Here is a 53816-nt window from a genome sequence, read left to right on the forward strand (position 1 = left end):
TAATCGCTCCAATCGCAATGGACGAAGGTCTACGTTTCGCTATCCGTGAAGGTGGCCGTACAGTAGGTGCTGGTGTTGTTGCTAAGATCTTCGACTAATATTTAGTTGATAATCGCAATAAACATAAAAAGAGGAGCTTAGGCTCCTCTTTTTTTTTGTGCGACTAAATGTATTTCTTGTTCAGTAGGTTAGCTGATTGCTGCCAGCTCAACCAAAAATAGCACTAGTAATGCTAACAATTCTCGTTTATATTTATATCCGTGAATTGTTTAAGGTTGTATTATGTTTGTTTGTCTTTGCCACGGCATCTCTGATAAAAAACTGCGTAAGCTTGCTATCGAAGAGGGTATCAGCGATATGCGCACCATCAGAAAATGCACTTCTCTTGGCTCTCAATGTGGTAAGTGTGTGAAACAAGCTAAAGAAATCTTGAGCGAAACACAGACGCTTCAGCTTGCAAAAGTAAGCTAACCTCAAGACCTTCGTCTGGTCACTTTGACACCTCCCCAATAGGTTCTACAGTTATTAATGAGCCAAAGAGGAGGGTTTTGTCATGAAAGGCGATCCAATCATAATTCAACATCTCAACAAAATACTGGGCAATGAACTCGTTGCTATCAATCAATACTTCCTTCACGCAAGAATGTACAAAGACTGGGGGCTAAAGCATCTAGCCGATAAGGAATACCATGAATCTATCGATGAGATGAAACACGCTGATCATCTTATTGAACGTATATTATTTTTGGAAGGTCTACCCAACCTCCAGGACTTGGGGAAGCTCATGATCGGAGAAGACACCAAAGAGATGCTCGAGTGCGACCTTAAACTTGAGATGGATGCGATACCAGACTTAAAAGATGCTATTGCTTATGCAGAAGATACGCGCGATTTCGTCTCAAGAGATCTGTTCCAAGATATTCTCGAAGATGAGGAGGAGCATGTCGATTGGCTAGAGACTCAATTGGGACTAATTGAAAAAGTCGGTATAGAAAACTACTTACAAGCACAGTTCGTCGACGAAGAATAATCAGGCTAAATGGTTTCCAAGGGCTTAAGCAACCAGCTTGAGCCCTTTTTAAATGACATTTCTGATTAATTTTCCCTCACCCCTTGCATACCTTTTTGTGATCTGTATAATGCGTCGCACTGGTTAAGCCAGTTGTGAACCAATGAGCAAAGAGGAGTAAGTGGATTACCTCGGTAAATCACTTAGTAACGTAGACTCAGCTTATGTTCGCAGTTAATACAATTAACCCGCTATCATTGATAGTAGGCTAATCGAAAATTAGCTGACAATGCGCTCAATTAGAGTGCTACGGTTTCACATAAATCAATCGGCATTCTCTCGCCTTCGCGAGTATGAGTGGCGATATTGTTTGTGTAATAATTAATTATTGGAGCTCTGTCTCATGCAGAACCAACGTATTCGTATCCGCCTAAAGGCTTTCGATTATAAACTAATCGACCAGTCTACTGCGGAAATCGTTGAAACAGCTAAGCGTACCGGCGCACAGGTTCGTGGTCCAATTCCACTACCTACTCGTAAAGAGCGTTTCACTGTTCTTATCTCTCCACACGTCAACAAAGATGCACGTGACCAGTACGAAATCCGTACTCACAAGCGTTTGATCGACATCGTTGAGCCAACAGACAAAACTGTTGACGCTCTAATGCGTCTTGATCTTGCTGCTGGCGTTGATGTTCAAATCAGCCTAGGTTAAGGGAGATTAGAAGAATGATTGGTCTAGTCGGACGTAAAGTGGGTATGACCCGCATTTTTACCGAAGAAGGCGTTTCTATCCCTGTAACAGTTGTTGAGGTTGAAGCGAACCGTGTAACTCAAGTACGTACACTTGATACTGACGGTTATGCAGCAATCCAGGTAACTGCAGGCGAAAAGAAAGCTAGCCGCGTTTCTAAGCCAGAAGCTGGCCACTTTGCGAAAGCAGGTGTTGAAGCAGGTCGCGGTCTTTGGGAATTCCGTTTGGAAAACGGTGAAGAGTTTGAAGTTGGCGCTGAGCTAAACGTAGAACTTTTCAACGACGTAAAAAAAGTAGACGTTACTGGCACATCTAAGGGTAAAGGTTTCCAAGGCGCTGTTAAGCGTTGGAACTTCGCTACTCAAGATATGACACACGGTAACTCATTGTCTCACCGTGCTCCGGGTTCAATTGGTCAATGCCAAACTCCAGGTCGCGTATTTAAAGGCAAGAAAATGGCAGGTCACATGGGTGCTGAGCGTGTAACGACTCAAAACCTAGAGATCGTACGTGTTGACGCTGAGCGCAATCTGCTTCTTATTAAAGGTGCAGTCCCAGGCGCAACTGGCGGCAACGTGATCGTAAAACCAGCTATTAAAGCTTAACGTCTAGGAGTAAGTAATGGAATTGATGGTTAAAGGTGCTGATGCACTAACTGTTTCCGAGACTACTTTCGGACGTGACTTCAACGAAGCTCTTGTACACCAAGTAGTTGTTGCTTTTGCAGCAGGTGCTCGTCAAGGTACTCGTGCTCAAAAGACTCGTTCTGAAGTATCTGGCGGTGGCGCTAAGCCATGGCGTCAAAAAGGTACTGGCCGTGCTCGTGCTGGTACAATTCGTAGCCCTATCTGGCGTACAGGTGGTGTTACTTTTGCTGCGAAACCACAAGATCACAGCCAAAAAGTAAACAAAAAAATGTACCGCGGTGCTATGAAGAGCATTCTTTCTGAGCTAGTTCGTCAAGAGCGTTTAATCGTTGTTGATAACTTCTCTGTAGAAGCTCCAAAAACCAAAGAGCTTGTAGCTAAGCTAAAAGAGCTTGAGCTAACAGATGCGCTTATCGTGACTAGCGAAGTAGATGAGAATCTATTCCTAGCTGCTCGTAACCTATACAAAGTTGACGCACGTGACGTTGCTGGTATCGACCCAGTTTCACTAATCGCGTTCGACAAAGTTGTAATTACTGCAGAAGCAGTTAAGCAAGTTGAGGAGATGCTAGCATGATCACTGAAGAGCGTATCCTAAAAGTTCTACGTGCTCCTCATATCTCTGAGAAAGCAACTATGGCAGCAGAGAAAGCGAACACTATCGTTTTCAAAGTAGCTAAAGATGCAACTAAGAAAGAGATCAAAGCAGCTGTAGAAAAGCTATTTGAAGTTGAAGTTAAGTCTGTAAATACTCTTATTCTTAAGGGTAAGACTAAACGTCAAGGTCTACGTCAAGGTCGCCGCAGCGACGTTAAGAAGGCGTATGTGACTCTGGCGGAAGGTCAAGATCTTGACTTCGTTGGCGGTGCGGAATAACAGGAGTAGTTAAACAATGGCTATTGTTAAATGTAAGCCGACTTCCCCTGGTCGTCGTCACGTAGTTAAAGTTGTTAACGCTGACCTACACAAAGGTAAGCCTTACGCTCCACTTCTAGAGAAAAACTCTAAGAACGGTGGTCGTAACAACAACGGTCGTATCACAGTACGTCACATCGGTGGTGGTCACAAGCATCACTATCGTTTGATTGATTTCAAACGTACTAAAGATGGCATCCCAGCGAAAGTTGAGCGCCTAGAATACGATCCAAACCGTAGCGCAAACATCGCTCTAGTTCTGTACGCAGACGGTGAGCGTCGCTACATCATTGCACCAAAAGGCATCCAAGCGGGTGACTCTATCCAGTCTGGTGTTGATGCGCCTATCAAAGCAGGTAACACTCTGCCGATGCGCAACATCCCAGTAGGTTCTACAGTACACTGTGTTGAACTGAAACCTGGTAAAGGTGCACAAATTGCTCGTTCTGCAGGTGCATACGCACAAATCATCGCTCGCGATGGTGCATATGTAACTCTACGCCTACGTTCTGGCGAAATGCGCAAAGTACTATCTGAAGGCCGTGCAACAATCGGTGAAGTAGGTAATGCTGAGCACATGCTACGCGAACTAGGTAAAGCTGGTGCTAGCCGCTGGCGCGGTGTTCGTCCAACCGTTCGCGGTGTGGTAATGAACCCGGTAGACCACCCACACGGTGGTGGTGAAGGTCGTACTTCTGGTGGCCGTCACCCAGTATCTCCTTGGGGTCAGCCAACTAAAGGCTTTAAGACTCGTAAGAACAAGCGCACTGACAAGTACATCGTACGTCGTCGTAACAAGTAATCTATAAAGAGGAATCGCCATGCCACGTTCTCTCAAGAAAGGTCCATTTATTGACCTACACTTGCTGAAGAAGGTAGAGAAAGCGGTGGAAAGCGGAGACAAAAAGCCTGTTAAGACTTGGTCCCGTCGTTCAATGATCATTCCATCAATGATTGGTTTGACCATCGCTGTCCATAATGGTCGTCAGCACGTACCAGTATTCGTAACCGAAGAAATGATCGGTCACAAGCTGGGCGAATTTGCACCAACTCGCACTTATCGCGGCCACGCTGCTGATAAGAAAGCTAAGAAGAAATAAGGAGTAGATGATGGAAGCTATCGCTAAACATAACTTTGCTCGTATTTCTCCACAGAAAGCTCGCTTAGTTGCAGACCAAATCCGCGGTAAAAACGTGGATCAAGCTCTTGAACTACTAACTTTCAGCAACAAAAAAGCTGCTGTACTAGTTAAGAAAGTTCTTGAATCAGCAATCGCGAATGCGGAACACAACGAAGGTGCAGATATCGACGATCTATCAGTCGCTAAAATCTTCGTAGATGAAGGCCCAATCATGAAGCGTATTATGCCTCGTGCAAAAGGCCGTGCGGACCGTATCTTGAAGCGTTCTTGCCACATCACTGTTGTTGTTGCAGACGCTTAAGACTAGGAGATAAGCAATGGGTCAGAAAGTACATCCTAATGGTATTCGTCTTGGCATCGTTAAGCCTTGGAATGCTACATGGTTTGCTAACACCAAAGAATTCGCTGACAACCTAGACGGCGACTTCAAGGTACGTCAGTTCCTTACTAAGGAACTAGCAAAAGCGTCTCTTTCACGCATCGTTATCGAGCGTCCAGCTAAGAGCATCCGTGTGACTATTCACACTGCTCGTCCTGGCGTTGTTATCGGTAAGAAAGGCGAAGACGTTGAGAAGCTACGCACTGCTGTAGCTAAAATCGCAGGTGTACCAGCGCAAATTAACATCGCTGAAGTACGTAAGCCTGAGCTAGACGGCCAACTAGTGGCTGATAGCATCGCGTCTCAACTTGAGCGTCGTGTTATGTTCCGTCGTGCTATGAAGCGTGCGGTACAAAATGCTATGCGTCTTGGCGCTAAAGGTATCAAAGTGGAAGTAAGCGGTCGTCTAGGCGGCGCTGAAATCGCACGTTCTGAGTGGTACCGTGAAGGCCGTGTGCCTCTACACACTCTACGTGCTGACATTGATTACGCAACTTCTTCGGCTCACACTCAATACGGTGTGATCGGCATTAAAGTTTGGATCTTCAAAGGTGAGATTCTAGGCGGTATGCCAGCAGCTAACGCTGTAGAGCCAAAAGGCGATAAGCCTAAGAAGCAGCGCAAAGGCCGTAAGTAAGGAGTCGACAGATGCTACAACCTAAACGTACTAAGTTCCGTAAGGTTCAGACTGGTCGCAACCGTGGTCTAGCTAAAGGTACAGACGTAAGCTTCGGCACATTCGGTCTTAAGGCTGTTGGTCGTGGTCGTCTTACTGCTCGTCAGATCGAAGCGGCTCGTCGTGCAATGACGCGTCACGTTAAGCGTCAAGGTAAAATCTGGATTCGTGTATTCCCAGACAAGCCTATCACAGAAAAACCACTAGAAGTTCGTCAAGGTAAGGGTAAAGGTAACGTTGAGTACTGGGTAGCCCAAATCCAACCTGGTAAGGTTATGTACGAAATGGACGGTGTACCTGAAGAGTTGGCACGTGAAGCGTTCCGCCTAGCGGCTCGCAAACTGCCGTTCAAAACTACATTTGTAACTAAGCAGGTGATGTGATGAAAGCACAAGATCTACGCGAAAAAAACGTTGAAGAGCTTAACGCTGAGCTTTTGAATTTGCTACGCGAACAGTTCAACTTGCGCATGCAAGCTGCAACTGGTCAGCTACAGCAAACTCATACTCTGAAAGCTGTACGCCGTGATATCGCACGTGTGAAAACTGTTTTGACTGAGAAGGCAGGCGCATAATGAGCGAACAAATCCGTACTCAACAAGGTCGTGTAATTAGCAACAAAGGCGACAAGTCTATTGTTGTTGCAATCGAACGCATGGTTAAACACCCAATTTACGGTAAATTCGTAAAGCGTACGACTAAACTACACGCACATGACGAAAACAACGAGTGTGGCATTGGCGACACAGTTGAAGTTCGTGAGTGCCGTCCACTGTCTAAGATGAAGTCTTGGACTTTGGTTAGCATTGTAGAAAAAGCGAAGATTTAATCGTTTTTTTTATGAAAATCAAGCGGCTCCAAATTTTTTTTGGGGCCGCTTATTTTTTGTCTACCCAATCACAAAAAAGGGTGGTACAATTCGCGTCCCTTTAAAGAGGCAGCCCGACCCGAGAGGGTCTAGTTTTTAATATTTAGCGGAGCACTAACAATGATCCAAATGCAAAGTACACTTGACGCTGCAGATAACTCTGGCGCGCGCAAGGTAATGTGTATTAAGGTTCTGGGTGGCTCACACCGTCGTTATGCACACATCGGCGACATCATCAAAGTTACTGTGAAAGAAGCAATTCCTCGCGGTAAAGTTAAAAAAGGTGATGTTCTGAAGGCGGTAGTTGTTCGCACCCGTAAAGGCGTTCGTCGTCCAGACGGTTCTGTCATTCGCTTCGACCGTAATGCTTGTGTATTGTTAAACGACACTACTGAGCAACCAGTCGGCACACGTATCTTTGGTCCTGTGACTCGTGAACTTCGTAACGCGAAATTCATGAAAATTGTGTCACTAGCACCTGAAGTTCTGTAAGGAGCGTCAACATGGCAGCTAAAATCCGTCGTAATGACGAAGTAATCGTTCTTGCTGGTAAAGATAAAGGCAAGAAAGGTAAAGTAACTAAGGTTCTAGCAACCGGTAAAGTTATCGTTGAAGGTATCAACCTTGTTAAGAAGCACCAGAAGCCTGTACCGGCTCTTGGTCAACAAGGTGGCATCGTTGAACAAGAAGCAGCTATTGATGCTTCTAACGTTGCAGTCTTTAACGCGGCTACTGGTAAAGCTGACCGCATCGGTTTCCGTATCGAAGATGGCAAGAAAGTTCGTTTCTTCAAGTCTAACGGCGAAACTGTTTCTAACTAATTAGAAAGTAATTTGGAGTTCTACTATGGCGAAACTGCATGATTACTACAAGTCGTCTGTAGTTGCTGAATTGACCAAACAATTCAACTACTCAAGCGTCATGCAAGTCCCTAGGATTGAGAAAATCACCCTAAACATGGGCGTTGGTGAAGCAATCAACGATAAGAAACTGCTAGAAAACGCAGCATCTGATATGGCAACGATCTCTGGTCAAAAGCCACTTATCACTAAAGCGCGTAAATCTGTTGCAGGTTTCAAAATTCGTGAAGGCTACCCAATTGGTTGTAAAGTAACCTTGCGTGGCGAACGTATGTGGGAATTTTTAGAGCGTTTAATCTCTATCGCACTTCCACGTGTACGTGACTTCCGTGGCGTTAGCGCTAAGTCTTTTGACGGACGCGGTAACTACAGCATGGGCGTTCGCGAGCAAATCATCTTCCCGGAAATCGACTACGATAAAGTAGACCGTGTTCGCGGCCTAGACATCACTATTACGACGTCTGCTGCAAACGATGAGGAAGGCCGAGCTCTGCTGGCTGCCTTTAACTTCCCATTCCGTAAGTAAGGTGAAGGGTTACTGTTATGGCTAAACAATCAATGAAAGCGCGCGAAGTAAAACGCGCGAAGCTAGTAGCTAAATTTGCTGAAAAGCGTTCAGCTCTTAAAGCTATCATTAGCGATGTAAACGCATCTGAAGAAGATCGTTGGAATGCGGTTCTTAAACTGCAGTCTCTTCCACGTGATTCAAGTGCTTCACGTCAGCGCAACCGTTGCAACCAAACTGGTCGTCCACACGGTTACCTACGTAAGTTCGGTCTAAGCCGTATCAAAGTTCGCGAAGCTTGCATGAAAGGCGAGATTCCTGGACTTCGTAAGGCTAGCTGGTAATTGCCACTTAATCATTTGGAGTAAATCTTATGAGCATGCAAGATCCGATTTCGGATATGCTGACCCGCGTTCGTAACGGTCAGGCAGCAAACAAAGTTGCTGTAAAAATGCCTTCTTCAAAGCTTAAAGTTGCAATTGCTGCACTACTGAAAGCTGAAGGCTACATCGTTGACTTCGCTGTTGAAGGCGAAGCAAAACCAGAGCTAGAAGTTACACTTAAGTACTTCCAAGCAAAACCTGTAATTGAGCAAATCAAACGTGTTTCACGTCCTGGTCTGCGCGTCTATAAAAACAAAGACTCGCTACCAACTGTGATGGGCGGTTTGGGTATTGCTGTTGTTTCTACTTCCAAGGGTCTGATGTCAGACCGCGCTGCGCGTAAAGCAGGTCTTGGCGGTGAAATCATCTGTTACGTAGCTTAATAGGAGTAGATTATGTCTCGTGTTGCTAAGGCACCTGTCGCTATTCCAGCTGGCGTAGAGGTGAAACTTGACGGTCAAGAAATTACCGTTAAAGGCGCTAAAGGCGAACTAACTCGCGTTCTAAACAACGCTGTAGTTATTGCGCAAGAAGAGAACAACCTTACTTTCGGTCCACGCGACGGTGTTGCTAACGCATGGGCACAAGCAGGTACTGCTCGTGCACTAGTAAACAACATGGTTGTTGGTGTTACTGAAGGCTTTACTAAGAAGCTAACTCTTAAAGGTGTAGGTTACCGTGCTGCTATCAAAGGCAACGCTGTAGGTCTAACACTAGGCTTCTCTCACCCAGTTGAGCACGAGTTGCCAGCGGGTATTAAAGCTGAATGTCCAAGCCAAACTGAAATCGTGATCACTGGTTGTGACAAGCAACTTGTTGGTCAAGTAGCGGCTGACATTCGTTCTTACCGTGAGCCTGAGCCTTATAAAGGTAAAGGTGTTCGTTACGCAGATGAAAATGTGCGTACTAAAGAAGCTAAGAAGAAGTAAGGTAACACTATGGATAAGAAAGCATCTCGCATCCGTCGTGCTACACGTGCACGTCGTAAGATTGCAGAACTGGGTGCAACTCGCCTAGTAGTACACCGTACTCCTCGTCACGTTTACGCTCAAGTAATCGCAGCGAACGGCTCTGAAGTAATCGCAGCCGCTTCTACGGTAGAAAAAGCAATTCGTGAAGAAGTTAAGAGTACTGGTAACATCGATGCAGCTAAAGCAGTAGGTAAAGCTGTTGCTGAGCGCGCGCTTGAGAAAGGCGTATCTGCTGTTGCATTCGATCGTTCTGGTTTCCAATACCACGGTCGAGTAGCGGCGCTAGCAGAATCTGCTCGCGAAGCTGGTCTGAAATTCTAAGGTAGGGTTGGAAGATGGCTAAAGAACAACAACAAGCTAGTGATTTGCAAGAAAAGCTAATCGCAGTTAACCGTGTTTCTAAGACGGTTAAAGGTGGTCGAATCATGAGCTTCACTGCACTAACAGTAGTTGGTGACGGTAACGGTCGTGTAGGTTTCGGTTACGGTAAAGCCCGTGAAGTACCTGCTGCGATTCAAAAAGCAATGGAAAAAGCGCGTCGTAACATGGTTACTGTAGCGCTTAACGAAGGCACTCTTCACCACCCGGTGAAAGGTCGCCACTCTGGCTCTAAAGTTTACATGCAGCCAGCAGCAGAAGGTACGGGTGTTATCGCAGGTGGTGCGATGCGTGCAGTACTAGAAGTTGCAGGTGTACACAACGTACTATCTAAAGCATACGGTTCTACGAACCCTATCAACATCGTTCGTGCAACGATCGACGCTCTAGACAGCATGAAGTCACCAGAAATGGTTGCTGCTAAACGTGGTCTAACTGTTGAAGCTATTTCGGAGTAAGAACACCATGGCAACTATCAAAGTAACTCAAACTAAGAGCTCAATTGGTCGCCTACCTAAGCACAAAGCGTGTCTAAAGGGTCTTGGCCTTCGTAAAATCAACCACACAGTAGAACTTGAAGATACTCCGTGCGTACGCGGTATGATCAACAAGGTTTACTACATGGTTAAAGTTGAGGAGTAATCAGAATGCGTTTGAATACTCTATCACCGGCTGCGGGTTCTAAGCCTTCTAAGAAGCGCGTAGGTCGTGGTATCGGTTCTGGCCTAGGTAAAACTGGTGGCCGTGGTCACAAAGGCCAAAAATCACGCTCTGGCGGCAGTGTTCGTCCAGGCTTCGAAGGCGGTCAAATGCCTTTGAAACAGCGTCTACCTAAATTCGGTTTCACTTCTCGTAAGAGCCTAGTGTCTGCTGAAGTTCGTCTAGCTGAGCTAGCGAAAGTAACTGGTGATGTTGTTGACCTAAACAGCCTTAAAGCAGCTAACGTTATCACTAAGAACATCGAATTTGTAAAAGTTGTTCTTTCAGGTGAAATCAACAAAGCTGTGACTGTTAAAGGTCTACGCGTGACTAAAGGCGCTAAAGCTGCAATCGAAGCTGCAGGCGGTAAAATCGAGGATTAATCTCGAGGGACGAGGTACAGATGGCTAAGAAACCAGGACAAGATTTTAGTAGTGCTAAGAGCGGCTTAAACGAACTCAAGTCGCGCCTTTTATTTGTAATTGGTGCACTTTTAGTGTTCCGCGCTGGCTCTTTTGTGCCGATTCCTGGTATTGACGCGGCTGTACTTGCCGATTTGTTCGAACAGCAAAAAGGTACCATCGTAGAAATGTTTAACATGTTCTCCGGTGGTGCATTAGAGCGTGCATCTATTTTAGCACTGGGCATCATGCCGTATATTTCGGCTTCGATTGTTGTCCAGTTGCTAACTGTAGTTCATCCAGCGTTAGCCGAACTCAAGAAAGAGGGTGAGGCAGGGCGTCGTAAGATTAGCCAATATACGCGTTATGGTACGCTTGTACTTGCAACATTCCAGGCAATAGGTATCGCAACTGGCCTTCCAAACATGGTCAATAATCTGGTTGTTATCAACCAAACCATGTTTACGCTAATTGCTACCGTAAGTTTAGTAACTGGTACCATGTTCTTAATGTGGTTAGGTGAACAAATTACAGAGCGTGGAATCGGTAATGGTATTTCCATTCTGATCTTTGCAGGTATTGTTGCTGGATTGCCTTCGGCAATCGGTCAAACAATCGAGCAAGCGCGTCAAGGTGAACTGCACGTACTTCTTCTGCTGTTGATTGCTGTACTTGCTTTTGCAGTTATTTACTTTGTGGTCTTTATGGAGCGTGGTCAACGTCGTATCGTCGTTAACTATGCAAAACGCCAACAAGGTCGTAAAGTGTTTGCTGCACAAAGCACGCACCTACCGTTGAAAATCAACATGGCAGGTGTTATTCCAGCAATCTTTGCATCAAGTATTATCCTGTTCCCAGGAACATTGGCTCAGTGGTTTGGCCAAAATGGTGAGAGCAGCGCGTTCGGTTGGTTAACTGACGTGTCATTGGCTCTTAGCCCAGGTCAACCGTTGTATGTAATGCTTTATGCTGCAGCGATTATATTCTTCTGTTTCTTCTACACGGCGTTGGTATTCAACCCGCGTGAAACAGCAGATAACTTGAAGAAGTCTGGTGCGTTCGTACCCGGCATCCGCCCAGGTGAGCAGACAGCTAAGTATATTGATAAAGTAATGACTAGACTTACCCTTGCAGGTGCTCTATATATTACCTTTATCTGTCTGATTCCCGAGTTCATGATGGTCGCGTGGAACGTTCGTTTCTACTTCGGCGGTACTTCACTACTAATCGTAGTGGTAGTAATTATGGACTTTATGGCACAGGTACAGACTCATCTGATGTCACAACAGTATGATTCTGTGTTGAAAAAAGCAAATCTGAAAGGTTACGGCCGTTAATCCGGCGGTAGTCTCAGATTTCATTTACGGAGTTTAGCAATGAAAGTTCGTGCTTCCGTTAAAAAAATCTGCCGTAACTGCAAAGTTATCAAGCGCAACGGTGTTGTGCGTGTTATCTGCAGTGAGCCAAAGCACAAACAGCGCCAAGGCTAATTAAGCAGAAATTTTTACTTGAAATTAAAGGTATGGTCGAGTATATTCCTCGGCCTACCTTTTGCGTGCAAAAGAAGTAGCACTCCGCAGCGTATCCATAACGGGCTTTGCTGCGGCTATTCTTTTTAAGAAACACTAGGAGTGAATAATGGCCCGTATAGCAGGCATTAACATTCCTGATCAAAAACACGCTGTAATCGCACTAACTGCGATCTACGGCATCGGTAAAACTCGCTCTCAAGCTATCCTAGCTGAAGTGGGTATTGCTGAAGATGTTAAGATCAGTGAACTAACTGAAGAGCAGATCGATCAACTGCGTGATGGTGTAGCTAAGTACACTGTAGAAGGTGATCTACGTCGTGAAGTATCAATGAACATCAAGCGTCTTATGGACCTTGGCTGTTACCGTGGTCTTCGTCATCGTCGCAGTCTACCACTACGTGGACAGCGTACTAAAACCAACGCTCGCACCCGTAAGGGTCCGCGTAAGCCGATCAAGAAATAATCGGGAAGGTAGAGTACAATGGCTAAACAACCAACTCGCGCTCGTAAGCGCGTACGCAAGCAAGTTGCAGATGGCGTTGCGCACATCCATGCTTCTTTCAATAACACAATCGTAACTATCACTGACCGTCAAGGTAACGCTCTAGCATGGGCTACTGCAGGTGGTTCAGGTTTCCGCGGTTCTCGTAAGTCTACTCCGTTCGCTGCACAGGTTGCTGCTGAGCGTTGTGCTGAAATGGCTAAAGAATACGGTCTTAAGAACTTGGAAGTTATGGTTAAGGGTCCAGGTCCAGGTCGTGAATCTACTGTTCGCGCACTGAACGCTGCTGGTTTCCGCATCACGAACATCGTTGACGCGACACCAATCCCTCATAACGGTTGTCGTCCACCTAAGAAACGTCGCGTATAACGTTTCTAGGATAATTGGAGAAGAATCATGGCAAGATATTTGGGTCCTAAGCTGAAGCTTAGCCGTCGCGAAGGTACTGACTTATTCCTTAAGTCTGGTGTACGCGCGATCGATACCAAGTGTAAAATTGATAACGCACCAGGTGTACACGGCGCTCGTCGCGGTCGTCTATCTGAGTATGGCGTTCAGCTTCGTGAGAAGCAAAAAGTTCGTCGTATCTACGGCGTTCTAGAAAAACAATTCCGTAACTACTACAAAGAAGCAGCTCGCCTTAAAGGCAACACTGGTGAAAACCTACTTCAGCTTCTTGAAGGTCGTCTAGATAACGTAGTTTACCGCATGGGCTTTGGCGCAACTCGCGCAGAAGCACGTCAGCTAGTTAGCCACAAAGCTATCCTAGTTAACGGTAAAGTTGTAAACGTTCCTTCTTTCAAAGTTGCGGCTAACGACGTTGTTTCTATCCGCGAGAAAGCTAAACAGCAAGCTCGTATTAAAGCGGCTCTAGAAGTTGCTGAACAACGTGAAAAACCAACTTGGATTGAAGTAGATGCTGGCAAGATGGAAGGTACATTCAAGCGTATGCCTGAGCGTTCAGATCTATCTGCTGACATTAACGAACACTTGATCGTCGAGCTTTACTCTAAGTAAGGTTTAAACTAAAGAGAGGACACAATGCAGGGTTCTGTAACAGAATTTCTTAAGCCACGTCTTGTTGACATCGAACAGATCAGCACGACACACGCAAAAGTAACTCTTGAGCCATTAGAGCGTGGCTTTGGTCACACTCTAGGTAATGCACTTCGCCGTATTTTACTTTCGTCTATGCCAGGTTGTGCAGTGACAGAAGTTGAAATCGAAGGCGTTCTGCACGAGTACAGCACTAAAGAAGGCGTTCAAGAGGATATCCTTGAGATACTTCTAAACTTGAAAGGCCTAGCTGTTCGCGTTGCTGAAGGCAAAGATGAAGTGTTTATTACACTGAACAAATCAGGCTCAGGCCCTGTTGTTGCAGGTGACATCACCCATGATGGTGATGTAGAGATCGCTAACCCAGAGCACGTTATTTGTCACCTAACGGATGACAACGCTGAGATTTCTATGCGAATCAAAGTTGAACGTGGTCGTGGTTACGTTCCAGCTTCAGCTCGTATCCATACTGAAGAAGATGAGCGTCCAATCGGTCGTTTGCTTGTTGACGCAACTTACAGCCCAGTAGACAAAATTGCCTACGCTGTAGAAGCGGCACGTGTTGAGCAGCGTACTGACTTAGACAAGCTTGTTATCGATATGGAAACGAACGGTACTCTAGAACCTGAGGAAGCTATCCGTCGCGCAGCTACTATCCTAGCTGAGCAATTGGATGCATTCGTAGATCTTCGTGATGTACGTGTTCCTGAGGAGAAGGAAGAGAAGCCGGAGTTCGATCCTATTCTACTGCGTCCTGTAGACGATCTTGAACTAACAGTTCGCTCTGCTAACTGTCTAAAAGCAGAAGCGATTCACTACATCGGTGATCTTGTACAGCGTACTGAGGTTGAGCTACTTAAAACGCCAAACCTTGGTAAAAAATCTCTTACTGAGATTAAAGACGTACTTGCATCACGTGGTCTTTCTCTGGGCATGCGCCTAGAAAATTGGCCACCAGCGTCTATCGCTGAAGATTAATCGATACTAGTTAGAAGGATTAGGTCATGCGCCATCGTAAGAGTGGTCGTCAACTCAACCGCAACAGCAGCCATCGCAAAGCGATGTTCAGCAATATGGCTAGCTCTCTTGTACGTCATGAAGTAATCAAGACTACATTGCCTAAAGCAAAAGAGCTACGTCGCGTAGTTGAGCCTTTGATTACACTAGCTAAGACTGACAGTGTTGCTAACCGTCGTCTAGCATTTGCACGTACTCGTGATAACGAAGTAGTTGCGAAACTATTCAACGAACTAGGTCCACGTTTTGCTGCTCGTCAGGGCGGTTACACTCGTATCCTAAAAGCTGGCTTCCGTGCTGGTGATAAAGCTCCAATGGCTTACATTGAGCTTGTAGATCGCCCAGAAGCATCTGAAGAAGCTGCTGCTGAGTAATCAGTAGGTTCGTAAGAACTGAAAAGCCGAGCATTTATGCTCGGCTTTTTTGTATCTATAGAATTTGCTATCGATAGAACATAGCGTAGTAATGTTGACTATTGCTGCCATAAGCTACCCAACGAGTTCATTAAGCCACTGCTCGCGCCCTGTGTACCCAGATAATCCAAAATCACAGGTGTGAACTGGGAGATCAAAGCTGGGTCCAATCCTACTGATGCAAAGGCATTTTTAACACTTGCCATATTCTCTACGGAACTGAACAAACTACTATTTGTGAGTGAACTTAGCCCTGGAATTAGTGAATTCAATTCACTCCCTTGTCCTGAGCCCAACTGATTTTTAGCTAGAGAAAGCAGCGCACCAGTGCCTGTTGCTGCCTGTTGTGGTGAAATCGACAGCTCTTTAACTAAGTTGTCGACAACTGGTGAGTTAGTTTGAGCCAATTGAGAGGCGCTATTTAATAGACTACTCGCAGAGTCAGAACTAACGCCAGATATATCGAATTCGGCGTAGCTACTGAATGAGAAGGTGGTAGTTATCGCTAAGGTTAAAATCACACTTTTAGTCATGCTTTGTCCTATTAATTATTGATAGTTAAAGCATAGCGTAAAAAAAAGCAGCGCTTAATAGCACTGCTTTAGATTCAATTTAAATGTGACATTACGCTAGGATGTCTAGAAGCTCTACTTCAAATACAAGAGCAGCGAATGGAGGGATAGCAGCACCAGCACCACGCTCACCATATGCTAGGTCTTGAGGGATGTATAGTTTCCACTTAGAACCTACTGGCATTAGTTGAAGTGCTTCAACCCAACCTTTAATTACGCCAGTCACAGGGAACTCTGCAGGCTGACCGCGAGATACTGAGCTGTCGAAGACAGTACCGTCTGTTAGTTCACCGTGATAGTGAACACGTACTGTGTTCTCTGCCGTTGGTACTGTACCGGTACCTTCAGTAATTACTTCGTATTGAAGACCAGACTCAAGAACAGTTACTTCTGAACGTAGAGCGTTGTCTTTTAGGAAAGCTTCGCCGTCTGCTGCCGCTGCTTTCGCCGCTTCTTGACGAGCTGATTCTGCACGAGTGTGAAGCTCTTGAAGAGCTGCATTGATTGCGTCGATTTCGATTTCTGGCATGTCACCAGTTAGCGCAGTTGCAATGCCTTTAGCGATTGCGTCTACGTTTAGGCCTTCAAGGCCGCTACCTGCAAGTTGTTGGCCCATTTGTAGACCAATACCATAGCTTGCTTTCTGTTCTACAGTTTCTAATTTCACGTCAGACATGACGGTCTCTCTTGCTATTCGAATGAAGGTGAAAGGATACCAGTTCTAGTGTGAAACCGAAACGCTCTAACCAACTTTTACTAATTAATTCGTTTTCGTTGTTAAAGTTGTGACATTTGAATGCTATAAAAGGTAATTCCTGCGATTTTCCTATACTCTAAACGCAGGTTTTTTTAAACTGAAGCGGTTGTTTATTAGGAGACGGAATGTAATGAATCGTCGTCAAAGAAAGAAGCAAAAAGTTGACCACGTTCAAGTGCTAAAGGACAAATGGCAGGCTCTCGACTTTTCGAGCTTAAAGAAAATAAATAAGCCTGATGTTTCACAATGGACGTCAAAAATTAAGGCGTTCTGGATGAGACTTCCACGTCTTCATCGACGTCTATTAAGCGTTCTAATTCCTCTATTGGTGGTATTACTACTCATCCCAACCAAAAAGAACGAACCCGCTCAAGCGACTCAGGCCAATCAGCGAATCGCTGTAAGTGTTAATACCGAGTCTCTTAGCGAACAACCCTCCAGCGTACAGTCTGAGCAGTTAGTAGAAACCAATTGGCGTGAGTATACCGTCAAAAAAGGTGACACACTGGCGCAGGTGTTTCGTAAAAACCAGTTATCTATGGCCGACCTGAATTCGTTAGCAAGAATAGAAGGAAGCGACAAACCGTTAAGTCGTATTAAGCAAGGTCAGTTGATTCGGTTCAAATTCAGCCCAGAAGGTAATCTCGATATTCTACAAATTGAACGTGGCGATCAGTCCATCATGTTCTTTAGACTATCAGATGGAGGCTTCGGTCGGAGTAAGTGACAACGAAGTAATTAAGAGCAATTCAATAAACAAAGGGGCCTATATTGGCCCCTTTGTTTATTTTAGAAGTTTCATATCTATATGGGGGATATCGTCTTCCAGATACTCTTCAGAGCAAGCTTCAAAACCGTGTCGCGAATAATATTTTTGTAGATGAGATTGTGCGCCAATCTTTATGGTTTCATTAGGCCAAAGACGCTGGCACTCCAGCTTGGCTTGAACAATGAGATCATGACCAAGTCCGCCACCTCTATGTGATGCTTTAGTTGCGACTCTACCGATACTCACATAGTCGTAAGTAGTGCCTTTGGGTAATAGTCTTGCACATGCGACAAGAGTGTCGCCATCATAGCCCATTAAATGATGAACTCCGTTAACTTGGTCATGATTATCCAACTCAGGGTAAGGGCAGGTTTGCTCTACGACAAACACGTCGACTCGAAGCTTCAACAGTTCATACAACTCAAGTGTGGTTAGCTGGGTAAAGGTTTTAGTGTTCCAATTAATCATAGTTCTCACTTGTCACTGTTTTTTCTTAGACTAAACGGACAGCAAAAAAAAAGCCACGCATTATGCGTGGCTTAATATCGATTAACTTAATTATTTTTGTAGATCGATTTGGTAAACCGCGAAACCGACATCATCAGTAGCGACTTTCTTCATTGGATATTGACCTTTGTCCTTGATGAACTGTGCCGCTTTATCCGATGGTGATGTTTCAAAACGAACATCTAATGCAACATCCGCTTGGATAGGAGCAAAACGCCAGTTGTTATCTGCGCTTGGTGTGACTTCACCTTTTTCTTGGCTAACTTTAGAGATGTAGTTGGCCACGATAGTACGGTTTTCATCCGGTGAATCAAACGCAATAAAGTCACTGCCTGTACCTGGGAACTTGTTGCTGTATGCACGGTAGTTATTAGTCGCAATGATAAAGGTTTGTTTCATGTCGATTGGTTTACCTTTGTAGGTAAGATCTACGATTCGCTCACTGTTACCATCAAGTAGTTTGCAGTTACCATCATAACGAGCAGGCTTACTGACATCGACCTGGTAGTTTACCCCGTCCATAACATCAAAGTTATAAGTGCGGAAACCATCCCAATCGATAAGCGATTGAGGCTGGCTTGATGTCACATCAATTTGCTTGAATTGGCCAGCAGAGCACTCAAGCCACTCTTTGACTTCTTTACCGGTTACTTTCAGAGCAACTAGTGTATTTGGATAGAGATAAAGGTCGGCTGCGTTACGGAATGTAAGCTGACCTGACTCTACTTCAGTGAAGTTTGCTGGGTCATTTTTACGACCACCGGCTTTAAATGGAGCTGCAGCAGAAAGTACCGGTAAACCATCTAGGTCCGGATCACCTTGAATCATGGTCTCTACATAGTCTTTTTGCGCTAAGTTGACGATTTGAACCGTAGGATCATCCTGAACTAAAGCAAGGAAGCTGTACATCACGTCATTCGCTTTACCAATAGGTTGATTAACGAAGTCGCGTGTTGCATTGTGATCTTCTTTGACTGCGCTAACGATGCCTTTATCAGCGTCAACAAGTGGTTTCTTATTGGTAGCGTCGAAAATAGGGCGTGCTTCTGTTTGCGCTTCCGCGACTTTCCAGCTATCGCCATCTTGTTCTAACACAAGATCCATCACACCGACGTGGCTACCCCAACGGCCAGGCATAACTGCTGCAACACCGTTAATTGTACCTTTTTGGTTATCAACGCCTTGAATATTGTCAAAACCTTTACCAGGGAATACGGCATGAGAGTGACCAAATGCAATGGCATCAATACCGTCTACTTCAGATAAGTAATAGGTCGAGTTTTCTGCGCCAGCTTTGTAAGGGTCACTTGAAACGCCAGAGTGAGGAATCGCAACAATAATGTCTGCGCCTTCCTTTTTCATTTGAGGGACGAGCTTTTCAGCGGTTTCTTTAATGTCTTTGGCGAAAACTTTACCTTCTAAGTTCTTCTTATCCCATACCATGATTTGTGGTGGAACAAAGCCGATATAACCAACTTTAACTTCGTGAGCATTACCATCAGTGTCTTTGAAGGTGTGTGTTTTGATTAAATAAGGCTTGAAGTAGTGTTCGCCCGTTTTCTTATCAAATACGTTAGCGCTGACGTACGGGAAGTTAGCACCTTCCAATGTTGTCGCTAAAAACTCTAGACCGTAGTTAAACTCGTGGTTACCGATGTTACCCACATCGTAGTCTAATTGATTCATCGCTTTATAGACTGGATGTGTTTCACCAGGCTTGATGCCCTTAGACGCCATATAATCGCCCATCGGACTACCTTGAATAAGGTCACCGTTATCAACGAGAACACTGTTCGTTACTTCATTACGCGCTTCTTTTACTAGTGTGGCAGCTCGAGCTAAACCAATCTTCTGAGTTGGCTTATCTTTGTAATAGTCATAGTCCATGACATTGGTGTGGATGTCAGTTGTTTCGATAATTCGGAGCTTAATTTCATCTGCCATTGCTGGGCCCGCCATCGCTAGCATGCCACCAAGAACTGCAATTGAAATAGGTTTCACTGCCACTTTCATCTTCATATCCTTTGTAGGGGTAATTGATTTTAAACTTGCTAAGTGTAGCAATTTGTTGTGTAAGAAAGTTTACGTATACATAAAAAGTGTGATCTTAAGTGCACACTCAAGTGCAATCTGATACACATCTCGCAACTTTTGTTTCAAGCCTAGTTCCATTCGGCAAAATCGGGCGGAAGATGGATCAAAAATTCACATTGTTCTGCGCTAATAAAATCTCCTTAGTGACTTTTGGAATAAAAAATGAAATTTTAGAATTTCAGGTAATATAGAGGAGTGGTCATAATGCCATCATTCGACTAGCGAAGGATTGTTATTATGGATTCGTCTCAACCACTCCCAACGGGCAAGGTAGCCACACCAACTTTGGTGAGCAGTTATCGTAAGCCCAAGTTGCCAAGTTCAATATTACGAGCGGGTGAAGTTGCGCTAATTGGTGCAGGCCCCGGCGATCCTGAGTTACTTACCCTGAAGGCTCTTAATCTACTTCAACAAGCGGATGTCGTGCTTTACGACTACCTGGTTTCTGATGACATCATGGAGTTGGTGCCGGAAAGTACCATTTTGGTTTGTGTAGGTAAGCGTGCTGGTCACCACAGTGTTCCGCAAGAGAAGACCAATCAATTATTGGTAGAGTTTGCGCAAAGTGGACATAAGGTCGCACGTATTAAAGGTGGTGACCCCTTCGTATTTGGTCGTGGCGGCGAAGAGCTGCAGGTACTCGCGGCAGCAGGCATCCAATTTCAAGTTATTCCTGGTATCACGGCAGCGGCAGGTGCTACAGCGTATGCAGGCATCCCGCTTACTCATCGCGACTACGCGCAATCTGCATTGTTTGTTACAGGACATCTAAAGCCTGACGCTGATGATATGGATTGGTCAACCTTAGCTAGGGGGAACCAAACGCTTGTCATCTATATGGGACTGATGAAGTCCGACTACATACAGCAACAACTGCTTGCGCACGGTCGTAGTAACGCCGTTCCAGTCGCAATTATTGAACGTGGGACTCAGCGTTCACAAAAAGTGTTGCGTGGCCAGTTATCGAATTTACCTGAGTTAGCGCAACAGGCTGAATCACCGTCACTTATTGTTGTAGGAGAAGTCGTCTCTCTTGCTGACGAGCTATCGTGGTTTAATCGAGAGCATGATGAGGTTCAGCCAAACCAACGAGTCGCAAGTCAGCGCGCCTAATCACAGTCATTATTGAATCAGTCTTGTGTTGGTCACAGTGTGGCCGACATAGAAAAAGGAAGCACAACACATGGACCAAGAAAGACTCACACACCTAAAACAATTGGAAGCCGAAAGCATCCATATCATCCGAGAAGTGGCTGCCGAATTTGATAATCCAGTCATGATGTACTCCATCGGCAAAGACTCTTCTGTCATGCTGCATTTAGCGCGCAAAGCATTTTATCCCGGAAAAATCCCATTTCCGTTGCTGCATGTTGATACCGATTGGAAATTCAAAGAAATGATCGAATTTCGCGATCGCACTGCAGAGAAATATGGATTTGAGCTTTTGGTTCACAAGAATCCAGAAGGGCTTGCGATGGGGTGCAGTCCATTTGTACACGGATCTTCAAAGCACACCGATATCATGAAAACGCAGGGACTTAAGCAAGCGTTAAATAAATATGGTTTTGATGCAGCGTTTGGTGGTGCAAGACGTGATGAGGAGAAGTCGCGAGCGAAGGAGCGTGTCTACTCTTTCCGTGACAAAAACCATACTTGGGACCCTAAAAACCAACGACCAGAGCTGTGGAAAACCTATAACGGTCAAATCAATAAAGGGGAAAGCATTCGTGTATTCCCGCTGTCTAACTGGACTGAGCTTGATATTTGGCAATACATCTACTTAGAGAATATCGAAATCGTTCCACTTTATCTTGCAGCCCCGCGTCCCGTTGTCGAGCGTGATGGCATGCTGATCATGGTTGATGATGATCGCATGGAGATTGGTTCTGATGAGACTGTGGAACATAAGAGCGTACGCTTTAGAACATTAGGTTGCTATCCATTAACGGGGGCCGTTGAATCGGAAGCAAACACACTGACAGGCATCATAGAAGAAATGTTAGTGGCCACATCCAGTGAGCGACAAGGACGAGCGATCGACCACGATCAGTCAGGATCGATGGAGCTTAAGAAACGTCAAGGCTACTTTTAAGGATCGAAGGAACAGATTATGAATAGCGCAGTAGAAGCACAACTTGCTGAACTAGGTATTGAAGGCTACCTGAATCAGCATCAACACAAATCTTTACTCCGATTCCTGACATGCGGTTCGGTTGATGATGGCAAGAGTACCTTAATTGGCCGTTTACTCCACGACTCTAAGCAAATCTATGAAGATCAATTGGCGGCCGTTCACTCTGATAGTCAACGAGTGGGAACAACGGGTGAGAAACCTGATTTAGCCTTATTGGTTGATGGTCTGCAAGCAGAGCGCGAACAAGGTATTACCATCGATGTGGCTTACCGTTATTTCTCAACCCAGAAACGAAAATTCATTATTGCCGATACGCCAGGGCACGAACAATACACTCGTAACATGGCGACCGGTGCGTCGACCTGTGATCTTGCAGTTATCTTGATCGATGCTCGAAAAGGAGTATTGGATCAGACGCGTCGTCATTCGTTTATTTCGAGCTTGTTGGGTCTTAAGCACTTTATCGTCGCGGTTAATAAAATGGACCTAGTGGACTTCTCTCAACAGCGTTACGAAGCAATTCGTGATGAATACCTAACGTTTTCGGAAAACTTAGGTAAAGACATCAATATCCAGATGATTCCTATCTCTGCTCTAGAAGGCGATAACGTGGTCGACTTGAGCAACAACATGGATTGGTATCAAGGAGAGCCACTGCTTGATCTGCTAGAAAAAGTCGATATCGACCAAGAGAAGCAGAATGGAGATTTCCGATTCCCAGTGCAATATGTGAATAGACCTAACCTCGATTTTCGCGGTTTTGCTGGCACCATTGGTTCAGGCGAAATACAGGTTGGCGATGAAATCAAAGCACTACCTTCTGGGAAAACATCACGTGTAGAACGTATTGTGACGTTCGATGGTGATTTGCCTCGCGCATTTGCTGGTCAAGCAGTAACGCTGACTTTAAGTGATGAGATCGATATTAGTCGCGGTGACTTGATTGTAAAACAAGACGCGAAAGTGGTGTCGTCAAATCGTCTGCTTGCTGATGTGGTTTGGATGACTGATGAGCCTTTGGCTGCAGGTAAAAGCTATGACATCAAGATTGCAGGTAAGAAAACTCAGGGCCAGCTAGAAGGTGTTCGTCATCAATATGACATTAATACACTGAAGTCTTTTGATACTGACGCTTTGCCTCTCAACGGTATTGGTTTATGTGAGTGGTCACTTACAGAGTCGGTTGCGGTAGATAGTTATGATGCGGTGCAAGATACCGGTGGTTTTATTGTTATCGACCGACTCACTAATGTCACAGTAGGTGCAGGCTTGGTTCGTGAAGCATTAGCTGAAGAACAACGTTCACCTCAAGAGCGCATGGGGGCATTTGAGAAAGAACTGAAAGCACTCATTATGAAGCACTTCCCTGAGTGGGATGCCAATATCTAACGTCTTAGTTAGTTGGAACCATTGTGACGTGAAATCAATGTAACGTAGCATTAAGCAGTAGGGAGAAGGATATGTGGGAACAAGGAGTAGTGCTAGCACTGTTGATGTCTATCATTGCTTGCTTGATCGCGACCCAGATAAAACCGAGCCTTATCTTTGCTGGTGCTGCGTTTATCGCGTTTATTTCCGGTATGTTAGAGCTTAATGCAATAGCGACCAATTTTACTAATTCGTCGCTATTAACTTTGGTGCTACTGATTCTCTCGTCTGCGGCGTTAGAAAAAACTCGATTGATCAGTTGGGTTAGTCGTTCCATTGCTACAGGCCGTTTAGGCTCTGTAGTGGCAAAGCTTGGGGTTTCTACTGCTTTGCTCTCTTCTTTTACCAACAATACCGCTGTTGTTGTGTCATTAATTGGCGCTATTAAGCGCAACCAGCGTCATGCCCCTTCAAAGCTGCTTATTCCTTTATCTTATGCGGCTATCCTTGGAGGTACACTGACGCTAATTGGTACTTCTACCAACCTTATAATCAATAGCTTCGTTGAAGATGTGGGCTTACCAAGTTTGGACTTTTTTGCACCCACTTGGATAGGACTTAGTGTCTTAGTAGGTGGAGTACTGGTACTGATTCCATTAAGTTATCTTCTGCCCAATTATGATGACGCGAATCAAGATGATTTGCCCTACTTTTTGGAAGCTAGAGTGGAGCCTGGCTCACCACTAGTGGGACGAAGTATCGCAGAGAACAATCTCAGGGCATTACGAAAGTTGTTTTTGGCCGAAGTGGTACGAGATGGTAAAACTCTGGCTTCAGTGGACCCTAACTTTGTCCTTCAAGCTAAGGATCGTCTGCTGTTTTGTGGTGATGTGGAAAGTGTTGCTACTCTTCAAGAAATTCAGGGTTTGACGTTTTTCGGACAGCACCATCTCAACGGACAGAACCTATTGGAAGTGGTGGTCAGCTCATCGGCGACCTTCTGTAATAACACGCTTAAATCGAGCCATTTTCGTGACCGTTTTGATGCTGTTGTGGTGGCGATTAGGCGTGGTCATGAACGACTAGAAGGTGGTCTTGGCAATATTATCTTACAGGCCGGAGATACATTGGTGTTGGCACCCGGTAAAGGGTTCGAACAAGCACGTCGCCAGCATCGAAAAGAGTTTGTGCTGGTTAATGACTTAGATTCCAGTGCCAAACTTGATTTTGCTAAGTCGAGTTATGTGCTGCTTGGTTTTGTTGCTGTGATTGCGTTAGCACTCACTCACACTCTCCCCATAATTAAGGGGTTAGCACTGTATCTAATCGCCGTTCTGGCCTTTGGCATCGTTAATATCGGCGAGCTAAGACGTCGCTTTCCGGTCGACATTGTGGTGATTGTTGGTTCTGCGTTGTCTATCGCGCAGTTGATGATATCTACTGGCCTCTCTGAGCGCATGGGGGCGATGTTTATCGAGCTATTCAATGGTTGGGGCGTATTTGGAGCATTAGTGGCCACTTACTTAGTGACACTTATTCTAACCGAATTGGTGACCAATAATGCTGCCGCGGCATTGGCGTTTCCCATTGGCTACAGTATGGCAGTCGGCTACGGCGTTGATCCCATGCCTTTCATAATGGCTGTGCTGTTTGGTGCGAGCGCGAGTTTTATCTCTCCTTATGGTTATCAGACTAATCTACTGGTTTTTAGCGTTGGTAATTACCAACTGAAAGATTACATGAGAATTGGGATACCTATCTCTATTGTCTATTCCGTTTTGGTATTGGCACTTATTCCCTATTTCTTTCCGTTTTAAGTATTTTTACAAGGACTTACTATGTCAAATAGTGCACTGGCAAGCGCCGAAATAAACAAAGATGAAAACGTTATTTGGCATCAGCATCAGGTAACCAAGTCAGAGCGTGCAACCTTAAAAAAACAGCAGCCAGTAGTATTGTGGTTTACGGGGCTTTCCGGTGCTGGAAAATCAACGGTGGCAGGTGCTCTGGAAACTGAACTTACGCAACGTGGTTATCACACTTATTTGCTAGATGGCGATAATGTGCGACACGGGCTCTGTCGAGACCTAGGCTTTTCTCAGCAAGATAGACGAGAGAACATTCGAAGAGTTGGTGAGCTAACAAAATTGATGGCGGACGCGGGTCTTATCGTGCTCTCGGCCTTTATCTCTCCTCACCGAGAAGAGCGAGCTTTGGTGCGTGCGCTATTACCTCAAGGCGAATTCTTGGAAGTCTTTGTTGATGCGAGCTTGGCGGTTTGTGAAGCGCGGGATCCTAAAGGGTTATACAAGAAAGCACGAGCGGGAGAAATCAAGAATTTCACCGGGATAGATTCTGAATATGAACAACCCATCGAACCAGAAATTCATTTAAATGCCGACGCATATAAAGTTGAGGAACTGGTTGAACAGTGTATTCAGGCACTGACTGAGCGAAGTATCATTAGCTAAACCGTATGATGAAACGAGTTGGCCGTGTCACCCTTCACAATGAACTTTCTATTCAGTAACTCTAGTAGTTTATCGCGGTACTGGTTATTGCTACGGTTTCCAAGCAATTGGCACAACTCGTTACCCGTTGGGGTAAATCGGTAGTAGGTTAACGTGATGCCTTTATGCTTTGGCTGCAACGTCATTTCTTTACCTTGATAACTGAGCTTAAGTGCGGGCTCTTTGGTGATTTCCCCGGACTCTAATTCGGTGGCGAGCAGGATGCCAAGCTCAACAAGTAATAACAGGCTGGAATAGGGAAATTGAAATTCACCTAGGCTTAGTTCATCAAGGCTTTCGCGTTTAGAAAAGCTAAATAACCCTGCCTGATGGCGAATACCAAGCAGTAGTTTTCGGCTAGTATCGGTACCAAAACTGCAAGCCAAAGAAGCAGCGCGTTGTAGAGTTTGTGCTTCTTTTGGCGTCATGTCTCTAAGGGTTTTTAGAGCTTTCATCGAAGTTGAACCAGGATTGGTCACTTCCCGTTTTAGCACCTGTGCCCATAGCTTTTGCATTGAGCTGTTGTGAATTTCCTTAGCCATGTCGAAATAACGCACCAGCCAGTCAAAGTCTGGCTCTCCTGCCACTTCATTCTTGCACGATGTCAGTGCGGCTTTCACAATTTGTTCTAAGTTCTTTTGTCGCTGCTCTTTACTCTGCTTTTCGCGCAACATGGCGCGTTCAAATAGGCTTTTACTTGGGGTTTCCTCTGCAATCAATGCGTCCAAACTATGTGCTTGAGCAATAGCACGTATTCTGCTGCCACTGTCCTTCATATGGTGGCTTTTTTTGTGAGCCTGTTCGTTCTGCGTGTTTGGCTCGGTAGTTTGTGATTGCTGATCGACAGGTAATTTGCTCATAAAAACGAATTCAAGATAGGCAGTAAAATTGTACGATTGATCATCAATTTAGCGATATTTTATGGTGCTGACTAGTTCTATTTATGTGAGCTATTTTCCGAATTAACAATAACGGCCATCATATTGTAAAAAATGCTGGGATAAATGATAAATTTTTGTTAAATTTGAGGTGTAACTAAGGAGGGCTTTATGAGTCACTCAGGAGAGAATAGAGTTAAAAAACACGTTTCGGTAGCATTATTGCTATGTGTTTATCTCGGAGTGCTAGCTTATCTATCTACTTTCATCAGCTAAGTAGAAGATTGATTGGCAATATGACAAGCTAGCACTGTTAACGAAATGTTTACTTTTAACGCCTCTACGCTATTCAGCGTGCATTCTAACCATCGTCATAATCTTCAATACGGATTCCATCAATCAGATAGGCAGTTTCAGCGAGCTCAGAATTGATGGTTTCCGTCTTCAATGTTCCTACCACGTAAATAACATCCCACAAACGATGTACAGGTGCACCTTCTTTAAACTTTACATAAATGATTTGGTTTGGTGGCGGTGGTGGTACGTGAATACAGGCGCCAAAGTAAGGAACCAATAGAAATTCAGTCACCATGTCTTCATCGCCTTCAAGTGGAATAACAAAGCCAGGGATCTTGACCATACTGCCATTAAGCTCTTGTCGGACAGAGCCCAATTTTGATTGCTCCATTACACCGCCAGAGTGATCAATGGCAGGCATGCCCATCGCATCAAACTGGTTGCGTTCTTTCTCGGGGATCAAATCGATCCAGTCGAGTTTTAATAGATCTGATTCATCCTGTGCTAACGCCATATGTGGCGTTAGCATGCTTATCGTTAATAATAGAATGCCAACGAGTTTAGGCAGTATTTTCATGTCAATCTCGCTAAATTCGGATGGTCATGCCATCGCTTAATGATTGTCGGTACGCGCGCAGTGCAGGGAAGAATCCAATGATCATTCCTGCGATTTGAACAAACCCTAGCAACATCCACTCATGAGCAGTAATTGCGGTTAGCGCAATATTGATACCGTAGTTTGCAGTGATGATTGGCGCAGCGACCGCTAGCATGGCATACATGCCACCAATACCGCAAATGATACCGACAGAAGTTAGAACGGTGGCCTCACTGACCAACAAGGTGAACACGTGTCGTGGTCTAGCTCCCATGGCACGTAGTATCGCCATCTCTCTTCGTCTCTCTTGTAAACTAGTCAGTAAGCTTGAGAGCATTCCCATCAAACCTGCGACGACAACAAAAATAGAGACGATAAGCAACGCTTGTTCAGCCACGCTCATCATGCCCCATAATTCATGCAAGGCGACACCTGGAAGAATGGCGCTTAGTGGCTCTTGCTTATAGGTATTAATCTGTCTTTGTAGAGCGAAGGTCTGAATCTTGCTCTTAAGACCTATCAACATGGCCGTGATTTGCTTAGGTTGGAAGTCAATCTGTTCCAGCTGTTCTTTGCTTGGTGTGTTACCCAGATTTGCACCAGATTCCCAACCAACATGTATCGCTTCAATTGCTTCAAGAGAAACATGAACGGTTTTATCGACTGGTGTCCCTGTAGGGGCGAGTATACCGACCACTTTGAAAGGGAGGTTTTCATGACGGCTAAAGCCGACATCGCTGATGCCGTGCGCAATAATGATTTCACTGCCAATATCATAGCCTAGGGATTTGGCAACATCGGAGCCCAGCACGGTTTCAAATAGCCCATTAAATTCATGGCCTGAAGAGAAGCTTAAATGTTGCTTCTGTCCATATTGGTAGTGCTCGAAATAGCTATGATTAGTTCCCATGACTCGAAAACCTTTGTGTGAGTCTCCAAGAGAAATGGGAATTGCCCAGTCAACAGCGCGATGTTGGCTAAACTCTTCATAGCTTTTCCAATCGATATTATTGGTGGCATTACCAATACGAAAGACAGAGTAGAGCAGCAGGTTCACTTGGCCAGAACGACCGCCGACGATGAGGTCTGTGCCTGAAATCGTGTTGGCAAAACTGCTTTTTGCTTGAGTTCGAATACGTTCAACACCCATGAGAAGAATAACCGAAATAGCCACCGTCATAACGGTTAATAATGCGGTGGTTTTTCGGTTGAGAAGACTTTTCCAAGCTAGTTTCAATGTAATACTCATAATGCTCTCGCTTGGTTGATATCCAGTAAATTTTCGCTTCGCGTAAATAGGGATTCGAGCGTCGGGTCGTGACTGACAAAGATCAGCGTGGAATGAGCTTGGTTAGCTTGTTCCATAAGTAATTCGATAAAAGCTTCTCGGTTATCGTGATCCAAAGCCGAAGTTGGCTCATCGGCAATAAGAAATTCAGGCTGACCAATTAAGGCACGTGCGGCGGCCACACGTTGTTGTTGACCGATACTGAGCTCAATCACTGGTTTGTTGAGAAGGTGTGAAGGCAGCCTTAAGTGTTCGAGAAGCCGCTTGGCTTCTTGCTCTAAAGGGCCCGCTACCTTGTTTTTTCTGACTTGAGAAAACCGGCAAGGTAAGGTGACGTTATCAATGACAGAGAGATACGGCAGCAGGTTAAACTGTTGGAATATATAACCGATATGATCCGCCCTAAATTTATCTCTTGCACTGGCAGATAATGATTGTAGTGACTGTCCCAGAGCGACAACATTGCCTGAAGTTGCTGTATTGATACCAGTGAGTAGCCCCAATAAGGTTGATTTCCCGCAGCCACTTGGTCCTTTTAAGAATAGATGTTCACCCTGTTCTACAGTTAGTGAAGGAATATCGAGTGTGGGGGCTTGTTCTGGGTGCCATTTGAAAGTGAGATCGGTGAGTTCGATTACTCTAGCCATAATGTCCTCTTATCCAAGAAGATGCCCTAAGAGAGCAAAGCTACTTCTTAGGGCGAGATGCTTACAGTTTAATGACAGTGTTGCCAGAGGTTAGTTCAGTTGCAGATTGTGCAGTGTCCGTTAACAGGTTAACAGAGACTTTTTCAGTTGCAGGGAAGTAGCTAAACCATTTTGTGTCAATTTGGTTTAACTTACTGAAATCACTACAGGTAAATTGGTATTGCACGTTGAACTCGCCATGTCCATCATGGTGGTCGTGGTCGTGGTCGTGGTCGTGGTCGTGGTCGTGGTCGTGGTCGTGGTCGTGGTTGTCATGACCTTTGTGATCATCGTGTTCTTTATGGTCATGATGGTCGTCATGGCCCTTATGATCATCGTGTCCGTCATGGTCATGATCGTGGTGGTCGTCGTGACCTTTATGATCATCATGATTGTGATGGTCATCGTGGTCATCATGACCTTGATGTGACTCTAGCGTATTATCAATATCAGCATCCACGAGTTGGCATCCAGCAGCCTTAGGTAGGATCAGTAGGTTATTTACGTCGTTAAGTGTCGCCTTGGCTTTGGTAAGCGCCGCTTTTTCTGCGTCAGTTTTCGGGGCATGCTCGAAGCCGACTACATCCGCGCCAGGAGCTGTAATCTCCACCAAAAGGTCTTGTCCATCTTGAGCAATATTAAACTCGACATGGCCGTGAACGTGGGCATCGTGTTGTCGGAAGTTTTCTTCTGCCACTGCAAATTGGGAGACTACGAGTCCAGCTAATAGAGTCATCTTGAGTTTCATTGGTATTCCTTAAATTTTAGTCTGTGATAACAATAGATGATTTTAGTGAGTCTAGGTAAGCAAAGGCGGCGAGCGTGCACTGATGCACTCCGGCTTTGAATGGCAGACACTATTATCTATATTGATCAATCTGGAATGAGAAACAACCACTGACGCTGCATGGAAAAGACTGACGGGAAGTGAATGGGTGCCTTTGGTAAATAAAGGGCAATGATGTTCCTGGTGGTCGATGTGAGAATCGTAGCTGTGCTCGATGGATAGGGCATTGAGAGCAAGCAGCAGCAAGCTTAAGCACAATGCAGCTCTTAGCTTAGAACCTGTTTTCATCAGTTGAATCAGCGACATGCGACTTGTTCTCGTTTAATTTTGATTTGTTATGTTATAACAAATCAAAATATTTACCAACGTAAACAATGGTCCGCTTTGGGTTTCTAACAGGAAAAAAACAATGGGAGCGACTTTGCTCCCATTATGATTTCAACATAGCGAGAGGTTATAGGTTATCGCTGATCATCGTCAGTACTTCTTGAACCTCACTATCTGTTAAAGCGCCTTCTTTAACATACAGAATCTTGCCTTGCTTATCTTGAACGATAATTGCTGAATTATCTTCTTTGAGTTGCCATGCGTTGGCGACTAGGCCGTGTTTATCGAGCACCATGGATGACCATGGGAATTCTTGCTTGCTGTCTTCAGCTGAAGATTTGACAAAGGAGCTTGTGCCCCACATTGCATCATCTTGGTTGATGATCGTCGTGGTTTGGTAGCTGTCTTCTGGAAATTTCGCATCCGTAATGGCTTTCATTAGTGGGGCATTCATCTCTTTTGAGCTACTGCGGCCAGCGATGGCTTGAATAACTCGTACTTTGCCAAGCATATCGTTACTGCTCCACGCTTGGTAAGTAATTGCGTCATTGTTGAGAATAAGCTCACCATGATCCTTCACAGATATTGAGCGTGCGTTGCCACCAACTTGTAAATTCGTGGCCATAGCAAGAGTGGGTAAACACAGCATTGCTATTGTTAGGAGAGGCTTTAGTTTCATTGTAATTGTTTCCATTACTTTGTGTTGAGCGGTATACCATAGGTTAACCTAGGAATTACCACAATGTTATTGGTGCGATTTGACCAAGAGATGTCCTTTACTTGATAAAATCATACCAAGCATAACAGTAATTTATAGTTTGTTGCAAAGATGTTAATTTATCTTTTGTGAACGAATAAATATGCTGTATACTTGTCACGAGCGCAAAAAATATTGCGACAACACTCGCATAAAGCGAGAACATGATGGTTGTACTCAAACGGATATTGAGGTTAGGTTATGCTGCGAAAGTTTACGGTTTATCGTCCGAGACAAATTGCTAAATTTGTTAAAACGCTTTTTAAGGGACAGTTTTTCATTGCGGGTATCGGGGTGTTTCGGTTCGATAACGGCAAAGTGTTACTACCAGAAGTCGGTGACAAACAAAAGCTCGATGCATTTAAAGAAATTAACATCGAGATCGCTGCGCTCGCGATGTAGAACACACTATATCAATAGAATTTTTAGAAACGCTCTTGGTGTGAAACCAAGAGCGTTTTTTGTTGTGCACCGTCTTGTTATTGAGGAGGAAAACAGACGCCTGTACCACCAATTCCACAATACCCATTAGGGTTCTTAGCGAGATATTGCTGGTGGTATACCTCAGCAAGGTAGTAGTGATTGAGTAAGGCAATTTCCGTTGTGATGGAAGTATCGCCAAGTGCCTGTTGGTATTGCTGCTGAGTCTGTTGCGCCGTCAAAAGCTGTTGCTCATCATCAACATAAATAGCAGAGCGGTACTGAGTACCAATATCGTTCCCTTGACGCATCCCTTGCGTTGGGTCGTGTTTCTCCCAAAAGACTTTGAGTATGTCTGTCAAAGAGGTTACCCGACTGTCGAATACAACACGCACCACTTCAGTATGCCCTGTATTTCCAGAACAAACCTCTTCATAGGTCGGATTTGGCGTGTAGCCACCTGCATAGCCGACGGAAGTCGAGACAACACCGTCCAGCTGCCAAAACACACGCTCAGCTCCCCAAAAGCAACCAAGACCGATAACGACAGACTGTTGATGCTCTTGAAGTGAAGCATTGAGGTCAGATTGATTGATGAAGTGTGGCTCCATTTTTGCGATGGCATGGTCACGCCCCGGTAGAGCTTGGTCTGCTGATATCATTTCCGTTTTACGCATCATAGGCTCCTTTTTGGACTATTATTGGGTGTACGAAGTTTCTGAAAACCATCAATAAAATAACGCTAATCTGTCATCATGTGGGTGGTGACTACAGACTTCTAAATTGATCGGGGTTATCATTCCAGTTCAATACAAAAACAACGAATCACAGTCTCAACAATAAAGCATGATAAAGAGAGTATTACCACCGCTAATTCTGTTGCTGTCATCGAGTTTAGCGATGGCAAAAGATGGTGTGTCATTGGATATTAATGGTTTAAGTGGTGCATTGAAGGATAATGTTGATGCCTACATATCCGCTATTGAGCCCAGTGAATACTCAACGTCACTTCGATTTCAATCTCGCCTAACCAAAGAAATCAATACAGCCCTGAATGCGGTGGGTTATTACAATGCCCGTATCGAGTTCTCCGTGGACGATAAGGACTCTGAGCTGATTGTAAACGTCAATGCAGGTGAGCCGACGAGAATCAAATTGGTTGATATTGATATCTCTGGTGAAGCGAAGAGCGATGAAGATTTTCTGCGTCTTATCCGACTGACGCCTCTTAAAGAAGGTGTCATTTTAAACCACAGCCAATACGATGCGATGAAATCAAGTATTCGTAATCTTGCTTTGCAAAAAGGTTACTTCGATGGCGGATATGTGCTGAGCCGACTCGAAGTGGTCCCTGAACTTAACCAAGCTTTTATTCGATTGCATTACGATAGTGGTATTCGCTATCAATTTGGCAAAACCACCATCACCGGCAGTCAGATCGATATTCAAAAAGTAGAATCATTACAACCATATAAAACAGGGGATGATTATCTTGCCTCTAAAGTCGGTATCCATAACCAGAACTTATCTAATACCGAATGGTTTTCATCGGTATTCGTTGAGCCTGACTTATCGCAAGTAGGTAAAGGCCGAGAGTTACCTATGAAGGTGTCATTGGCCCCGCAAGTAAAAAACCAATTTGAAACGGGTCTTGGTTATTCCACTGATGTGGGGGCAAAAGTTAAGTTCAAGTGGAAAAAACCATGGCTGAACGAACATGGCCACAGCTTTAATACCAGTCTTGATCTCTCTATTCCTGAACAACAGGTGACCGCAAGCTACAAGATTCCTTTGGATGATGTGCTGAAAGATTACTATCTCATTCAATATGGTCTAAAAAACGTAAACCGAAGTGATAAAAAGACTTTGGAATCCAACTTGGCCTTCGAGCGTCACTGGGTGCTCGATAGCGGTTGGCATCGCACCGCTTATCTACGTTATTTGGTGGAGAACTACGAGTTCAATACGCAAGGTGAGTTAGGTCAGTTCGTCTTACCTGGCCTATCGTATTCACGAGTGGTGTCTCGAGGTGGTGTACTGCCGATGAGTGGTAACAAACAGACCATCATGTTTGAAGTCGGCGACGAGCGCGCTCTCTCAGAAACTTCCGTGTTCCGCATGCGTGGAACGTCCACATGGATTTCCAGTATTGGTGAAAATCATCGTGGTATTTTTAAAGTGGATGTTGGTGCCAACATTGCTAGTGACCCTTCTAAGTTATCACCGTCACTACGATTCTATGCGGGTGGTGATAACAGTATCCGAGGTTACGACTATGAGAGTATTTCTCCTCAGGATGATGTCGGTAATAAGACCGGTGGCCAATACTTGGCGACCAGTACACTAGAGTATCAATATCGTATTACTGGAAATTGGTGGGCAGCGACGTTTTTCGATGTTGGTGATGCATTTAATGATAGTCCAGAGTGGAAACGTGGTGCCGGTTTCGGTATTCGCTGGGTGTCGCCTGTTGGTCCAGTGAAATTTGATTATGCGAAGGGGTTAGATCAGAAACCGCAAGCAGAATGGCGTATTCACTTTAGTTTAGGGCCAGAATTATGATGTTAAAAGTTTGGCGATTGACCAAGTGGGTCTCTATCGGCTTTGTGACGTTGATACTACTTATCGTGGCAACGCTGGCCTTCGCTATGTTCACTAATGCTGGGTTGAACAGCATTCTTTGGGGAGTAAACAAAGCGCTGCCTCAGTTACAGGTGTCGGAAGCCAAGGGCTCACTATTCCCTAGGTTTACCCTTAACCAAGTCAGTTTTGTCGACGAGAGTCTCCATATTGATCTTAACGCTCAGTCATTGACGTTGGCCGTTGATCTCAACTGCTTGAGCGATCCTAGGGTATGTATTAATGAACTGGCGATAACGGGTTTGAACTTTTCGATGCCTGAAATTGCACCAAGTGAGCCTTCTACCGAGCCAAGTGAGCCGCTAACGTCAATCTCAACACCCATTCCAATTGCGATCGGTAAGGTGAACTTTAGTGATATCAATTTGGATATCTTAGGCACTAAAGTGAATTGGGATGTCTTTTCTACGTCTCTTGCAATGACCGGTTCTAAACTCACGGTCGGTGATACCTTGCTAAAATCACCGAGAGTAGCGTTAGCGCCGTCGGATGAGACCAGTGCAGAACCACAAGAGCCTCAACAGGAGAACAAGCCTCAGGCCATTGAGCTGCCAGAAGTGTTAATTCCGCTCTTCGTTAATATTGCGGGAATCGAAATTCAAGACTTTAAACTTGAGCAAGATGAACCTGTCATTGTCAATAATTTGCAGTTGGTGGGCCGAGCAGGTGAACACGATGTTCATGTAGATAAACTGCAGCTAGACATGCCGCAAGTGGATGCCCTTCTTAATGGAGATATCACCTTAAATCAGGGCTACCCATTAGACCTGTTCCTTACGGCTCATCTCAAACAAACAGATTTGGCGGGTCAGAGGTTACAACTAGAGGCTAAAGGAAGCGTTGAAAAGCTATCTCTAGATAGTCAGTTTTCCGGGCTAATCACTGGTGCTTTAAATGGAGAGTTGCAGCCACTGGAACCAACACTTCCGTTTGATGCCACGATCAGTGATGCAAAAGCGACGTGGCCATTAACCGGTAAAAGTGATTATCAAGTTGCTATTGAAAGCTTGAAAGCGAAAGGCTCATTGGAAGGGTATGACGTTGCTCTAAACGCTCAAGCATCAGGTAAGGACATTCCAGATGTGGCAGTCCAGTTGATTGGTAAGGGTGACTTGAAGCAAATTGACCTAAGTGAGCTCTCTATTGATAGCTTAGGTGGCAACATTACTGGTCAGGTTATGGCGAACTGGGAGTCGCCGATAAACTGGAAAGGGGATATTAACCTTACGCACATTCAACCAGGTCTTCAATGGCCGGAGGCAGAAGGTGACATTAGTGGCCACATTGTCACCAGCGGCCAACTTACAGAAGCTGGTGGCTGGGATGTGTCGGTTCCTACCCTCGACATTGTTGGTGTACTTCGTAATTACCCTCTAAATGTTAAAGGGCAGCTAGAAGCTGCAGATACTTCGGGCAAGGGCAAGTATAAAGTTAGAACTGAAGGGCTGTCAGTCGCTCATGGCCCAAACCAACTAAGTGCAAAAGGAGCGCTCGATAAGGACTGGAATATGGATGTTCGCATCGATTTTCCTGACTTGGCAAAATCGGTTCCGGATCTCACAGGCCTTCTGAAGGGGACTGTGGGCATTAAAGGGGCGATGCTAGAACCTGATATCGCCACCGACCTAAAAGTAGAAAAGGTAAAATGGAAGCAAGAAGCCAGTATCGATAGCCTATCTTTGTCCGGTACGGCGAAACCCTTACCTCTTGAGCAAGCTCAGGCGAAACTCTCTTTAAAGGCTTCTGGGATTACTTATCAAGAACAGGTTGTCGAGAGTGTGGATCTCGCCTTAAGTGGTACCCAAGCAAGCCATACACTGTCATTGGATCTTGTTTCCAACCTCCTGTCTGCAAAGATTGACTTAGACGGTTCTCTTCAGGATAAGCCGAGTCTTGTTTGGACTGGGAGGCTTGCTGATGTTCATTTAGAGTCAGAACAAGGGCCGCTTGATTTAGTGGATCCTATCGATATCAAAGTGGATATCGATAAACAAGTGGCAGATGTCTCGGCGCACTGTTGGGCGCAAGCTGACTCGAAAGTGTGTTTGGAAAAAGATATCCAAGCTGGGACGTCAGGTGAAGCTTTAGTCACCGTGAAGAATTTCAACTTTAAACAGCTTGATGCTTACATTCCTAAAAATACCAATGTAGAAGGGACCGCCAATGTGACGGTGTGGGCCAAATGGGCACCAGAGGCTGCTCCGCAAGTGAAGCTGGATGTGAGCCTGCCTAAGGGTAAGGTCACGCAAACACTAGAAGCCCCTCTTGTTATAGGTTGGGATAAGGTGAATGTATCGGCGAATTTAGCGGATGATAAGCTCGAAGCCAGTTGGTTAGTGGACGTAACAGATAACGGCGATCTTTCTGGTCAAGTGACCTTACCGGATGTGCTTGCGGACAACAAAAAGATAGAGGGTGAGGTTAACCTTTCTACGTTTAACTTGGACTTCCTGCAGCCTGTTATTGGTGAGTTCAATAAGCTCAAAGCGAACCTTGATTCAAACATCAAAATTAAAGGGGATGCTCTACATCCACAGTTGTTTGGTGACTTTTCCATTTCGGATCTTTCCCTTCAAGGTGACATTTCGCCAATTCAAGTGAAGTCGGGTGGTGTGAACATTGCTTTCAATGGCTATGACGCCAACTTAGATGCGAAAATTCAGACTGATGATGGCGAACTGCAATTATCCGGTGAGGGTAATTGGCAGGATCTCAATGCATGGCGCACCAAATTGAGAGTGTTTGCCGATGAGTTGAATGTCGAAGTGCCACCGATGGTGAAAGTTAAGGTTGTCCCGGATATGACCATCGAGGCCAACCCACAACTGGCGAAAGTAACGGGTACGATAGGCTTGCCCTGGGGACGAATTTTGGTTGAGGAACTGCCCCAGAGTGCAGTGTCGGTATCCAGTGACCAAGTACTACTCAACCCTGATATGACGCCTATCGACAAAGAAGCAGTGGTTCCTTTCAATATCGAAAGTGATGTTGTGATTAACATCGGTAATGATTTTCGTGTATCTGCATTTGGCTTAAAGGGTGACTTAAGAGGGCGATTACAAGTTTCCCAAAAAGATAAAGGGCCATTTGTTCAAGGTGAAGTCAATATCATCAACGGTTCGTATACTTCATTTGGTCAAGACTTGTTGATTGAAGAAGGTAAAATCCTAATGACTGGGCCTGTTGATCAGCCTTACGTCAATATTACCGCGATACGAAACCCAGAGACCACAGCTGATGATGTTAAAGCTGGGGTAAAAGTAACCGGTTTGGCATCAGAGCCTAAAATCGAGATTTTCTCTGATCCAACTATGCCACAAGCAAATGCCCTTTCTTACTTGTTACGTGGCCAAGATATTGATGGCGAAACAGGTGGTAATGCACTAACCACGACCTTGATTGGTTTGAGTTTAGCTCGCAGTGGTAAAGTGGTCGGCGATATTGGCCAAGCTTTTGGTGTACAAGACTTACAGCTTGATACTGCAGGTAGTGGTAATGACTCTCAAGTAACCGTGAGTGGGTATGTTCTGCCAGGGCTACAAGTGAAATATGGGGTAGGTATTTTTAACTCCCTTGGTGAATTCACCATACGCTATCGAATCATTGAAGACTTTTACGTTGAAGCGGTGTCTGGGCTTTATAGCTCTGTAACCTTCCTGTATCAGTTTGAAGTGGATTAACACGAGCCGTTGCTGCGCCGCCGCACAACGTAATCGATTCGCGCTTTTTCTCGTATACTTATGAAGTAAAAAGCGGAATAGAGAGGGTAATATGAGGCCTTGGTTGTTGTTAATAATTGGAGGGCTGTTAGCGGGTTGTGTCCAACTACAGCCTCCCACTGACAAGAGTGATATGAGCTGGCAACAGTTTGGCGAGCAATGGGCGTTTAAGGGCTATATTGTTGAACCTGAAACGAAGCTACGCTCTAAAGTGCCTGACGTCACAGCTAGTCAATACAAAGCGTATCTCAAAGGATATCAAGAAGGTAAGAGTGAATACTGTAAACAAGATCCGTTTGTCCTAGGGCGAAATGGTAAAATCTATTACGGTATTTGTAACGATGTAGACCGAATGTATCTCGATGAGTATTGGCGTGGTAAAAATGCTCGCGCTAAGCGCTAGCAATTAGTGCTGGGGGGATCGTATGAGGCTGTTATTCATCATTGGCTTACTAATCATGTCGGGTTGTGCTCAACAAATTTCTCTTACTTCTGTTATGCCTCAAGACTGGCAGCAGTACGGTCAGGAGCAAGCTCTTATAGGGTATGAGAAACTGTCAGTTCAACAGTTACAATCTTCAACTACCATAGATTTCACGGAAGATTTATACCAGGCCTATTCTAACGGCTATGAGGAAGGTCGTATCGCATACTGTCAACAAGACCCAAGCATTCTGGGAAAGCGGGGGGAAATGTATCGTGGCATCTGTGATGATATCAAACCAACTTTTCGAACCTGGTATAACAATGGCAAAGCTTCTCGTGGCCGCTACGGCTATTAGCTCCTTTACTCTAAGCCCAAGCAAAAAGCTCTCTAATTTAGAGAGCTTTTTCATGTATTCAGCGAGCGTTATTTCGACTTAGCGCGCTCAAAGGAAGTTTCAATCTCTTCTCTTGCCGCTTGAACATCGGCCCAGCCATCGACTTTGACCCACTTACCCGCTTCGAGTTCTTTATAGCGCTCAAAGAACTGCGTGATCTGAGCTTTGAGTAGCTCTGGGATATCACCTACATCTTGAATGTGGTCGTACTCTTTAGAAAGCTTGCTATGAGGTACGGCAAAGACTTTTGCATCTTCACCAGATTCGTCGGTCATCTTAAGTACGCCTACTGGACGGCAACGAATTACTGAACCAGGCATTAACGGATAAGGTGTCGGTACCAACACGTCAACCGGATCACCGTCAAGAGAAAGCGTTTCGTTTACGTAACCATAGTTACATGGGTAGAACATAGGTGCTGACATAAAGCGGTCAACGAAAACAGCACCAGAGTCTTTGTCGACTTCGTACTTAATTGGATCGGCGTTAGCCGGGATTTCAATCACTACATAGATATCATCAGGTAATGATTTACCTGCAGGGACATTGTTTAAGCTCATTTTGACTTTCCTTTTCTGTATTCATTATTCCTTTAAGGAGGAAATAGAGGGCTGAAACACGAATCGTTTACAAAGAGTATACTTGGTTAGTTTTAAAACAAAAAGTGCCTCTATTGAGAGGCACTTCGAAGTTATTGGTCTTTATATTCTTCTAGGAAAGACTCGACTTTTTCAACCATTCGGCTTGAGCCGACGAAGAATGGGACTCGCTGGTGAAGCTCGGTAGGCTTGATATCCATGATACGTTGAGTGCCATCCGATGCTAAGCCGCCTGCTTGCTCCATGATGAAAGCCATTGGGTTGCACTCATACAGTAGGCGCAGTTTACCATTTGGGTGACTTTGCGTGCTTGGGTACAAGTAGATGCCGCCCTTAAGCAGGTTGCGGTGGAAGTCAGATACCAAGGAGCCAATGTAGCGAGACGTGTATGGACGCTTCTCTTCTGGCACATTCTCTTGGCAGTACTTGATATACTTTTTCACACCCATAGGGAAGCGAATATAGTTGCCCTCGTTAATAGAATAGATGGTGCCATCTTTAGGGATCATCATATTTTCATGAGATAGGCAGAAGGTACCGATCGATGGGTCGTAAGTAAATCCGTTTACGCCTTTACCCGTGGTATAAACCAACATAGTCGACGAGCCGTACACTACATAGCCCGCTGCAACTTGCTTGTTGCCCGGTTGTAGGAAGTCTTCTTGAGTCGGAGGAGTCCCAACCGGTGAAACGCGACGATAGATAGAGAAGATGGTACCTACTGATACATTGACATCAATGTTCGATGAACCATCAAGTGGGTCCATTAGTACAACGTATTTGGCATTTTTGTTGAGCTCTTTGTTAAAGGCTACTGCCTCATCTTCCTCTTCACTGGCAACGCCACAAACTTGGTCACGCGCTTCCAAAGCGGCTTTAAATTTGTCGTTGGCATAGACATCTAGTTTTTGTTGGGCTTCACCTTGAACGTTTTCAGAACCTACAGAACCAGTAATATCAGCAAGGCCAGCCTTGTTAATTTCTCGGTTTACGATTTTTGCAGCGAGTCGAATCGAAGACAAAAGGGAAGATAAATCACCGCTAGCGTGGGGGAAATCAGTTTGTTTCTCAACAATGAATTCGCCAAGGGTGCGCATTTCAGACATGTTATATCCTTAACTTTTCTGCTTATTTTCTTGGGGGTAGTGTGTGAGAGAAATGTGGCAACCAAACGATTGCGTTTATTGGGGGTATTCATCAACACACATGTGTATTGTAGGTGGCAGAACTTTTTAATGGTAATGAAGTAACCCTGACACGCTCCGTTTTGTATGATGAATGTCACATTTATTTCCCTAACCGCTAACTTTCTCGCTTTTGACGCACGCTTTGGGTATATATAGCGACAATAGCGTAAAATTAGACGCAAAGAGTTAAGAGAGCGAACTATGCACATTCATATTCTGGGTATTTGCGGTACCTTCATGGGAGGCGCTGCGGTATTGGCCCAGCAGTTGGGACACCGAGTTACAGGCAGTGATGCTAACGTTTATCCACCAATGAGCACATTATTGGAGTCGGAAGGCATAGAGATTATCGAAGGGTTTGACCCAGCTCAGCTCGATCCTGCTCCAGACCTTGTCGTCATTGGGAATGCGATGAGTCGTGGCAACCCTTGCGTTGAGTACGTGCTTAACCATAATCTGAAATACACTTCTGGCCCACAGTGGTTACAAGAGTTTCTTTTGCATGATCGCTGGGTGCTGGCTGTTTCAGGGACTCATGGAAAAACTACCACATCCAGTATGTTAAGTTGGATTCTTGAAGATTGTGGTTATCAACCGGGTTTCTTAGTCGGTGGGGTATTAGGCAACTTCGGTCAGTCAGCTCGTTTGGGTGAATCTATGTTTTTCGTGGTGGAAGCGGATGAGTATGACAGTGCTTTTTTTGACAAACGTTCTAAGTTCGTTCACTACCATCCACGCACTCTCATTATGAACAATCTTGAGTTCGATCATGCGGATATTTTTGACGATCTTGAAGCCATCAAACGACAATTTCATCATTTAGTTCGCACTGTTCCTGGAAACGGCCGCATCCTTGCTCCACGTAAAGATAAGGCGTTGGGTGACGTACTAGGAAGAGGGTGTTGGAGTGAAGTGGAACACACGGGAGAGAATGCGGATTGGCATGCTAACAAGTTAAAGCGTGATGGTTCGCATTTTGAAGTGTACCTACATGGCAGCAAAGTCGGGGAAGTTAAGTGGGAGCTAGTGGGGGACCATAATGTCGATAACGCCCTGATGGCTATTGCTGGAGCAAGGCATGTTGGCGTGACTCCGGATCTTGCGTGCGAAGCATTAGGCAAGTTTATCAATACCAAGCGACGCTTGGAGCTGAAGGGCGAAGTGAATCAAGTCACGGTATACGATGATTTTGCCCATCATCCAACGGCAATTGAACTGACTTTAGGCGGTTTACGTAACAAGGTCGGCAAGCAGCGAATCCTAGCTGTTTTAGAGCCACGCAGTGCCACCATGAAACGCGGCGTGCACAAAGAGACATTAGCGCAATCGCTCACTCAAGCCGATGCGGTGTTCTTATTCCAACCCGACAATATTGATTGGTCAGTAGAAGAGATAGCTCACTCATGCTCGCAACCAGCCAAAGTCAGTGACTCTATTGATGAACTGGTGCAGGCCATTGTTGAACAGGCTCAACCAGGCGATCAAATTCTGGTGATGAGCAATGGTGGCTTTGGTGGTATTCATCAAAAATTATTAGAGGCATTAGCGTAATGAAACCCGTAGAGAAAGCGATCACGCTGGCATTTACTGGTGCATCTGGCGCTCCTTATGGGATGCGCCTCCTTGAGTGTTTGTTAGCTCAAGATTATACCGTGTACTTATTGATCTCTTCCGCTGCGAGAGTGGTGTTGGCGACTGAACATAATATTAAACTGCCGAGCGGTCCGGATGCCGCGCACAAAGCACTAGTACAAAAACTGAATTGCTCGCCAGATAAGCTGGTAGTGTGTGGTAAAGAAGATTGGTTTTCACCAGTGGCTTCCGGGTCGGCAGCGCCCAAACAGATGATCGTCTGCCCATGTTCGGCTGGCAGTGTGGCTGCGATTGCTCATGGGATGTCGGACAATTTAATTGAACGTGCCGCTGACGTGGTAATGAAAGAGCGTGGTCAACTTCTCTTAGTGGTACGCGAAACGCCATTTTCAACCATACATCTAGAAAACATGCACAAACTTTCGCAAATGGGCGTGACCATCATGCCAGCTGCGCCTGGTTTTTATCATCAGCCAGAATCTATTGAGGATTTAGTCGACTTTATTGTGGCTCGTGTGCTTGACCATATGAGTATCGACCAAACTCTCGTGCCTCGCTGGGGCTACGACCAGCGATAAATCCACATCAATCAAACAAGTTTAGGGATAGATTTGGCGAATCTATGACGAAAAGGTTACAATTCGCTTTCTAAAGGTTGTGACTCACGGGGTGCACTAGCAGTGGTGCTGAGAGAAGGTAATACCTGACACCCGTATACCTGATCCAGATAATGCTGGCGTAGGGATGAGAACTCCGTTCTATGGAGGCTTTTTCTGGATCATATAATATAAAAATATATATCTAAGGATAGAACCAGTGAAAGTACATCAACTCGCTAAACTTGCTTTGGCAACGACACTTCTAAGTGCCTCTCAACTCGCTGCGGCGAACACACTTACCGTTTATACCTATGATTCGTTTGCTTCAGATTGGGGCCCTGGTCCAGCGATTGAAAAAGCATTTGAAGCTAAATGTGGATGCGATCTCAACTTTGTTGCACTAGATGATGGTGTCTCGATTCTAAACCGCCTGCGTCTAGAAGGCTCCAGCTCCCAAGCCGATGTCGTACTTGGCCTCGATAATAACTTAATGAGTGAAGCTAAAGCCTCTGGCTTGTTGGCTAAACACAATGCTGATCTTTCTGCGCTTGAGTTACCAAACGGCTGGAGTGACGATGTGTTTGTTCCTTTCGATTACGGTTACTTTGCGTTTGTTTACAACAAAGAAAAGGTAAAGAATCCACCGAAAAGCCTGAAAGAGTTGGTTGAGCAACGTGATGACCTTAAGGTGATTTATCAAGATCCTCGCACTTCAACTCCGGGTCAAGGACTCTTACTTTGGATGAAGTCTGTTTATGGTGATGACTCCAGTGAGGCATGGCAAAAGCTAGCGAAAAAGACCGTAACTGTGACCAAAGGTTGGTCGGAAGCGTACTCTATGTTCCTCGAGGGAGAGTCTGACTTGGTTCTCTCTTACACGACCTCTCCGGCTTACCATATTATTGCCGAGCAAGATAAGCGATTTGCAGCCGCAGACTTTTCGGAAGGCCATTACACTCAGGTGGAAGTGGCGGCTAAAGTGGCCAGCAGTGACAAGCAAAAGTTAGCTGATGAATTTATGCAATTTATCGTTTCAGAAGACTTTCAATCAAAAATCCCTACAGGCAACTGGATGTATCCTGTTGTTGAGAGCAAGCTGCCTGAAGGTTTTGATAGCTTAACCATTCCAAGTGAGGCGCTGACATTTAGTCCAGATGAAGTGGCGAATAACCGTAAGGCTTGGATTCGCGAGTGGCAGTCTGCGCTGATTAAGTAGTATTGGCATCTAAGAAAATCTATAGATTATCGCCCCTGTACAAGCAGGGGCAAGCCAATACTGCACCAGAGCTTCACTGGTGTGACGAATCGTTATCGTGTCTACTTCTCCATTGAGGTTATTGTGACCCAAATACCAAAATCAGGTTTAGTGATTGCTTTGCTCATTGCCATATATGTGCTGGCTTCGTTGTGGACACTGCTTTCCTACTCGTCAATGACTGATATTGCTCTGCTGTTTACGGACCCATACTATCAGCACGTAGCCAAATTTAGCTTTTGGCAAGCAAGTCTATCAACGTTGCTAAGTGTAGGGCTTGCTATCCCAGTGGCACATGCGTTTTCTCGTCGCCATTTTTGGGGAAGATCATGGTTGCTCAAATTGTTTGCGACCACCTTGGTGATGCCAGTACTGGTTGGTGTGTTTGGCATTGTCGCCATTTATGGCAATCAAGGCGTTATTGCTCAATGGTGGCTTACTTCGAACGATTCTATGCCGTTTTCCCTCTATGGTTTAAACGGCATTTTGCTGGCACACGTATTCTTTAATTTGCCTTTTGCAACTCGTTTGCTTTTAGTGACGATAGAAAGTGTTCCACTAGAGCAGCGCAAGTTAGCACTGCACTTGGGAATGAACAGCTGGCAGTGTTTTAGATTGGTGGAGTGGCCACGACTAAAAGCACATTTACCTCATGTTATTGGCTTAGTCTTCATGTTGTGTTTTACCAGTTTTGCAACCGTCATGGCGTTAGGTAGCGGTCCGAAAGCCACTACGATTGAACTAGCGATTTATCAAGCGATCAAGTTTGATTTTGACCTACAAACCGGAGCGGTTCTGGCATTATGGCAAATGTTAATTTGCGCATTACTGGTGCTGTTTATTGGCAAATTCAGTCGAGACTTGGAGGGTAAAACCAATTATAGCGACATGCCAACCATTCAACCTCAAGACTCATGGTTGAAAAAGTGCTGGGATAGCTTTTGGATCATGGCAACCCTAATGCTGGTCATTCCGCCACTTATTGCCATTGTTGCAAGTGGACTGAATGAGAAATTGTGGTCAGTGCTTGCTGATAGCAAGTTCTGGTCGGCAGTTATGACCTCGTTACAAGTGGCAATCATGGCTGCTAGTATCGCGTTAGTGGTTGGCATTGTGCTATTGAGTAGTTCACGAATGTTACGAATAAAGTCTCACTATGGCCGTGCGGATGGCGTGGAGTTTGTTGGTACGGTTATTTTGGTGACACCCGCGTTGGTATTGAGCACAGCGACTTTTCTAATGCTTCGCGGAATGACCAATGTGTTTAGTCTTGCGTTTGGGATCGTTGTCGTTGTGAATGCTTTGATGGCGCTGCCGTATGTTATCAAAACACTTAATCAGCCAATGTTGAGGTTAGCCAAGCAATATCACCTGCTTTGGCAAAGTTTAGGACTGCATGGCATTCGACGATTTTGGTTAATGGAATGGAGAGCAATCCGCGCACCGATATTGCATGCTTTCTCGATTAGTTTTGTCCTTTCTATGGGCGATCTTACCGTTATCGCGCTATTTGGAAGTCAGAACTTTAATACCTTACCGCTTTACCTCTATCAGCTGATGGGCAGCTATCAACTGCAAGCAGCGGCTGTAGTATCCCTAGTGCTGTTTATTTTGAGTATTGGTGTATTTACCTTAACGGAGTCGTTGTTAGGGCCTGTAGCGAACGAGCGAGAGAAATCATAATGTTAACAATGGATCATGTCGATTATCGCTACCACAGTGATTGGTTTCGGTTTTCTATCTCAGTAGAAAAAGGTGATGTGTTGGCGTTGATTGGCCCCAGTGGTGCAGGTAAATCGACACTGTTGGCGCTTATAGCGGGTTTTTGTCAGCCTGAATCGGGAACGATATCTGTCGATGATGAAGAGATTCAATCTAAGCAGCCGCATCAGCGGCCTTTATCAATGTTGTTTCAAGAGCACAACTTATTCGAGCACCTTTCAGTGTTCGATAATATTGCTCTAGGACTCAATCCAGCCCTAAAACTAACTGCAGAAGATCAACTGCGAGTGCGAGATGCGGCAGACAAGGTGGGTCTTATTGATAAGATTCAACGGTTACCGCCTGAGCTTTCCGGTGGGCAGAGGCAGCGAGTGGCTTTAGCTCGTTGCTTTGTTCTGCCTCACCCGATTTGGCTACTTGACGAGCCGTTTTCGGCGTTAGACCCGGTACTTCGTAAAGAAATGCTGTCGGTTGTTCACTCTCTAGCTCAAGAAAAACAAGCGACAGTTATTATGGTGACGCATCACCTTAGTGATGCCAAAGCCATTGCCAACCGGTTTGCCTACCTTAGTCATGGCATCATCACTGCTGAAGGAGACATCTCGGCGTTGACGGCGCAGCATGACAATCAAGAGCTCGCGCGGTTTGTAAAAGCGGCGCATTAGCGTTTTGCGGATATAAAAAAGGCAGCTTACGCTGCCCTTACGGTCTTAAATTGAGCGTTGAAGTTAGAATTCTTGTTCTTCTTCGTGCTTAAGTGCTTGGAAAATTTCACGGAATGCTTTCGCAGGCTTTCCAGCTTTCTTTTCTTTGTTGGCTTGACGAGCAAGTTGGCGTAGACGCTGACGGTCGAGGTTTGGATACAACTCAAGTGCATCCGCGATGGCCTCATCGCCTTGTTCTACAATACGATCACGCAGTTGCTCAAGCTTGTGAAGTGCCGCAGTAGACTGTGAGTGCTTGTTACGTACACGGTCGAGAGCCGCTTGAATTGGCTCTGGGTCTTCGGTACGCATCAGCTTACCAATGTATTGCAGTTGGCGACGTCGAGCTTCGTTCTTGAAGCGCTGGGCATCGGCGACCGCTTCTCTCAGATCTTCACTAAGAGGAAACTTATCCAACACAGCAGGCTTTAGTCCAACTAACTCTTCACCGAGTTTTTGCAACTCTTCCATGTCGTTTTTCATTTCGGTTCTGCTCACCCAAATGATTTCTTCTTCCTCTTCCCAAGGCGCTTTCTGATTTTTGCGGGCCATGTTTACTGCCTATATCACTATCTCATTACGAATATTGGCTATTTTAGCAAGAAATCTGGGGAGAATGCGAAAACCTTGTTATTCTAGTCTCAATTAAACGATAAAAGTTAGATGAATTATGGATGTAAGAGAGCAAGTTGCTCAGCAGCAAGCTGAGCTAGAAGCCGCTGTTGCAAAAGCGCTGGATATGGCTTCAGTAAATTCAGATGCCGCTGAGGTCGCTATTACTAAAAGCACTGGCTTAAGCGTCTCCACGCGCATGTGTGAAGTGGAAAACGTAGAGTTTAATAGTGACGGTGCGCTGGGTATCACGGTATACCGTGGACAGCGTAAGGGCAGTGCTTCAACCTCTGATTTGAGTGAAAAAGCCATTGCACAAACGGTAGCTGCTGCACTGGATATTGCCCAGTACACCTCCGAAGACCCATTTGCAGGGCCAGCTCCAAAAGAGTTGTTGGTAACGAATATCCCAGACCTTGATCTCTTCCATCCAGATGAGCCAAATCCCGATGTAGCTGCGCAAAAAGCGATTGCTGCTGAGAAAGCAGCATTAGCTTACAGTGACAAAATAAAGCAGAGTGATGGTGCTAGTTACGACAGCCACTATGGCGTTAAGGTCTATGGTAACTCTCATGGTCTGTTGGCCGGTTATGCGTCTAGCCGTCATAGCATTAGCTGTAGCGTCATTGGCCAAGGCCAAAATGGCGATATGGAGCGTGATTACAGTTATACCCTTGCTCGTCACCGTGATGATTTGTGGACACCAGAATCGGTCGGAGAAAAGGCTGCTATCAAAACAGTTGAGCGTCTAGACCCTAGAAAAGTCAAAACGGGTCAATACCCAGTGCTTTTTGCCAACGATGTTGCGACTGGCCTCATGGGACACTTAGTAATGGGGATTAGCGGCGGTAATTTATACCGTAAGTCGTCATTCTTGCTAGATAAACTGGGTGAACAGATTCTGCCAGATTGGTTTGCTATTGAAGAAAAACCTCACCTACTTAAAGGCTTAGCATCCAGTCCGTTTGATAACGAAGGTGTGGCAACTCAAGATTTAGATATTATCACTGACGGTAAGTTGGCGACCTACTTACTGACCAGTTACGCTGCGCGCAAACTGAATATGACGCCAACAGGGCATGCTGGAGGTATTCATAACTGGTTTGTTAAGTCGACAGGGCAAGATTTTGATGCCATGTTGAAAACGCTTGGCACTGGCCTGCTGGTAACCGAAGTGATGGGGCAAGGGGTAAATATCGTGACTGGTGATTACTCTCGCGGTGCAGCAGGATTCTGGGTCGAAAATGGAGAAATCCAATACCCAGTCTCGGAAATTACCGTTGCTGGTAATCTGGCGCAAATGTTCAAGCAAATTGTAGCAGTTGGCAGTGATGTTGAAACGCGCTCACAAATTCAAACGGGCTCTATTCTGTTGGAATCAATGAAAGTCGCTGGTGAGTAAATCTCAAATAGAGAAAAAGGGCGTAACCTGCTGGTTACGCCCTTTTTGTATCTAGCATTAGCTGATCATTATGGTAGCTAAGCCTAAGAAGACCGAAAGACCAACAACATCGGTAATGGTCGTAAGAGCCATTCCGCCCGCTAAGGCAGGGTCGATATTCATTTTTTTGAGCAGAATAGGGATGGTAACGCCAGCAATGCCAGCAACCAGTAAATTGGTCATCATGGCGGCAGAGATAATCCCGCCTAACATCCAATCACCTTTCCAAGCTACTACGATACCACCGATAATTAGAGCCCAGAGGACACCATTGAGAAAGCCGATGGCGGCTTCTTTGAGTAGCAGTTCTCGACGGTTACTGTCACCGATATGACCCAAAGCTAAGCCTCGGATTACGAGGGCAACGGTTTGGTTACCTGCAACCCCTCCCATGGAAGGTACAATAGTCATCAAGACTGCTATCGCTGCCATCTGCTCTAATGTGGCCTCAAACATATTGGAGACAGATGCTGCTGCTAAAGCGGCAAGTACGTTGGCGCCTAGCCAAACACTGCGTCGACGAGCAGATTTCACAACCGGCGCAAAGGTATCTTCATCGTCATCCATGCCCGCCATACTCATCATTGAGTGTTCGGCGTCTTCTCGGATAATATCGACCACGTCATCGATGGTGATACGACCGACTAGGTGGTGTTCGCTATCGACAACAGGGGCAGAGACCCAGTCGCGTCGTTCAAATAACGAGGCAACGTCCGAATCGCTAGTTTCAACATGGATTGCCTCATCGGCATCGTCCATGACATCGACGACTTTGACATCGGGCTGAGTGGTTAAAAGTGTGGTCAAAGAAAGGTGACCAATCAGCATGTCTTCTTCGTCTATCACATACAGTGCGTCTGTCGCTTCCGGTAGCTCACCTTTCATGCGCAGGTAACGTAGAACCACATCGACATCGACATCGCCACGAATAGTGATTACATCGGTATTCATGATACCGCCGGCGGTATCTTCTGGGTAAGAAAGGGCGGTCTCGACACGCAAACGGTCTGCGGTGTCCATTTGTGACAGGACTTCGCGCGATACGGTATCAGGCAGACTACGTAGGACATAAGCTACGTCATCGGTGTCCATGCCTTCCGTTGCTTCAGCCAGTTTTTCTGGCGCCATTTTGGAGACTAGACTATCTTTGACGTCCTCATTGAGTTCATCAAGGATTTCACCATAGTCTTCAGGGTCGGTGAGTTGCCACAGGACTTCACGACTTTTACGTGGAGAGGCTTCTAGAAGATGGGCAATATCTTCAGGCTCCATGTCCTGAAGTTGTCTTCTTACGTAAACGAAGCGGCCATTTTCTAGCGCTTCACTAACTTCTTGGAGGGTTTGGTGAGCTTGATCGAATTCTATTTGCTCCGCCATGGATGCCCCCTACACTCAACTGCTTTTTAATGTACTGAATAGTAGCTTAATTTTGGGTTCAAGTAACCTACAGGGCGCGAAGAAGTTATCGGAGAGTGGAAATAAAACAGAAAAGTGTGCGGAATCTATTCGTCTTCGTCAAAACGGTGTTCAACCAACTCGCATACCGCTTGCAGAGCATCCTCAGCCTGGTTTCCTGACGCTTTAATGGTGATGTTCTCACCTTGAGCAGACTCGAGCATAAGAAGACCCATCACGCTATCTGCTGTCGCTTCTTTCTGTTCATGATTACAAATCGTCACGGTTGCCTCGAAGCTCTGTGCTAATTCTACTAACTTGACCGCAGCACGAGCATGCAAACCAAGACGATTTTGAATGAGAACAGTGCGAGATAGTGACATTTGGATTCCTGTTAGTTGTTTTTCTCTAGCGATGCGTGACGAATTTTTACTTGATGGCCGAGCTGAGCAAAATATTCACCAATCTGCTGAGTGATATAAACAGAGCGGTGTTTACCGCCGGTACAACCAATTGCGACTGTTAGATAGCTGCGATTGTTCTTTTCCAGTTGAGGTAGCCAACGTTCAACAAAGCCTTGAATTTGTTGTTTCAACTCGATGACGTCAGGATAAGCTTCTAGGAAAGACTTAATCGGTGCATCTAACCCAGTCATAGGTCTTAATTCTGGCTGCCAATGTGGATTGGGGAGAAAACGAACATCAAATACGTAATCTGCATCACTTGGCATACCGTATTTAAACCCAAACGATTGGAAAACCATGACAAGATCTTTCTTCTCTTGGCCTTCTAATTCAAAACGAATAGCTTCGCTTAAGTCGTGTATGGATTGTTCACTCGAATCAATGATGTAGTCAGCATGCTCTTTGATGGGTTTGAGAAGTGTGTGCTCTACATCAATAGCCTGTTCAAGTGACAGTTTGTCTTTACGCTGAGAAAGAGGGTGGATACGACGAGTTTCACTGTAGCGTTTTAACAACACTGGCTTTGACGCATCAAGGAAAAGCACTTTGACGTCGTGTTGTTTAGACAATTGTTTCAACTTAGAGGTTAAGTTATTCAGGTTGTCAGGCAGGTTACGAATATCAATACTGACGGCAACACTTTGTTGGGAATCTTTCGATGAATCCACAAAGGCTTCTAGTAAATCGATTGGTAGGTTATCAACGCAGTAGTAACCAGAATCTTCTAGCACTCGCAACGCCACACTTTTACCTGCGCCTGAATGTCCACTTACAACGACTAATCGCATTTTTTCTCAGCTTGTTCTAATGGCTAACAATAATATCGTAAAGCTCTTGATCGGATTGAGCATTACGAAGTTGCTTTAGGACAGTTTTATCATTTAATCGCTCTGCCATACATGACAAAGTCTTTAAATGTTCTTTACACTGCGCATCTGGAACTAGCAGTGCGAACATAAGGTCAACTGGGCGGTTATCAATAGAGTCGAAGTCAACGGGCGCTTGGCACTGAAGTAACACCGCAACCGCTTTATCGCTGTCATGCATTCTAGCATGAGGAATAGCAATACCATTGCCAATACCAGTGCTACCCACTTTTTCACGGCTCAACATGCATTCGAACAGTTCGGTAGAGTTTTGACCAGTATGCTCTGCAGCGATTTCGCTAATAATTTCTAAGGCGCGTTTTTTACTCGTACAAGGGACTGCACTTTTGGTGCAGTCCAGAGTTAATACTTCACTTATTTGCATTTTAGTGATTACTTAATTTTTCTTTATGCTTGTTCAATTGTCTGACGAGCTTATCGACTAGCGCGTCAATGGCAGCATACATACTTTCATCATTTGCCGCCGCATGAATTTCAGCTTGATTAACGTGGAGCGTAGCTTCTGCGATCTGGTTTAATTTTTCAACTTTTAATATGACGTTAATGCTATTTATATGATCGAAAAAACGTTCCAGTTTTTGGAATTTACTCTGAACGTAGTCCTGCATTGACTCAGTGACATCGACGTGGTGGCCTTCAATTTGAATTTGCATAGACTTTCCTTCTTAGTTATTGGCCTTAAAGTAGGCGTTTACGCTGACTGGAAGGGGCGATGCCCAACGACTCACGGTATTTCGCTATTGTTCGTCTAGCAACCTGAATTCCTTGGTCAGCTAGTTGCGCTGCGATTTTACTATCGCTCAATGGCTTGGCTGGATTTTCAGCAGCGACAAGCTTCTTGATTAGTGCTCGAATGGCTGTCGAGGAACACTCGCCGCCATTGTCAGTCGATACGTGGCTTGAGAAGAAATACTTCAGCTCAAAAATGCCGCGTGGGGTATGCATATATTTCTGAGTGGTCACTCGAGAAATCGTCGATTCATGCATGTCTACAGCAAGGGCAACATCGTTGAGAACCATAGGTTTCATTGCCTCTTCACCGTATTCAAAAAAGTCATGCTGATGTTCGACAATGCATTTAGCGACTTTGAGTAAAGTTTCATTGCGACTTTCAAGGCTCTTAATCAACCATTTCGCTTCCTGCAAATTAGAGCGAATATATTGGCTGTCAGCACTGTTGCCTGTACCGAGCTTCGCGTATTGTTGATTCACTTTCAGTCTTGGAACACTGTCTGGGTTAATCTGAACTATCCATTTTCCGCGGTCTTTAAATACGGAGACATCAGGCACTACGTACTCAGTTTCATCAGGTGTTATCTTACTGCCTGGTCTAGGGTCAAGCTGTTGGATTAGCTTCAAAACTTCTCGAAGATCCGCTTCCTTAAGCTTAGTCTCTTTAATCACGAGTTTATAATCACGGTTACCCAGTTGATCGATATGATCAGACAAGACCAACTTAGCTTCAGCGAGCCATGGAGTGTCTTCAGGGAAAGTCGCGAGTTGCAGTAATAGGCAATCTTGCAGATTAAGAGATGCAACGCCTAGTGGATCGAATTGCTGAACGCGTTTTCTTACCGCTTCAATTTCATCAAGCTCAACATCCTCAATATCGACACTATCGAGAATCTCTTCACAGGACAGGGTCAGATAGCCGTAATCATCGACTGCATCAATGATGGCTAAGGCGATGGCACGATCTGTTTCAGTAAATGGCGTGAGGTCTAATTGCCAAACTAAGTAGTCTTGAAGAGACTGTGTGGTTTCACCTTGATATATTGGCATGTCATCATCCGCGGCAATACCCGTGTTACCGGTATTGGCACTATAGACATCATCCCAAGTGGTATCCATTTCAAGTTCTGTCGATATTTCAGAACTTTCAATTTGCTCAGAGCTATCTTTCGGTTCTGGTTCGCTAACTGGCTCTGCAGATACTTCTTCTTTACTTTCAGGGCTCGACTTTTCCTCATTAGAAGGCGGTGCTTCTTCCGCGGTTTCTTCCACGTCAAGTAATGGGTTTGAGTCTAGGGCCTCTTGAATCTCTTGTTGCAGATCGAGCGTCGACAATTGCAGCAAGCGAATTGCTTGTTGCAACTGGGGCGTCATTGCTAACTGTTGACCTAGCTTGAGTTGTAATGAGGGTTTCATGCAGTATTGCTAGCCTATTATTAAAATTTTATCCAAGCCTATTAAATCATAGTCTGAATTGTTCACCGAGATAAACCTGTTTTACGTGTTCATTATTGAGAACATCTTCAGGACTTCCTTCAGCAATTAGATGACCTTGGCTCACAATGTATGCTTTTTCACACACATCTAAGGT

General features: G+C 45.1%; 69 protein-coding genes, 1 pseudogene and 1 riboswitch (1 of these 71 running past the window's edge). Of the genes and pseudogenes, 48 read left to right on the forward strand and 22 right to left on the reverse strand.

Annotated features, from left to right (window positions below; genetic code table 11):
• The 31 genes and pseudogenes from L2W36_RS22035 to rplQ form a co-directional block, all read left to right on the forward strand.
• A pseudogene (locus L2W36_RS22035) lies at positions 1-98 on the forward strand (elongation factor Tu); the annotation flags it as partial.
• Positions 99-282: 184 nt separating this feature from the next.
• Positions 283-471 (forward strand): (2Fe-2S)-binding protein, encoded by a 189-nt coding sequence (locus L2W36_RS22040; RefSeq protein ID WP_062462315.1) that lies wholly within the window; start codon positions 283-285, stop codon positions 469-471.
• Between the two features lie 82 nt (positions 472-553).
• Positions 554-1030 (forward strand): bacterioferritin, encoded by a 477-nt coding sequence (gene bfr / locus L2W36_RS22045; protein WP_038228832.1) that lies wholly within the window; start codon positions 554-556, stop codon positions 1028-1030.
• 382 nt (positions 1031-1412) lie between these two features.
• Positions 1413-1724 (forward strand): 30S ribosomal protein S10, encoded by a 312-nt coding sequence (rpsJ, locus tag L2W36_RS22050; protein ID WP_031495630.1) that lies wholly within the window; start codon positions 1413-1415, stop codon positions 1722-1724.
• A gap of 14 nt (positions 1725-1738) precedes the next feature.
• Positions 1739-2368 (forward strand): 50S ribosomal protein L3, encoded by a 630-nt coding sequence (gene rplC / locus L2W36_RS22055; RefSeq protein ID WP_006075756.1) that lies wholly within the window; start codon positions 1739-1741, stop codon positions 2366-2368.
• Between the two features lie 16 nt (positions 2369-2384).
• On the forward strand, positions 2385-2987 hold the full coding sequence (gene rplD / locus L2W36_RS22060) for a 50S ribosomal protein L4 (RefSeq protein WP_038228833.1): 603 nt from the start codon (positions 2385-2387) through the stop codon (positions 2985-2987).
• A complete protein-coding gene (gene rplW, locus L2W36_RS22065; protein WP_031495626.1) occupies positions 2984-3286 on the forward strand; it encodes a 50S ribosomal protein L23 in 303 nt (100 codons plus the stop codon). The genes rplD and rplW overlap by 4 nt, the downstream gene beginning before the upstream one ends.
• A gap of 16 nt (positions 3287-3302) precedes the next feature.
• Positions 3303-4127: a 50S ribosomal protein L2 gene (rplB, locus tag L2W36_RS22070; protein ID WP_031495624.1), complete on the forward strand. Its 825-nt coding sequence runs from the start codon at positions 3303-3305 to the stop codon at positions 4125-4127.
• 19 nt (positions 4128-4146) lie between these two features.
• Positions 4147-4425 carry a 30S ribosomal protein S19 gene (gene rpsS / locus L2W36_RS22075; RefSeq protein WP_031495622.1) on the forward strand — a complete coding sequence of 93 codons (279 nt, stop codon included), beginning with the start codon at positions 4147-4149 and terminating at the stop codon, positions 4423-4425.
• Positions 4426-4435: 10 nt separating this feature from the next.
• A complete protein-coding gene (gene rplV, locus L2W36_RS22080) occupies positions 4436-4768 on the forward strand; it encodes a 50S ribosomal protein L22 (RefSeq protein ID WP_031495620.1) in 333 nt (110 codons plus the stop codon).
• Between the two features lie 16 nt (positions 4769-4784).
• On the forward strand, positions 4785-5483 hold the full coding sequence (gene rpsC, locus L2W36_RS22085) for a 30S ribosomal protein S3 (RefSeq protein ID WP_006075724.1): 699 nt from the start codon (positions 4785-4787) through the stop codon (positions 5481-5483).
• An 11-nt stretch (positions 5484-5494) separates the two neighbouring features.
• On the forward strand, positions 5495-5905 hold the full coding sequence (gene rplP / locus L2W36_RS22090) for a 50S ribosomal protein L16 (protein ID WP_006075723.1): 411 nt from the start codon (positions 5495-5497) through the stop codon (positions 5903-5905).
• The gene (gene rpmC, locus L2W36_RS22095) at positions 5905-6096 is read left to right on the forward strand and encodes a 50S ribosomal protein L29 (protein ID WP_004736737.1); all 192 of its coding nucleotides are present in this window, start codon (positions 5905-5907) and stop codon (positions 6094-6096) included. The genes rplP and rpmC overlap by 1 nt, the downstream gene beginning before the upstream one ends.
• Positions 6096-6350 (forward strand): 30S ribosomal protein S17, encoded by a 255-nt coding sequence (rpsQ, locus tag L2W36_RS22100; protein WP_006075722.1) that lies wholly within the window; start codon positions 6096-6098, stop codon positions 6348-6350. The genes rpmC and rpsQ overlap by 1 nt, the downstream gene beginning before the upstream one ends.
• Before the next feature lie 159 nt (positions 6351-6509).
• A complete protein-coding gene (gene rplN / locus L2W36_RS22105) occupies positions 6510-6881 on the forward strand; it encodes a 50S ribosomal protein L14 (protein ID WP_006075569.1) in 372 nt (123 codons plus the stop codon).
• Between the two features lie 11 nt (positions 6882-6892).
• Entirely contained in the window at positions 6893-7210 is a 318-nt protein-coding gene (gene rplX, locus L2W36_RS22110; protein ID WP_006075571.1) for a 50S ribosomal protein L24, read from the forward strand.
• Positions 7211-7235: 25 nt separating this feature from the next.
• Positions 7236-7775: a 50S ribosomal protein L5 gene (gene rplE / locus L2W36_RS22115; protein WP_038228835.1), complete on the forward strand. Its 540-nt coding sequence runs from the start codon at positions 7236-7238 to the stop codon at positions 7773-7775.
• Between the two features lie 17 nt (positions 7776-7792).
• Positions 7793-8098, forward strand: a complete 306-nt coding sequence (gene rpsN / locus L2W36_RS22120) for a 30S ribosomal protein S14 (RefSeq protein WP_038228838.1) — start codon at positions 7793-7795, stop codon at positions 8096-8098.
• Between the two features lie 29 nt (positions 8099-8127).
• Positions 8128-8520 (forward strand): 30S ribosomal protein S8, encoded by a 393-nt coding sequence (rpsH, locus tag L2W36_RS22125; RefSeq protein WP_004738788.1) that lies wholly within the window; start codon positions 8128-8130, stop codon positions 8518-8520.
• 12 nt (positions 8521-8532) lie between these two features.
• Positions 8533-9066, forward strand: a complete 534-nt coding sequence (gene rplF, locus L2W36_RS22130) for a 50S ribosomal protein L6 (RefSeq protein ID WP_038228841.1) — start codon at positions 8533-8535, stop codon at positions 9064-9066.
• A gap of 9 nt (positions 9067-9075) precedes the next feature.
• Positions 9076-9429 (forward strand): 50S ribosomal protein L18, encoded by a 354-nt coding sequence (gene rplR / locus L2W36_RS22135; RefSeq protein WP_038228845.1) that lies wholly within the window; start codon positions 9076-9078, stop codon positions 9427-9429.
• A gap of 14 nt (positions 9430-9443) precedes the next feature.
• Complete coding sequence (rpsE, locus tag L2W36_RS22140; RefSeq protein ID WP_006075577.1) at positions 9444-9944, forward strand: 30S ribosomal protein S5; 501 nt, start codon at positions 9444-9446, stop codon at positions 9942-9944.
• 7 nt (positions 9945-9951) lie between these two features.
• Positions 9952-10128: a 50S ribosomal protein L30 gene (gene rpmD / locus L2W36_RS22145; protein ID WP_004410429.1), complete on the forward strand. Its 177-nt coding sequence runs from the start codon at positions 9952-9954 to the stop codon at positions 10126-10128.
• A gap of 5 nt (positions 10129-10133) precedes the next feature.
• Complete coding sequence (rplO, locus tag L2W36_RS22150; protein WP_006075578.1) at positions 10134-10568, forward strand: 50S ribosomal protein L15; 435 nt, start codon at positions 10134-10136, stop codon at positions 10566-10568.
• Between the two features lie 20 nt (positions 10569-10588).
• Positions 10589-11923: a preprotein translocase subunit SecY gene (secY, locus tag L2W36_RS22155; protein ID WP_006075579.1), complete on the forward strand. Its 1335-nt coding sequence runs from the start codon at positions 10589-10591 to the stop codon at positions 11921-11923.
• A 39-nt stretch (positions 11924-11962) separates the two neighbouring features.
• Positions 11963-12076: a 50S ribosomal protein L36 gene (gene rpmJ / locus L2W36_RS22160; protein WP_000868186.1), complete on the forward strand. Its 114-nt coding sequence runs from the start codon at positions 11963-11965 to the stop codon at positions 12074-12076.
• A 148-nt stretch (positions 12077-12224) separates the two neighbouring features.
• A complete protein-coding gene (gene rpsM / locus L2W36_RS22165) occupies positions 12225-12581 on the forward strand; it encodes a 30S ribosomal protein S13 (RefSeq protein WP_005450559.1) in 357 nt (118 codons plus the stop codon).
• A gap of 18 nt (positions 12582-12599) precedes the next feature.
• On the forward strand, positions 12600-12989 hold the full coding sequence (gene rpsK, locus L2W36_RS22170; protein WP_001118870.1) for a 30S ribosomal protein S11: 390 nt from the start codon (positions 12600-12602) through the stop codon (positions 12987-12989).
• Positions 12990-13016: 27 nt separating this feature from the next.
• Positions 13017-13637: a 30S ribosomal protein S4 gene (gene rpsD, locus L2W36_RS22175; protein ID WP_031493229.1), complete on the forward strand. Its 621-nt coding sequence runs from the start codon at positions 13017-13019 to the stop codon at positions 13635-13637.
• 24 nt (positions 13638-13661) lie between these two features.
• Positions 13662-14654, forward strand: a complete 993-nt coding sequence (locus L2W36_RS22180; protein WP_038228852.1) for a DNA-directed RNA polymerase subunit alpha — start codon at positions 13662-13664, stop codon at positions 14652-14654.
• Between the two features lie 26 nt (positions 14655-14680).
• Positions 14681-15067, forward strand: a complete 387-nt coding sequence (gene rplQ, locus L2W36_RS22185; RefSeq protein WP_031493230.1) for a 50S ribosomal protein L17 — start codon at positions 14681-14683, stop codon at positions 15065-15067.
• A gap of 98 nt (positions 15068-15165) precedes the next feature.
• Here rplQ and L2W36_RS22190 read toward each other — a convergent pair whose 3' ends face one another.
• Positions 15166-15639, reverse strand: coding sequence for a DUF2780 domain-containing protein (locus tag L2W36_RS22190; RefSeq protein WP_236111641.1), 474 nt, complete (start codon positions 15637-15639; stop codon positions 15166-15168).
• Positions 15640-15730: 91 nt separating this feature from the next.
• Positions 15731-16354 carry an FKBP-type peptidyl-prolyl cis-trans isomerase gene (locus L2W36_RS22195; RefSeq protein WP_062462312.1) on the reverse strand — a complete coding sequence of 208 codons (624 nt, stop codon included), beginning with the start codon at positions 16352-16354 and terminating at the stop codon, positions 15731-15733.
• A 211-nt stretch (positions 16355-16565) separates the two neighbouring features.
• Between L2W36_RS22195 and L2W36_RS22200 the strand changes: the two genes are divergently transcribed.
• Complete coding sequence (locus L2W36_RS22200) at positions 16566-17162, forward strand: LysM-like peptidoglycan-binding domain-containing protein (RefSeq protein ID WP_124940543.1); 597 nt, start codon at positions 16566-16568, stop codon at positions 17160-17162.
• A gap of 57 nt (positions 17163-17219) precedes the next feature.
• Here the strand turns inward: L2W36_RS22200 and L2W36_RS22205 are convergent, their stop codons facing one another.
• Positions 17220-17672, reverse strand: a complete 453-nt coding sequence (locus tag L2W36_RS22205; protein WP_031494177.1) for a GNAT family N-acetyltransferase — start codon at positions 17670-17672, stop codon at positions 17220-17222.
• A gap of 90 nt (positions 17673-17762) precedes the next feature.
• Positions 17763-19724 (reverse strand): 2',3'-cyclic-nucleotide 2'-phosphodiesterase, encoded by a 1962-nt coding sequence (gene cpdB, locus L2W36_RS22210; protein ID WP_236111642.1) that lies wholly within the window; start codon positions 19722-19724, stop codon positions 17763-17765.
• A gap of 318 nt (positions 19725-20042) precedes the next feature.
• Here cpdB and cobA point away from each other — a divergent pair, with 318 nt between their 5' ends.
• The 5 genes from cobA to cysC all read left to right on the forward strand — a co-directional run bounded on the left by cobA (position 20043) and on the right by cysC (position 25778).
• Positions 20043-20918 (forward strand): uroporphyrinogen-III C-methyltransferase, encoded by an 876-nt coding sequence (gene cobA / locus L2W36_RS22215; protein ID WP_038228864.1) that lies wholly within the window; start codon positions 20043-20045, stop codon positions 20916-20918.
• A 70-nt stretch (positions 20919-20988) separates the two neighbouring features.
• Entirely contained in the window at positions 20989-21897 is a 909-nt protein-coding gene (gene cysD, locus L2W36_RS22220) for a sulfate adenylyltransferase subunit CysD (RefSeq protein ID WP_006073216.1), read from the forward strand.
• Between the two features lie 18 nt (positions 21898-21915).
• Positions 21916-23328, forward strand: a complete 1413-nt coding sequence (cysN, locus tag L2W36_RS22225) for a sulfate adenylyltransferase subunit CysN (RefSeq protein ID WP_088876604.1) — start codon at positions 21916-21918, stop codon at positions 23326-23328.
• A 71-nt stretch (positions 23329-23399) separates the two neighbouring features.
• Positions 23400-25124 (forward strand): SLC13 family permease, encoded by a 1725-nt coding sequence (locus L2W36_RS22230; protein WP_236111643.1) that lies wholly within the window; start codon positions 23400-23402, stop codon positions 25122-25124.
• A 21-nt stretch (positions 25125-25145) separates the two neighbouring features.
• Positions 25146-25778, forward strand: a complete 633-nt coding sequence (gene cysC, locus L2W36_RS22235; RefSeq protein WP_236111644.1) for an adenylyl-sulfate kinase — start codon at positions 25146-25148, stop codon at positions 25776-25778.
• Here the strand turns inward: cysC and L2W36_RS22240 are convergent.
• The 7 genes from L2W36_RS22240 to L2W36_RS22265 form a co-directional block, all read right to left on the reverse strand.
• Positions 25775-26677, reverse strand: a complete 903-nt coding sequence (locus L2W36_RS22240) for a TIGR03899 family protein (RefSeq protein ID WP_006073223.1) — start codon at positions 26675-26677, stop codon at positions 25775-25777. The two genes, cysC and L2W36_RS22240, sit on opposite strands and share 4 nt — an antisense overlap.
• A 379-nt stretch (positions 26678-27056) precedes the next feature.
• Complete coding sequence (locus tag L2W36_RS22245) at positions 27057-27521, reverse strand: DUF3299 domain-containing protein (RefSeq protein ID WP_063604650.1); 465 nt, start codon at positions 27519-27521, stop codon at positions 27057-27059.
• 58 nt (positions 27522-27579) lie between these two features.
• A complete protein-coding gene (locus tag L2W36_RS22250; RefSeq protein WP_006073230.1) occupies positions 27580-28839 on the reverse strand; it encodes an ABC transporter permease in 1260 nt (419 codons plus the stop codon).
• Positions 28836-29525, reverse strand: coding sequence for an ABC transporter ATP-binding protein (locus tag L2W36_RS22255; RefSeq protein ID WP_038228870.1), 690 nt, complete (start codon positions 29523-29525; stop codon positions 28836-28838). The genes L2W36_RS22250 and L2W36_RS22255 overlap by 4 nt, the downstream gene beginning before the upstream one ends.
• A gap of 61 nt (positions 29526-29586) precedes the next feature.
• Positions 29587-30312 carry a zinc uptake protein ZrgA gene (gene zrgA / locus L2W36_RS22260; RefSeq protein ID WP_236111645.1) on the reverse strand — a complete coding sequence of 242 codons (726 nt, stop codon included), beginning with the start codon at positions 30310-30312 and terminating at the stop codon, positions 29587-29589.
• Positions 30313-30363: 51 nt separating this feature from the next.
• A complete protein-coding gene (locus L2W36_RS27560; protein ID WP_081411570.1) occupies positions 30364-30657 on the reverse strand; it encodes a DUF2607 family protein in 294 nt (97 codons plus the stop codon).
• Positions 30658-30805: 148 nt separating this feature from the next.
• Positions 30806-31357, reverse strand: a complete 552-nt coding sequence (locus tag L2W36_RS22265; RefSeq protein WP_006073234.1) for a YtfJ family protein — start codon at positions 31355-31357, stop codon at positions 30806-30808.
• Positions 31358-31636: 279 nt separating this feature from the next.
• Between L2W36_RS22265 and L2W36_RS22270 the strand changes: the two genes are divergently transcribed.
• Positions 31637-31837 (forward strand): DUF1107 family protein, encoded by a 201-nt coding sequence (locus L2W36_RS22270; protein ID WP_006073236.1) that lies wholly within the window; start codon positions 31637-31639, stop codon positions 31835-31837.
• A gap of 77 nt (positions 31838-31914) precedes the next feature.
• Here the strand turns inward: L2W36_RS22270 and msrA are convergent, their stop codons facing one another.
• Positions 31915-32535 carry a peptide-methionine (S)-S-oxide reductase MsrA gene (gene msrA / locus L2W36_RS22275; protein WP_236111646.1) on the reverse strand — a complete coding sequence of 207 codons (621 nt, stop codon included), beginning with the start codon at positions 32533-32535 and terminating at the stop codon, positions 31915-31917.
• A gap of 166 nt (positions 32536-32701) precedes the next feature.
• Here msrA and tamA point away from each other — a divergent pair, with 166 nt between their 5' ends.
• From tamA to L2W36_RS22295, 4 genes are all read left to right on the forward strand, one after another.
• Complete coding sequence (tamA, locus tag L2W36_RS22280; RefSeq protein WP_038228874.1) at positions 32702-34417, forward strand: autotransporter assembly complex protein TamA; 1716 nt, start codon at positions 32702-32704, stop codon at positions 34415-34417.
• Positions 34414-38175 carry an autotransporter assembly complex protein TamB gene (tamB, locus tag L2W36_RS22285; RefSeq protein ID WP_443088405.1) on the forward strand — a complete coding sequence of 1254 codons (3762 nt, stop codon included), beginning with the start codon at positions 34414-34416 and terminating at the stop codon, positions 38173-38175. The genes tamA and tamB overlap by 4 nt, the downstream gene beginning before the upstream one ends.
• 172 nt (positions 38176-38347) lie before the next feature.
• The gene (locus L2W36_RS22290; RefSeq protein WP_236111647.1) at positions 38348-38617 is read left to right on the forward strand and encodes a DUF2799 domain-containing protein; all 270 of its coding nucleotides are present in this window, start codon (positions 38348-38350) and stop codon (positions 38615-38617) included.
• 22 nt (positions 38618-38639) lie between these two features.
• Positions 38640-38996, forward strand: a complete 357-nt coding sequence (locus tag L2W36_RS22295) for a DUF2799 domain-containing protein (protein ID WP_124940556.1) — start codon at positions 38640-38642, stop codon at positions 38994-38996.
• Positions 38997-39064: 68 nt separating this feature from the next.
• Here the strand turns inward: L2W36_RS22295 and ppa are convergent, their stop codons facing one another.
• Both ppa and fbp read right to left on the reverse strand, forming a co-directional pair.
• Complete coding sequence (ppa, locus tag L2W36_RS22300) at positions 39065-39595, reverse strand: inorganic diphosphatase (protein WP_031494627.1); 531 nt, start codon at positions 39593-39595, stop codon at positions 39065-39067.
• A gap of 131 nt (positions 39596-39726) precedes the next feature.
• The gene (gene fbp, locus L2W36_RS22305; protein WP_236111648.1) at positions 39727-40740 is read right to left on the reverse strand and encodes a class 1 fructose-bisphosphatase; all 1014 of its coding nucleotides are present in this window, start codon (positions 40738-40740) and stop codon (positions 39727-39729) included.
• A 282-nt stretch (positions 40741-41022) separates the two neighbouring features.
• On the opposite strand from fbp, the gene mpl reads away from it, so the two are divergent.
• From mpl to thiQ, 5 genes are all read left to right on the forward strand, one after another.
• On the forward strand, positions 41023-42372 hold the full coding sequence (mpl, locus tag L2W36_RS22310; protein WP_171390450.1) for a UDP-N-acetylmuramate:L-alanyl-gamma-D-glutamyl-meso-diaminopimelate ligase: 1350 nt from the start codon (positions 41023-41025) through the stop codon (positions 42370-42372).
• Positions 42372-42992 carry a flavin prenyltransferase UbiX gene (locus L2W36_RS22315; RefSeq protein WP_236111649.1) on the forward strand — a complete coding sequence of 207 codons (621 nt, stop codon included), beginning with the start codon at positions 42372-42374 and terminating at the stop codon, positions 42990-42992. Before mpl ends, L2W36_RS22315 begins: the two co-directional genes overlap by 1 nt.
• 77 nt (positions 42993-43069) lie before the next feature.
• Positions 43070-43176, forward strand: a riboswitch (TPP riboswitch).
• A 54-nt stretch (positions 43177-43230) separates the two neighbouring features.
• A complete protein-coding gene (gene thiB / locus L2W36_RS22320) occupies positions 43231-44229 on the forward strand; it encodes a thiamine ABC transporter substrate binding subunit (protein ID WP_038167267.1) in 999 nt (332 codons plus the stop codon).
• Positions 44230-44352: 123 nt separating this feature from the next.
• Positions 44353-45951 (forward strand): thiamine/thiamine pyrophosphate ABC transporter permease, encoded by a 1599-nt coding sequence (gene thiP, locus L2W36_RS22325; RefSeq protein WP_236111656.1) that lies wholly within the window; start codon positions 44353-44355, stop codon positions 45949-45951.
• Positions 45951-46655, forward strand: coding sequence for a thiamine ABC transporter ATP-binding protein (thiQ, locus tag L2W36_RS22330; protein ID WP_236111650.1), 705 nt, complete (start codon positions 45951-45953; stop codon positions 46653-46655). The genes thiP and thiQ overlap by 1 nt, the downstream gene beginning before the upstream one ends.
• 63 nt (positions 46656-46718) lie before the next feature.
• Here the strand turns inward: thiQ and yjgA are convergent, their stop codons facing one another.
• Positions 46719-47246: a ribosome biogenesis factor YjgA gene (gene yjgA / locus L2W36_RS22335; protein WP_006073257.1), complete on the reverse strand. Its 528-nt coding sequence runs from the start codon at positions 47244-47246 to the stop codon at positions 46719-46721.
• 118 nt (positions 47247-47364) lie between these two features.
• Here yjgA and pmbA point away from each other — a divergent pair, with 118 nt between their 5' ends.
• The gene (gene pmbA / locus L2W36_RS22340; protein ID WP_006073258.1) at positions 47365-48708 is read left to right on the forward strand and encodes a metalloprotease PmbA; all 1344 of its coding nucleotides are present in this window, start codon (positions 47365-47367) and stop codon (positions 48706-48708) included.
• A 57-nt stretch (positions 48709-48765) separates the two neighbouring features.
• Here pmbA and mgtE read toward each other — a convergent pair whose 3' ends face one another.
• The 7 genes from mgtE to lptB form a co-directional block, all read right to left on the reverse strand.
• Positions 48766-50124, reverse strand: coding sequence for a magnesium transporter (gene mgtE / locus L2W36_RS22345; protein WP_124940562.1), 1359 nt, complete (start codon positions 50122-50124; stop codon positions 48766-48768).
• A gap of 125 nt (positions 50125-50249) precedes the next feature.
• Entirely contained in the window at positions 50250-50525 is a 276-nt protein-coding gene (locus tag L2W36_RS22350; RefSeq protein ID WP_006073260.1) for an HPr family phosphocarrier protein, read from the reverse strand.
• An 11-nt stretch (positions 50526-50536) separates the two neighbouring features.
• Entirely contained in the window at positions 50537-51394 is an 858-nt protein-coding gene (rapZ, locus tag L2W36_RS22355) for an RNase adapter RapZ (RefSeq protein WP_124940563.1), read from the reverse strand.
• A gap of 16 nt (positions 51395-51410) precedes the next feature.
• Complete coding sequence (ptsN, locus tag L2W36_RS22360) at positions 51411-51857, reverse strand: PTS IIA-like nitrogen regulatory protein PtsN (RefSeq protein WP_006073263.1); 447 nt, start codon at positions 51855-51857, stop codon at positions 51411-51413.
• 1 nt (position 51858) lies between these two features.
• Positions 51859-52146: a ribosome hibernation promoting factor gene (hpf, locus tag L2W36_RS22365; RefSeq protein WP_006073271.1), complete on the reverse strand. Its 288-nt coding sequence runs from the start codon at positions 52144-52146 to the stop codon at positions 51859-51861.
• A 25-nt stretch (positions 52147-52171) separates the two neighbouring features.
• On the reverse strand, positions 52172-53641 hold the full coding sequence (locus L2W36_RS22370) for an RNA polymerase factor sigma-54 (RefSeq protein WP_006073273.1): 1470 nt from the start codon (positions 53639-53641) through the stop codon (positions 52172-52174).
• A 46-nt stretch (positions 53642-53687) separates the two neighbouring features.
• A protein-coding gene (lptB, locus tag L2W36_RS22375; RefSeq protein ID WP_006073275.1) for an LPS export ABC transporter ATP-binding protein crosses the window boundary here: on the reverse strand, positions 53688-53816 show its 3' end. The gene runs 597 nt beyond the window's last position; only the last 129 of its 726 coding nucleotides appear in the window; its start codon lies off the right edge, out of view; its stop codon occupies positions 53688-53690.

This window comes from Vibrio sp. McD22-P3 (genome assembly GCF_021568915.1).
In the GTDB taxonomy this organism is placed as follows: Bacteria; Pseudomonadota; Gammaproteobacteria; order Enterobacterales; family Vibrionaceae; genus Vibrio; species Vibrio mediterranei.

Bases quoted from the DNA above. Each gene is read 5' to 3' on its own strand.
- L2W36_RS22040 (WP_062462315.1), top strand. From the start codon at position 283: ATGTTTGTTTGTCTTTGCCACGGCATCTCTGATAAAAAACTGCGTAAG.
- bfr (WP_038228832.1), top strand. From the start codon at position 554: ATGAAAGGCGATCCAATCATAATTCAACATCTCAACAAAATACTGGGC.
- rpsJ (WP_031495630.1), top strand. From the start codon at position 1,413: ATGCAGAACCAACGTATTCGTATCCGCCTAAAGGCTTTCGATTATAAA.
- rplC (WP_006075756.1), top strand. From the start codon at position 1,739: ATGATTGGTCTAGTCGGACGTAAAGTGGGTATGACCCGCATTTTTACC.
- rplD (WP_038228833.1), top strand. From the start codon at position 2,385: ATGGAATTGATGGTTAAAGGTGCTGATGCACTAACTGTTTCCGAGACT.
- rplW (WP_031495626.1), top strand. From the start codon at position 2,984: ATGATCACTGAAGAGCGTATCCTAAAAGTTCTACGTGCTCCTCATATC.
- rplB (WP_031495624.1), top strand. From the start codon at position 3,303: ATGGCTATTGTTAAATGTAAGCCGACTTCCCCTGGTCGTCGTCACGTA.
- rpsS (WP_031495622.1), top strand. From the start codon at position 4,147: ATGCCACGTTCTCTCAAGAAAGGTCCATTTATTGACCTACACTTGCTG.
- rplV (WP_031495620.1), top strand. From the start codon at position 4,436: ATGGAAGCTATCGCTAAACATAACTTTGCTCGTATTTCTCCACAGAAA.
- rpsC (WP_006075724.1), top strand. From the start codon at position 4,785: ATGGGTCAGAAAGTACATCCTAATGGTATTCGTCTTGGCATCGTTAAG.
- rplP (WP_006075723.1), top strand. From the start codon at position 5,495: ATGCTACAACCTAAACGTACTAAGTTCCGTAAGGTTCAGACTGGTCGC.
- rpmC (WP_004736737.1), top strand. From the start codon at position 5,905: ATGAAAGCACAAGATCTACGCGAAAAAAACGTTGAAGAGCTTAACGCT.
- rpsQ (WP_006075722.1), top strand. From the start codon at position 6,096: ATGAGCGAACAAATCCGTACTCAACAAGGTCGTGTAATTAGCAACAAA.
- rplN (WP_006075569.1), top strand. From the start codon at position 6,510: ATGATCCAAATGCAAAGTACACTTGACGCTGCAGATAACTCTGGCGCG.
- rplX (WP_006075571.1), top strand. From the start codon at position 6,893: ATGGCAGCTAAAATCCGTCGTAATGACGAAGTAATCGTTCTTGCTGGT.
- rplE (WP_038228835.1), top strand. From the start codon at position 7,236: ATGGCGAAACTGCATGATTACTACAAGTCGTCTGTAGTTGCTGAATTG.
- rpsN (WP_038228838.1), top strand. From the start codon at position 7,793: ATGGCTAAACAATCAATGAAAGCGCGCGAAGTAAAACGCGCGAAGCTA.
- rpsH (WP_004738788.1), top strand. From the start codon at position 8,128: ATGAGCATGCAAGATCCGATTTCGGATATGCTGACCCGCGTTCGTAAC.
- rplF (WP_038228841.1), top strand. From the start codon at position 8,533: ATGTCTCGTGTTGCTAAGGCACCTGTCGCTATTCCAGCTGGCGTAGAG.
- rplR (WP_038228845.1), top strand. From the start codon at position 9,076: ATGGATAAGAAAGCATCTCGCATCCGTCGTGCTACACGTGCACGTCGT.
- rpsE (WP_006075577.1), top strand. From the start codon at position 9,444: ATGGCTAAAGAACAACAACAAGCTAGTGATTTGCAAGAAAAGCTAATC.
- rpmD (WP_004410429.1), top strand. From the start codon at position 9,952: ATGGCAACTATCAAAGTAACTCAAACTAAGAGCTCAATTGGTCGCCTA.
- rplO (WP_006075578.1), top strand. From the start codon at position 10,134: ATGCGTTTGAATACTCTATCACCGGCTGCGGGTTCTAAGCCTTCTAAG.
- secY (WP_006075579.1), top strand. From the start codon at position 10,589: ATGGCTAAGAAACCAGGACAAGATTTTAGTAGTGCTAAGAGCGGCTTA.
- rpmJ (WP_000868186.1), top strand. From the start codon at position 11,963: ATGAAAGTTCGTGCTTCCGTTAAAAAAATCTGCCGTAACTGCAAAGTT.
- rpsM (WP_005450559.1), top strand. From the start codon at position 12,225: ATGGCCCGTATAGCAGGCATTAACATTCCTGATCAAAAACACGCTGTA.
- rpsK (WP_001118870.1), top strand. From the start codon at position 12,600: ATGGCTAAACAACCAACTCGCGCTCGTAAGCGCGTACGCAAGCAAGTT.
- rpsD (WP_031493229.1), top strand. From the start codon at position 13,017: ATGGCAAGATATTTGGGTCCTAAGCTGAAGCTTAGCCGTCGCGAAGGT.
- L2W36_RS22180 (WP_038228852.1), top strand. From the start codon at position 13,662: ATGCAGGGTTCTGTAACAGAATTTCTTAAGCCACGTCTTGTTGACATC.
- rplQ (WP_031493230.1), top strand. From the start codon at position 14,681: ATGCGCCATCGTAAGAGTGGTCGTCAACTCAACCGCAACAGCAGCCAT.
- L2W36_RS22190 (WP_236111641.1), bottom strand. From the start codon at position 15,639: ATGACTAAAAGTGTGATTTTAACCTTAGCGATAACTACCACCTTCTCA.
- L2W36_RS22195 (WP_062462312.1), bottom strand. From the start codon at position 16,354: ATGTCTGACGTGAAATTAGAAACTGTAGAACAGAAAGCAAGCTATGGT.
- L2W36_RS22200 (WP_124940543.1), top strand. From the start codon at position 16,566: ATGAATCGTCGTCAAAGAAAGAAGCAAAAAGTTGACCACGTTCAAGTG.
- L2W36_RS22205 (WP_031494177.1), bottom strand. From the start codon at position 17,672: ATGATTAATTGGAACACTAAAACCTTTACCCAGCTAACCACACTTGAG.
- cpdB (WP_236111642.1), bottom strand. From the start codon at position 19,724: ATGAAAGTGGCAGTGAAACCTATTTCAATTGCAGTTCTTGGTGGCATG.
- cobA (WP_038228864.1), top strand. From the start codon at position 20,043: ATGGATTCGTCTCAACCACTCCCAACGGGCAAGGTAGCCACACCAACT.
- cysD (WP_006073216.1), top strand. From the start codon at position 20,989: ATGGACCAAGAAAGACTCACACACCTAAAACAATTGGAAGCCGAAAGC.
- cysN (WP_088876604.1), top strand. From the start codon at position 21,916: ATGAATAGCGCAGTAGAAGCACAACTTGCTGAACTAGGTATTGAAGGC.
- L2W36_RS22230 (WP_236111643.1), top strand. From the start codon at position 23,400: ATGTGGGAACAAGGAGTAGTGCTAGCACTGTTGATGTCTATCATTGCT.
- cysC (WP_236111644.1), top strand. From the start codon at position 25,146: ATGTCAAATAGTGCACTGGCAAGCGCCGAAATAAACAAAGATGAAAAC.
- L2W36_RS22240 (WP_006073223.1), bottom strand. From the start codon at position 26,677: ATGAGCAAATTACCTGTCGATCAGCAATCACAAACTACCGAGCCAAAC.
- L2W36_RS22245 (WP_063604650.1), bottom strand. From the start codon at position 27,521: ATGCTAACGCCACATATGGCGTTAGCACAGGATGAATCAGATCTATTA.
- L2W36_RS22250 (WP_006073230.1), bottom strand. From the start codon at position 28,839: ATGAGTATTACATTGAAACTAGCTTGGAAAAGTCTTCTCAACCGAAAA.
- L2W36_RS22255 (WP_038228870.1), bottom strand. From the start codon at position 29,525: ATGGCTAGAGTAATCGAACTCACCGATCTCACTTTCAAATGGCACCCA.
- zrgA (WP_236111645.1), bottom strand. From the start codon at position 30,312: ATGAAACTCAAGATGACTCTATTAGCTGGACTCGTAGTCTCCCAATTT.
- L2W36_RS27560 (WP_081411570.1), bottom strand. From the start codon at position 30,657: ATGTCGCTGATTCAACTGATGAAAACAGGTTCTAAGCTAAGAGCTGCA.
- L2W36_RS22265 (WP_006073234.1), bottom strand. From the start codon at position 31,357: ATGAAACTAAAGCCTCTCCTAACAATAGCAATGCTGTGTTTACCCACT.
- L2W36_RS22270 (WP_006073236.1), top strand. From the start codon at position 31,637: ATGCTGCGAAAGTTTACGGTTTATCGTCCGAGACAAATTGCTAAATTT.
- msrA (WP_236111646.1), bottom strand. From the start codon at position 32,535: ATGATGCGTAAAACGGAAATGATATCAGCAGACCAAGCTCTACCGGGG.
- tamA (WP_038228874.1), top strand. From the start codon at position 32,702: ATGATAAAGAGAGTATTACCACCGCTAATTCTGTTGCTGTCATCGAGT.
- tamB (WP_443088405.1), top strand. From the start codon at position 34,414: ATGATGTTAAAAGTTTGGCGATTGACCAAGTGGGTCTCTATCGGCTTT.
- L2W36_RS22290 (WP_236111647.1), top strand. From the start codon at position 38,348: ATGAGCTGGCAACAGTTTGGCGAGCAATGGGCGTTTAAGGGCTATATT.
- L2W36_RS22295 (WP_124940556.1), top strand. From the start codon at position 38,640: ATGAGGCTGTTATTCATCATTGGCTTACTAATCATGTCGGGTTGTGCT.
- ppa (WP_031494627.1), bottom strand. From the start codon at position 39,595: ATGAGCTTAAACAATGTCCCTGCAGGTAAATCATTACCTGATGATATC.
- fbp (WP_236111648.1), bottom strand. From the start codon at position 40,740: ATGTCTGAAATGCGCACCCTTGGCGAATTCATTGTTGAGAAACAAACT.
- mpl (WP_171390450.1), top strand. From the start codon at position 41,023: ATGCACATTCATATTCTGGGTATTTGCGGTACCTTCATGGGAGGCGCT.
- L2W36_RS22315 (WP_236111649.1), top strand. From the start codon at position 42,372: ATGAAACCCGTAGAGAAAGCGATCACGCTGGCATTTACTGGTGCATCT.
- thiQ (WP_236111650.1), top strand. From the start codon at position 45,951: ATGTTAACAATGGATCATGTCGATTATCGCTACCACAGTGATTGGTTT.
- yjgA (WP_006073257.1), bottom strand. From the start codon at position 47,246: ATGGCCCGCAAAAATCAGAAAGCGCCTTGGGAAGAGGAAGAAGAAATC.
- pmbA (WP_006073258.1), top strand. From the start codon at position 47,365: ATGGATGTAAGAGAGCAAGTTGCTCAGCAGCAAGCTGAGCTAGAAGCC.
- mgtE (WP_124940562.1), bottom strand. From the start codon at position 50,124: ATGGCGGAGCAAATAGAATTCGATCAAGCTCACCAAACCCTCCAAGAA.
- L2W36_RS22350 (WP_006073260.1), bottom strand. From the start codon at position 50,525: ATGTCACTATCTCGCACTGTTCTCATTCAAAATCGTCTTGGTTTGCAT.
- rapZ (WP_124940563.1), bottom strand. From the start codon at position 51,394: ATGCGATTAGTCGTTGTAAGTGGACATTCAGGCGCAGGTAAAAGTGTG.
- ptsN (WP_006073263.1), bottom strand. From the start codon at position 51,857: ATGCAAATAAGTGAAGTATTAACTCTGGACTGCACCAAAAGTGCAGTC.
- hpf (WP_006073271.1), bottom strand. From the start codon at position 52,146: ATGCAAATTCAAATTGAAGGCCACCACGTCGATGTCACTGAGTCAATG.
- L2W36_RS22370 (WP_006073273.1), bottom strand. From the start codon at position 53,641: ATGAAACCCTCATTACAACTCAAGCTAGGTCAACAGTTAGCAATGACG.